51 protein-coding genes, 2 tRNA genes and 2 pseudogenes (2 of these 55 only partly in view) are annotated in these 57,213 nt (G+C 70.8%); 26 read left to right on the top strand and 29 right to left on the bottom strand.

The genetic code is table 11. The features are described 5' to 3' along the window. The 7 genes and pseudogenes from C4B68_RS04550 to C4B68_RS42945 all read right to left on the bottom strand — a co-directional run. Positions 1–2,404, bottom strand: partial view of a non-ribosomal peptide synthetase gene (locus tag C4B68_RS04550; protein ID WP_099502463.1) — the 5' portion only. 1,529 nt of this gene lie to the left of the window's left edge; 2,404 of the gene's 3,933 nt are visible here — the first part of the coding sequence; the start codon lies at positions 2,402–2,404; the stop codon falls past the left edge of the window. Next, positions 2,401–2,631, bottom strand: a complete 231-nt coding sequence (locus C4B68_RS04545; RefSeq protein WP_099502464.1) for a phosphopantetheine-binding protein — start codon at positions 2,629–2,631, stop codon at positions 2,401–2,403. The genes C4B68_RS04550 and C4B68_RS04545 overlap by 4 nt, the downstream gene beginning before the upstream one ends. A gap of 5 nt (positions 2,632–2,636) precedes the next feature. Then, positions 2,637–3,269 (bottom strand): isochorismatase family protein, encoded by a 633-nt coding sequence (locus C4B68_RS04540; RefSeq protein WP_099502465.1) that lies wholly within the window; start codon positions 3,267–3,269, stop codon positions 2,637–2,639. A gap of 13 nt (positions 3,270–3,282) precedes the next feature. Further along, entirely contained in the window at positions 3,283–4,920 is a 1,638-nt protein-coding gene (locus C4B68_RS04535) for a (2,3-dihydroxybenzoyl)adenylate synthase (RefSeq protein ID WP_099502466.1), read from the bottom strand. Continuing rightward, entirely contained in the window at positions 4,917–6,113 is a 1,197-nt protein-coding gene (locus C4B68_RS04530) for an isochorismate synthase (RefSeq protein WP_099502467.1), read from the bottom strand. The genes C4B68_RS04535 and C4B68_RS04530 overlap by 4 nt, the downstream gene beginning before the upstream one ends. A gap of 63 nt (positions 6,114–6,176) precedes the next feature. Then, positions 6,177–6,974 (bottom strand): 2,3-dihydro-2,3-dihydroxybenzoate dehydrogenase, encoded by a 798-nt coding sequence (locus C4B68_RS04525; RefSeq protein ID WP_240634176.1) that lies wholly within the window; start codon positions 6,972–6,974, stop codon positions 6,177–6,179. Continuing rightward, positions 6,971–7,324, bottom strand: a pseudogene (locus tag C4B68_RS42945) (ABC transporter substrate-binding protein); the annotation flags it as partial. The gene C4B68_RS04525 and the pseudogene C4B68_RS42945, both read right to left, overlap by 4 nt. A gap of 287 nt (positions 7,325–7,611) precedes the next feature. Between C4B68_RS42945 and C4B68_RS04520 the strand changes: the two are divergent. After that, on the top strand, positions 7,612–8,910 hold the full coding sequence (locus C4B68_RS04520; RefSeq protein WP_099502469.1) for a cytochrome P450: 1,299 nt from the start codon (positions 7,612–7,614) through the stop codon (positions 8,908–8,910). Between the two features lie 432 nt (positions 8,911–9,342). On the opposite strand, the gene C4B68_RS04515 is transcribed toward C4B68_RS04520, so the two are convergent. Beyond that, entirely contained in the window at positions 9,343–10,248 is a 906-nt protein-coding gene (locus tag C4B68_RS04515) for an amidohydrolase family protein (RefSeq protein WP_099502470.1), read from the bottom strand. Positions 10,249–10,670: 422 nt separating this feature from the next. Between C4B68_RS04515 and C4B68_RS04510 the strand changes: the two genes are divergently transcribed. Continuing rightward, positions 10,671–12,485, top strand: coding sequence for an ABC transporter ATP-binding protein (locus C4B68_RS04510; protein ID WP_099502471.1), 1,815 nt, complete (start codon positions 10,671–10,673; stop codon positions 12,483–12,485). A 135-nt stretch (positions 12,486–12,620) separates the two neighbouring features. Here the strand turns inward: C4B68_RS04510 and katG are convergent, their stop codons facing one another. Continuing rightward, the gene (gene katG / locus C4B68_RS04505; protein WP_099502472.1) at positions 12,621–14,849 is read right to left on the bottom strand and encodes a catalase/peroxidase HPI; all 2,229 of its coding nucleotides are present in this window, start codon (positions 14,847–14,849) and stop codon (positions 12,621–12,623) included. 77 nt (positions 14,850–14,926) lie between these two features. Next, on the bottom strand, positions 14,927–15,364 hold the full coding sequence (locus C4B68_RS04500) for a Fur family transcriptional regulator (RefSeq protein WP_099502473.1): 438 nt from the start codon (positions 15,362–15,364) through the stop codon (positions 14,927–14,929). 631 nt (positions 15,365–15,995) lie between these two features. On the opposite strand from C4B68_RS04500, the gene C4B68_RS04495 reads away from it, so the two are divergent. From C4B68_RS04495 to C4B68_RS04455, 9 genes are all read left to right on the top strand, one after another. Then, a complete protein-coding gene (locus C4B68_RS04495; RefSeq protein ID WP_099502474.1) occupies positions 15,996–16,496 on the top strand; it encodes an RNA polymerase sigma factor in 501 nt (166 codons plus the stop codon). A 107-nt stretch (positions 16,497–16,603) separates the two neighbouring features. Next, entirely contained in the window at positions 16,604–17,236 is a 633-nt protein-coding gene (locus C4B68_RS04490) for a hypothetical protein (protein ID WP_180289278.1), read from the top strand. Between the two features lie 157 nt (positions 17,237–17,393). Next, a complete protein-coding gene (locus C4B68_RS04485; protein WP_099502475.1) occupies positions 17,394–18,965 on the top strand; it encodes an ABC1 kinase family protein in 1,572 nt (523 codons plus the stop codon). Between the two features lie 109 nt (positions 18,966–19,074). Beyond that, positions 19,075–19,971 (top strand): SAM-dependent methyltransferase, encoded by an 897-nt coding sequence (locus C4B68_RS04480; RefSeq protein ID WP_167459005.1) that lies wholly within the window; start codon positions 19,075–19,077, stop codon positions 19,969–19,971. A 2-nt stretch (positions 19,972–19,973) separates the two neighbouring features. Further along, a complete protein-coding gene (locus tag C4B68_RS04475) occupies positions 19,974–20,441 on the top strand; it encodes a hypothetical protein (RefSeq protein ID WP_099502519.1) in 468 nt (155 codons plus the stop codon). After that, complete coding sequence (locus C4B68_RS04470) at positions 20,438–21,442, top strand: bifunctional lysylphosphatidylglycerol flippase/synthetase MprF (protein WP_240634175.1); 1,005 nt, start codon at positions 20,438–20,440, stop codon at positions 21,440–21,442. The genes C4B68_RS04475 and C4B68_RS04470 overlap by 4 nt, the downstream gene beginning before the upstream one ends. A 152-nt stretch (positions 21,443–21,594) precedes the next feature. Further along, a complete protein-coding gene (locus C4B68_RS04465) occupies positions 21,595–22,554 on the top strand; it encodes a ferritin family protein (RefSeq protein ID WP_099502477.1) in 960 nt (319 codons plus the stop codon). Between the two features lie 54 nt (positions 22,555–22,608). Beyond that, positions 22,609–23,661 (top strand): fatty acid desaturase family protein, encoded by a 1,053-nt coding sequence (locus tag C4B68_RS04460; RefSeq protein ID WP_099502478.1) that lies wholly within the window; start codon positions 22,609–22,611, stop codon positions 23,659–23,661. A 50-nt stretch (positions 23,662–23,711) separates the two neighbouring features. Further along, a complete protein-coding gene (locus C4B68_RS04455) occupies positions 23,712–24,296 on the top strand; it encodes a hypothetical protein (protein WP_143674354.1) in 585 nt (194 codons plus the stop codon). Positions 24,297–24,363: 67 nt separating this feature from the next. Here the strand turns inward: C4B68_RS04455 and C4B68_RS04450 are convergent, their stop codons facing one another. The 7 genes and pseudogenes from C4B68_RS04450 to C4B68_RS04420 form a co-directional block, all read right to left on the bottom strand. Beyond that, positions 24,364–25,233, bottom strand: a complete 870-nt coding sequence (locus C4B68_RS04450) for an esterase/lipase family protein (protein ID WP_099502480.1) — start codon at positions 25,231–25,233, stop codon at positions 24,364–24,366. Positions 25,234–25,349: 116 nt separating this feature from the next. Continuing rightward, positions 25,350–25,925 carry a flavin reductase family protein gene (locus tag C4B68_RS04445; RefSeq protein ID WP_099502481.1) on the bottom strand — a complete coding sequence of 192 codons (576 nt, stop codon included), beginning with the start codon at positions 25,923–25,925 and terminating at the stop codon, positions 25,350–25,352. Next, the gene (locus tag C4B68_RS04440) at positions 25,918–26,403 is read right to left on the bottom strand and encodes a type II toxin-antitoxin system RatA family toxin (RefSeq protein WP_099502482.1); all 486 of its coding nucleotides are present in this window, start codon (positions 26,401–26,403) and stop codon (positions 25,918–25,920) included. Before C4B68_RS04440 ends, C4B68_RS04445 begins: the two co-directional genes overlap by 8 nt. A gap of 115 nt (positions 26,404–26,518) precedes the next feature. Beyond that, positions 26,519–27,826, bottom strand: coding sequence for an aspartate aminotransferase family protein (locus tag C4B68_RS04435; RefSeq protein ID WP_099502483.1), 1,308 nt, complete (start codon positions 27,824–27,826; stop codon positions 26,519–26,521). Further along, on the bottom strand, positions 27,823–28,977 hold the full coding sequence (locus tag C4B68_RS04430; protein WP_099502484.1) for an SDR family oxidoreductase: 1,155 nt from the start codon (positions 28,975–28,977) through the stop codon (positions 27,823–27,825). Before C4B68_RS04430 ends, C4B68_RS04435 begins: the two co-directional genes overlap by 4 nt. 286 nt (positions 28,978–29,263) lie before the next feature. After that, positions 29,264–30,397, bottom strand: a complete 1,134-nt coding sequence (locus C4B68_RS04425) for an acyl-CoA dehydrogenase family protein (RefSeq protein ID WP_099502485.1) — start codon at positions 30,395–30,397, stop codon at positions 29,264–29,266. Positions 30,398–30,897: 500 nt separating this feature from the next. Beyond that, positions 30,898–31,500, bottom strand: a pseudogene (locus tag C4B68_RS04420) (SAM-dependent methyltransferase); the annotation flags it as partial. Between C4B68_RS04420 and C4B68_RS04415 the strand changes: the two are divergent. Further along, a complete protein-coding gene (locus C4B68_RS04415) occupies positions 31,486–32,658 on the top strand; it encodes a thiolase family protein (protein WP_099502521.1) in 1,173 nt (390 codons plus the stop codon). The pseudogene C4B68_RS04420 and the gene C4B68_RS04415 sit on opposite strands and share 15 nt — an antisense overlap. 144 nt (positions 32,659–32,802) lie before the next feature. Next, positions 32,803–33,579, top strand: coding sequence for a sulfite exporter TauE/SafE family protein (locus C4B68_RS04410; protein ID WP_099502486.1), 777 nt, complete (start codon positions 32,803–32,805; stop codon positions 33,577–33,579). A gap of 12 nt (positions 33,580–33,591) precedes the next feature. Here C4B68_RS04410 and C4B68_RS04405 read toward each other — a convergent pair whose 3' ends face one another. After that, complete coding sequence (locus C4B68_RS04405; protein ID WP_099502487.1) at positions 33,592–34,398, bottom strand: HAD-IIA family hydrolase; 807 nt, start codon at positions 34,396–34,398, stop codon at positions 33,592–33,594. A gap of 886 nt (positions 34,399–35,284) precedes the next feature. Here C4B68_RS04405 and C4B68_RS04400 point away from each other — a divergent pair. After that, positions 35,285–36,031 carry a cobalt-precorrin-6A reductase gene (locus C4B68_RS04400; RefSeq protein WP_099502488.1) on the top strand — a complete coding sequence of 249 codons (747 nt, stop codon included), beginning with the start codon at positions 35,285–35,287 and terminating at the stop codon, positions 36,029–36,031. A 20-nt stretch (positions 36,032–36,051) separates the two neighbouring features. Here the strand turns inward: C4B68_RS04400 and cobF are convergent, their stop codons facing one another. Both cobF and C4B68_RS04390 read right to left on the bottom strand, forming a co-directional pair. Next, the gene (gene cobF / locus C4B68_RS04395; protein WP_099502489.1) at positions 36,052–36,822 is read right to left on the bottom strand and encodes a precorrin-6A synthase (deacetylating); all 771 of its coding nucleotides are present in this window, start codon (positions 36,820–36,822) and stop codon (positions 36,052–36,054) included. 253 nt (positions 36,823–37,075) lie between these two features. Beyond that, a complete protein-coding gene (locus C4B68_RS04390; RefSeq protein ID WP_099502490.1) occupies positions 37,076–37,600 on the bottom strand; it encodes a DUF309 domain-containing protein in 525 nt (174 codons plus the stop codon). 101 nt (positions 37,601–37,701) lie between these two features. Here C4B68_RS04390 and C4B68_RS04385 point away from each other — a divergent pair. Beyond that, positions 37,702–37,778, top strand: a tRNA-Pro gene (locus C4B68_RS04385). Positions 37,779–37,885: 107 nt separating this feature from the next. Here C4B68_RS04385 and C4B68_RS04380 read toward each other — a convergent pair. Then, positions 37,886–38,422: an NUDIX hydrolase family protein gene (locus C4B68_RS04380; protein ID WP_099502491.1), complete on the bottom strand. Its 537-nt coding sequence runs from the start codon at positions 38,420–38,422 to the stop codon at positions 37,886–37,888. Between the two features lie 360 nt (positions 38,423–38,782). Here C4B68_RS04380 and C4B68_RS04375 point away from each other — a divergent pair, with 360 nt between their 5' ends. The 3 genes from C4B68_RS04375 (at position 38,783) to C4B68_RS04365 (ending at position 41,468) form a co-directional block, all read left to right on the top strand. Beyond that, positions 38,783–40,198 (top strand): hypothetical protein, encoded by a 1,416-nt coding sequence (locus C4B68_RS04375; RefSeq protein ID WP_180289281.1) that lies wholly within the window; start codon positions 38,783–38,785, stop codon positions 40,196–40,198. Between the two features lie 242 nt (positions 40,199–40,440). Then, a complete protein-coding gene (locus C4B68_RS04370) occupies positions 40,441–41,208 on the top strand; it encodes an NPP1 family protein (RefSeq protein WP_099502492.1) in 768 nt (255 codons plus the stop codon). A gap of 186 nt (positions 41,209–41,394) precedes the next feature. Continuing rightward, positions 41,395–41,468 (top strand) — tRNA-Pro (locus tag C4B68_RS04365). A gap of 92 nt (positions 41,469–41,560) precedes the next feature. Here C4B68_RS04365 and C4B68_RS04360 read toward each other — a convergent pair. The 4 genes from C4B68_RS04360 to C4B68_RS44320 form a co-directional block, all read right to left on the bottom strand. Beyond that, positions 41,561–42,001: a CoA transferase gene (locus C4B68_RS04360; RefSeq protein ID WP_257217360.1), complete on the bottom strand. Its 441-nt coding sequence runs from the start codon at positions 41,999–42,001 to the stop codon at positions 41,561–41,563. A gap of 103 nt (positions 42,002–42,104) precedes the next feature. Beyond that, positions 42,105–43,922: a glycoside hydrolase family 15 protein gene (locus C4B68_RS04355; RefSeq protein WP_099502494.1), complete on the bottom strand. Its 1,818-nt coding sequence runs from the start codon at positions 43,920–43,922 to the stop codon at positions 42,105–42,107. A gap of 23 nt (positions 43,923–43,945) precedes the next feature. Beyond that, entirely contained in the window at positions 43,946–44,197 is a 252-nt protein-coding gene (locus C4B68_RS04350; RefSeq protein WP_099502495.1) for a DUF3556 domain-containing protein, read from the bottom strand. A 52-nt stretch (positions 44,198–44,249) separates the two neighbouring features. Continuing rightward, complete coding sequence (locus C4B68_RS44320; RefSeq protein WP_099502496.1) at positions 44,250–45,053, bottom strand: CoA transferase; 804 nt, start codon at positions 45,051–45,053, stop codon at positions 44,250–44,252. A 640-nt stretch (positions 45,054–45,693) separates the two neighbouring features. Here C4B68_RS44320 and C4B68_RS04340 point away from each other — a divergent pair. After that, a complete protein-coding gene (locus tag C4B68_RS04340; protein ID WP_104879955.1) occupies positions 45,694–46,749 on the top strand; it encodes an LLM class F420-dependent oxidoreductase in 1,056 nt (351 codons plus the stop codon). Positions 46,750–47,053: 304 nt separating this feature from the next. Here C4B68_RS04340 and C4B68_RS04335 read toward each other — a convergent pair whose 3' ends face one another. Further along, a complete protein-coding gene (locus C4B68_RS04335; RefSeq protein ID WP_099506615.1) occupies positions 47,054–48,796 on the bottom strand; it encodes an FAD-dependent oxidoreductase in 1,743 nt (580 codons plus the stop codon). Between the two features lie 236 nt (positions 48,797–49,032). Between C4B68_RS04335 and C4B68_RS04330 the strand changes: the two genes are divergently transcribed. The 7 genes from C4B68_RS04330 to C4B68_RS04300 all read left to right on the top strand — a co-directional run bounded on the left by C4B68_RS04330 (position 49,033) and on the right by C4B68_RS04300 (position 54,322). Continuing rightward, positions 49,033–50,157 (top strand): SchA/CurD-like domain-containing protein, encoded by a 1,125-nt coding sequence (locus C4B68_RS04330; RefSeq protein WP_099506614.1) that lies wholly within the window; start codon positions 49,033–49,035, stop codon positions 50,155–50,157. A 68-nt stretch (positions 50,158–50,225) separates the two neighbouring features. Beyond that, on the top strand, positions 50,226–50,690 hold the full coding sequence (locus C4B68_RS04325; protein WP_099506613.1) for a cupin domain-containing protein: 465 nt from the start codon (positions 50,226–50,228) through the stop codon (positions 50,688–50,690). After that, positions 50,687–51,955, top strand: coding sequence for a beta-ketoacyl-[acyl-carrier-protein] synthase family protein (locus C4B68_RS04320; RefSeq protein ID WP_099506612.1), 1,269 nt, complete (start codon positions 50,687–50,689; stop codon positions 51,953–51,955). Before C4B68_RS04325 ends, C4B68_RS04320 begins: the two co-directional genes overlap by 4 nt. Continuing rightward, complete coding sequence (locus C4B68_RS04315; RefSeq protein ID WP_099506611.1) at positions 51,952–53,196, top strand: ketosynthase chain-length factor; 1,245 nt, start codon at positions 51,952–51,954, stop codon at positions 53,194–53,196. The genes C4B68_RS04320 and C4B68_RS04315 overlap by 4 nt, the downstream gene beginning before the upstream one ends. Positions 53,197–53,222: 26 nt before the next feature. Next, positions 53,223–53,480 carry a phosphopantetheine-binding protein gene (locus C4B68_RS04310; protein ID WP_099506610.1) on the top strand — a complete coding sequence of 86 codons (258 nt, stop codon included), beginning with the start codon at positions 53,223–53,225 and terminating at the stop codon, positions 53,478–53,480. A 1-nt stretch (position 53,481) separates the two neighbouring features. Continuing rightward, the gene (locus tag C4B68_RS04305; RefSeq protein ID WP_099506609.1) at positions 53,482–53,961 is read left to right on the top strand and encodes an SRPBCC family protein; all 480 of its coding nucleotides are present in this window, start codon (positions 53,482–53,484) and stop codon (positions 53,959–53,961) included. Positions 53,962–53,989: 28 nt separating this feature from the next. Beyond that, positions 53,990–54,322 (top strand): TcmI family type II polyketide cyclase, encoded by a 333-nt coding sequence (locus C4B68_RS04300; protein ID WP_099506608.1) that lies wholly within the window; start codon positions 53,990–53,992, stop codon positions 54,320–54,322. A 76-nt stretch (positions 54,323–54,398) separates the two neighbouring features. Here the strand turns inward: C4B68_RS04300 and C4B68_RS04295 are convergent, their stop codons facing one another. The 3 genes from C4B68_RS04295 to C4B68_RS04285 all read right to left on the bottom strand — a co-directional run. After that, positions 54,399–55,427, bottom strand: coding sequence for a methyltransferase (locus C4B68_RS04295; protein WP_099506607.1), 1,029 nt, complete (start codon positions 55,425–55,427; stop codon positions 54,399–54,401). Between the two features lie 85 nt (positions 55,428–55,512). Then, the gene (locus tag C4B68_RS04290; RefSeq protein ID WP_099506606.1) at positions 55,513–56,574 is read right to left on the bottom strand and encodes a right-handed parallel beta-helix repeat-containing protein; all 1,062 of its coding nucleotides are present in this window, start codon (positions 56,572–56,574) and stop codon (positions 55,513–55,515) included. 218 nt (positions 56,575–56,792) lie between these two features. Beyond that, on the bottom strand, positions 56,793–57,213 hold the final stretch of the coding sequence (locus tag C4B68_RS04285) for an NADP-dependent isocitrate dehydrogenase (protein ID WP_099506605.1). It continues 1,799 nt past the right edge of the window; 421 of the gene's 2,220 nt are visible here — the last part of the coding sequence; its start codon lies beyond the right edge, outside the window — the gene reads right to left on this strand; the stop codon is at positions 56,793–56,795.

Genomic DNA, 57,213 nt, shown 5'->3' with positions numbered 1-57,213 from the left:
CCGGCGGGCACGGCTGCAGCGCCGCGTCCAGCACGTACAGGCGGGTGTTCCACACGGGGCTGCCGATCGGCACCGGGCCGTTGTGGTTCGGGGCGCACACGTGGTGCGTGACATCGATGGCGGCCTCCGCCGGCCCGTACAGGTTGTGCAGTTCGACGTCGGGCAGCGCCCTGACGAAGGCGTTCACCGTCTCGCGGGGCAGGGCCTCACCGCCGCAGAAGACCCGGCGCAGCCCCGCGCAGGCGGCCGTGTCGGCCTCGGCCAGGAAGACCTGGAGCATCGACGGCACGAAGTGGCAGGTGGTCACGGACTGTTCGCGGATCAGGCGGGCGAGTTCGACCGGGTCCTTGTGCACCCCCGGCCCGGCGACGACGACCGCCGCGCCCTCGCGCAGCGGCCAGAAGAACTCCCACACGGACACGTCGAACGACGACGGAGTCTTCTGCAGCACCCGGTCGTCGGCGGTCAGCGGGAAGGTGTGCTGCATCCAGCGCAGCCGGTTGTCGATCGCCCCGTGCGAGACGACGACGCCCTTGGGGCGGCCCGTCGAGCCGGAGGTGTAGATGACGTACGCGGGGTGGGCGGGGGTGAGCGGACGCGCCGGGTTGGTCGGCGGGTACGCGGACACGTCGAGTCCGTCCAGGACGACGAGTGGGGCCCCGGCGTTCTCGGGAAGGCGTCCCGTACGGTCGACCACGGCGCACACCGGCGCCGCGTCCCGGATCATGTACGCGAGTCGCTGCGCCGGATAGTCCGGGTCGAGCGGCAGGTACGCGGCACCCGACTTGAGCGCGGCGAGCACGGTGGCGACCAGCTCCACCGAGCGGGGTACCGCGACGGCGACCACCGCACCCGGCCGGGCGCCGAGGCTCTGCAGGTGCTGAGCCAGCCGGTTGGCGTGGGCGTTGAGCTCCGCGTACGTCCATGAGGTGTCCCCGTACACCAGCGCGGTCGCGTCCGGGGCGCGCAGGGCGCGCGCCTCGATGGGGCCGATGAGCGTGGTCGCGGGCAGCGCGCGTTCGGTCTGGTTGAACTCGTTCAGGACCAGGGAGTGTTCGGCGGGCGTCGCGATGGTGTGTACGGCGAGCGGCAGGTGCGGGTCGGTGCGGAGGAGACGGTCCAGCAGGTGCAGGAAGCGCTTCTGGTGGGCGGCGAGGTCGGCGTCCTCGTACAGGGAGGGGTTGCCGTCGTGGTCGATGCGCAGGCCGCGGCCGTCGGCGCGGTCGTAGACGTTGACCGTCAGGTCGTCGACAGGGCCCGCGGCGAGGTTGTGCGCCCGCGCGGGCGCACCCGCGAAGTCGACGCCGTAGTCGAAGGGCATGACGTTGACGAGCGGGCCGATCAGGGCGCGGTTCTCGCCGAGCAGCCCCAGGTCGCGGCGGATGTCCTCGTAGCGGTAGCGCTGGTGGCGGCGCACGTCGCGGATGCCGAGCACGACCTGGTGCACCAGGTCGGCGAAGGTCGCGTCGGGGGTGACGGCCAGCCTGAGCGGGAGCACGTTCATCACCATGCCCGGCACGCGCAGCGCGGCCGACCCCACGCGGCCCATCATGGGCAGGCCGAGCACGACGTCGGACTGCGCCGTGGCACGGGAGGTGTACAGCGCCTGCGCGGCGATCAGAACGTCCGGCCAGGTCGCGCGGAGCCGGGCGCCCAGGTCGCGCAGCCGCTCGGTGGTCTCGGGAGGCAATTGGGTCGTGCGGCGACGGAACGCGCGCGAGGGCAGCGCGCCGCGGCCCGCCAGCCGGGGCGCCCCGGGCCGGTCGGCGAACGCCCTTGTCCAATGGGCGCGGTCGGCCGCGAAGGCGTCGGACGAGCGGTAGGCGGCATCCTCGGCGACCAGGTCGGCGAGGGCTCCGAAGGTGCGCGGGCCGGGTTCCTCGCCGCGAACGAGCGCCGTGTAGACCTCGGCCGTGCGGCGTACGAGCAGCGAGTAGCCGAAGCCGTCGATGACGAGGTGGTGGATGCGCTGGTACCACAGCCATCGCCGCGCGCCGACCCGGAACAAGGCATGCCGGAAGAGCGGTCCGGCCGCCAGATCGCAGGGCTTGGCGAGATCGGCGCGCATCCACGTCTCGGCCTTCCGCTCGGCGCCGTCACGGCCGCGCAGATCGACCACGGTCAGCGGCAGCTCGACGGTGGCGCTGACGTGCTGGCGCGGACCGTCCGGGCCGCTCTCGACGCGTACCCGCAGGGCGTCGGCCTCGGTGGTGACGCGACGCAGGGCCGCCGCGAACAGCTCCGGGTCGAGCGGCCCGTCGATCTCCAGCCACTCCGCGGTGTTCTGCGCGGGGCTGAGCGGATCGAGGGCCTGCGCGTACCACATGCCCGACTGGGCCGCCGTCAGCGGCAGCACGGATGCCGGGGTGTCGGCGTCGGTGCCGGTCGTCGTGGTGGCGGTCATGAGACCACCCCCAGCAGTGGCGCCCAGGCCTCGATGGCCGGCTGCTCGGCGAGGTCCTCGAAGCCCGTTTCGACGCCGTGCTCGCGGCGCCATCGTTCGAGCAGGGCCATGATGCGGACCGAGTCGAGTCCGTAGTCCAGGAGGTTCTCGTCGAGGGGGATGTCCGCGGGATCCTCGCCGAGAGAGTCGGCGACATCGCTGCGGAGCTGCTCCAGAGTGAGGGCCACGGTGCTCAGAACTCCTTCAGGAGCGCGTCGGTGGTGGTCACGAACGCGCAGCGGCCGGCGGCCCAGCGCAGGGCCATGTCGTGGTCGTCTCGGGAGAAGTCGGCGACGGCATCGGCGACGACGAACGCCTGAATGTCCCGCATCCACGCGTCGCAGGCGGTCACCACCACCCCGATGTGCGCGTACACACCGATGACGACCAGCTGGTCGCGGCCCGTCTCACGGAGCAGCTGCGCCAGCTGGGTGCGCACGAACGCGCTGTACTTCCACTTGGTCAGGACCCTGTCGCCGGGCTGTGGCGCGACCTCGTCCGGCACGGCGAGCGCAGCGGCGTCGTCGGCGGCGCCGGGGCCCCAGAAGTCGAGCTGGAGCCCGCGCTGCCGGGGCGTCTGGCCGCCGCGCTGTGTCGAGTACACGACCGGTACGCCGAGGCCGCGGGCGCGCTTCAGCAGCCGGCCGGTGTTGTCCAGCATCCCCGTCAGCGGCTGCTCGCCGGACGGGAACGCACCGAGGAAGTGGTTCTGCAGGTCGTGGACGAGCAGCACGGCGCGCTCGGGGTCCGCGGTCCAGTCGACGCGGTTCTCCGGCAGCTCGTCCGCTGTCGGCAGCGGATAGGAGGCGATGGCGGGGAGTGCCATGGGACAGAGCCTTTCAATGCTGCTCGGTTGCGGCCGCGGCGGACCGCAGCCCCTTCTTGCTGACCTTGCCGACTCCTGTCTGCGGGAAGGCGTCGACGAACTCGACGAGATCGGGGACCTTGTAGTCGGCGATGCCACGGTCACGGACGAACCGCTTGATGGCGGCCGGCTTGAGCTGCTCGGCGCCCTCGCGGAGGACGACGTAGGCGAGGGAGCGTTCCCCGAGGTACGCGTCGGGCACGGCGACGACGGAGACGTCGTGCACGGACGGATGGGCGAGGATGATGTTCTCGACCTCCTCCGGCGCGACCTTCTCGCCGCCCCGGTTGATCTGGTCCTTGGCCCTGCCCTCGACGACGAGGTGGCCGGTCGGGGTGCGGCGCACGACGTCGCCGGTGCGGTAGAAGCCGTCCTCCGTGAAGGCCGTAGCGTTGTGCTCGGGAGCGCGCCAGTAGCCGCGGATCGTGTACGGGCCGCGGGTCAGCAGCTGTCCGAACGCGCCGTCGGGGACGTCGTGTCCGGTGTCGTCGACGATGCGGATCTCGTCGTCCGGGGAGATCGGGCGGCCCTGCGTGGTGACCACGGTCTCGAAGTCGTCGTCCAGCCGTGTGTAGTTGACGAGCCCCTCGGCCATGCCGAAGACCTGCATCAGCCGGCAGCCCAGGGCGGGTTCCAGACGGCGCGCCGCCTCCGCGCTGTATTTGGCGCCGCCAACGAGCGTCAACTCCAGGCTCGACAGGTCGTGCTGCGCTTTCGGACCTGCCTCGGTCCACAGGAGGGCGAGCGGCGGCACCAGACCCGTCATCGTGATCCGCTCCCGCTCGATGAGCGGCAGGGCCGTCGTCGGGTCGGGCCGGGGGCACAGCACGACGGTGCCCCCGGCATACAGCGTGCCCAGCCAACCCGGCGAGCTCATCGGGAAGTTGTGTGCGGCCGGCAGGACGACGAGGAAACGGGTGTCCGCGTCGACGCCGCAGATCTCGTTGGAGCCCCGCAGCGAGTAGATGTAGTCGTCGTAGGTGCGCGGGATGAGTTTCGGCACTCCCGTCGTACCGCCCGACAGCTGCAGGAACGCCAGCTCGTGCGGCTCCGGTCCGGCGGGCAGGACGACCGGATCGCAGGGCACGTCGGACAGTGCGGTGTGCTCGCTCGGGTCGCCGACGACGAAGACATGCCGCAGGCTCGGCGTGCGGTTCCTCACCCGCGTCGCGAGCTCGCGGTGGTCGAAGCCCGCGTGACGGTCGGGGACCACGTAGGCGACGGCCTCGGCGAAGGAGCAGAAGTGGCCGATCTCCGTCTCCCGGTGCGCGGGCAGCGCGTACACGGGCAGCGCGCCGATGCGGAACAGCGCGAAGACGACCTCGATGAACTCACCGACGTTGGGGAGGTGCAGGACGACCCGGTCGCCCTTGCCGATCCCGCGCGCCGCGAATCCGGCGGCCAGCCGGTCGGCGCGCTCGTCCAGCTCCCGGTAGGTCCAGGTGCGGCGCCCGGGCGCCGGGTCCACGAGGGCGATCCGGTCGGGGTGGGCGGCGGCACGCTCGCGCAGTACGCCCCCGAAGGTCTCGCCGCGCCAGTAGCCCGCCGCGCGGTAGCGCTCGGCGAACTCCGGCGGCCAGGTGGGCGCGTCCACGCCAGGGGTGAGGGTCACAGCGAGGCCCCCATAGCCTCGAGAAACGTACGGAACTTGGCGCCGGTCTCCGCTGTCTCGGCCTCCGGAGACGAGGCGGCCACCACCCCGGCGCCCGCGAACAGCCTGAGCGAGCGCCCTTCGGCCTCGGCGCAGCGGATCGTCACGACCCACTCGCCGTCCCCGTCCGCGTCCTGCCAGCCGACCATGCCGGTGTACGGGCCGCGGTCGAAGGGCTCCGACTCGGCGATGACGGCACGGGCCACATCGGTCGGGGTGCCGCACACCGCCGGCGTGGGGTGCAGGGCCAAGGCCAGCTCCAGGGCGGTGACGCCGGGGTCGGTGAGCTCTCCCGTGACGGTGGTCGACAGATGCCACATCGTCGCCGTACGCACCAGTGTGGGCCGCTCGGGCACCTCCAGGCGGGTGCAGAACGGCGCGAGCGCCTCCCGTACGGCGTCGACGACGACGGCGTGCTCGTGCAGGTCCTTGGGCGACTCCAGGAGCGCCGCCGCGCGTTGGACGTCCTCGGCCAGGTCGGTGCTGCGCGCCGCGGATCCGCCCAGTGGGTTCCCGGTCAGGCGGCCGCCCGTGCGGGCGACGAGGAGTTCGGGGCTGGCTCCGATGAGCGTGCGACCGGGGCCGCTGGGGACGGCGAAGGTGTATCCGGCAGGGTCGCGGCGGGCCAGGCGGCTCAGCATGGCCGGCAGATCCGGCTCGTCGGGCGAGGTCAGCTCCAGGGTGCGGGCGAGGACGACCTTGGTGAACTCCCCGGACCGCATCCGCGTCACCGCGTCGGCGACCGCCTGGCCGTACTGCTCGGGCGCCGGAACCTCCCGCACCTGCCAGACGGTGCCCCCTTCCGGGAGCAGCGCGGGCAGGGCGATGAGCGGGTCCTCCCGCAGCGGCGGACCCCACTGGACCGACTGGGGGGAGACCAGCGAGTGCGGCGCGTCCGGGGCGAAGGGCACGGAGCCCACGACGACCGGTGCCGAGGCGCCGGCACGCCGGCGTGCGTTCAGCACGTTGCGTACCCGCCATGTCAACGGGCGCGTGTCGTGGGGTATGCCGGCGGCGGTTCCCCTGCCCAGCAGGGTGTGGTGGGGCGAGGCGAGGAACCGGTCGGTGGCCGGGCGGTAGGCGTCGAGCAGGGCGGTTGCCGCGCCGGGCGAGACGAAAGGCGTGGCTGTGGTGTCGCGCAGGAAGGCAGACATGGATGTCTCCAGCGGGGGAGGGCACGATCCGTGGCCGGCGGAGCCGCTGCGGGGCGGGCGGGTTCAGGCCCGCAGGGTGGCGCCGCCGTCGACGTACAAGTCGTGCATGGTGATGTGACGCGCACGGTCGGACACGAGGAAGGCGACCGCCTCGGCGACGTCGGAGGGGTCGGCCATCCGGCCGAGCGGGATGCCGGTGCGGTGCGTCGCGAGGTCTCCCTCGACGACGCGGCGCACGGCGGCTGCCGGGTCCTCGTCGTCGGAGACAGTCCACAGGGCGCGCTGCATGTCGGTCAGGGTCGAGCCGGGGGAGACCGTGTTGCAGCGGACGCCCCGTGAGGCCACCTCCAGGCCCAGGCATTTGGTGAACATCACTGCGGCGGCCTTGGAGGCGGCGTAGGCGGACAGGCCCGCGCGGGGAATGCCGGCCGCATTCGAGGCGACGGTGACGATGGTGCCGCGGCCGCGCTCGGTCATGCGGCGGGCGGCTGACCGCGAGACGTGGAAAACGCCGCTGGTGTTGACGGCGAACGTGGCCGCCCAGTCCGCGTCCGTCAGGTCCACGACCGGGGAACCCCGCAGGATTCCGGCGACGTTGACGGCGATGTCCAGCGCACCGAGCGTGCGCTCGGTCTCGGCCACGAGGGCCTCGACGGCCGCGGCGTCCGTGACGTCGAGCGGGCGGGCGGCGACCTGGTCGCCGTACTTCTCGGCGAGCGCCTCCACGCCCTCGGGGTCCAGGTCGGTGGCGAGTACGCGGGCGTCGCGTTCGACGAGCGCCGTCACCACTGCCTTGCCGATGCCCCGGCCCGCGCCCGTCACGAGGGCCAGCCGTCCGGAGAGTTCAGGGTCGGCACTCACGTGACCATCGCCTTCCGGATGTCGTCGAGCACCGAGACCGCCGCCTCCCCACCGCCCAGGCCCACTTGGAGCCGTCGCCCACGGTCGCGTGGTTGTCGCGTACGGCATTCAGCTGCTGGTAGGCAGGCTTCTCGGCCAGCTCGTCGAGGAGTTCGGCGTACGAGCCGGTCGACGACAGGGTGCCGATGAACAGCCAGTCGCCGTCGATCTCCTCGATGTTCTCCTCGCTGATCGGCGTCGAGTGGTTCTCGCCCTTCTCGGTCTGGATACCGGGCCGCTCGAAAACCGATGCCCTTCAGGATATCGCTGATGAACACGCCCTGCCGCACGACGGCCGTGCCGCTCGCCGAGGAGCTCCTCGGCCTCGTTGGTCCTGCCGGGGAACGCGCCGGTCACCACGCCCGTCACGGCCATGCCCTTCGCCCGGTCCGCGAGTTACTCGGGGGTGCCCTGCTGGCCTGTGATGCGGGAACGAGGCCCCGGGGCTATCGTGAACATGTCGTCGATGATCCGTGCCCAACGCGCCGCGGCGGCAGCTCCCAAGGTGCCGCTCGGACGGCTCGGCACCGCATGGGGACGTCGTCGGCGCGGCAGCGTCCGGTGCGCCGCAACCGGCGAGAGACGAAGGATCGCACCCATGACGGCGGCTGTCCGAGCAGACCTCACGAACCTCGACCACTTCGCCAACGGGTTCCCGCAGGACCTGTTCGCCCGGCTCCGCCGCGAAGCACCGGTCAGGTGGCACGAGCCCACCGAGCACACCCCGAAGGGAACCGGGTTCTGGTCGGTGCACACCTACGCCGAATCGCGGGAGATCCTGCTCGACCCCGCCGTGTTCTCGAGCGCCCAGGGGACGGTCCTTTTCGATCACCCATGGGCCGGCTACATGATGAACATGATGGACAACCCGCGCCATGCCCGGCTGCGCCGCCTTGTCTCCGGTGGCTTCACGCCGAGGATGGTGGACCGGCTCGAGGACGAACTCCGGCGGCGGACCGAGACGTTGATCGACGCCGCCGTCGAGATGGGGCAATGCGACCTCGTCGAGGCGGTCACCAGCGAGCTGCCCTTGCAGGCGATCTGCATGCTCATGGGGATCCCGCAGCAGGACCGCCACCTCCTCTCCGAGCGGGTCCACCACGTGTTCGACGTCAAGGACGGCTCGACGGCCGGCGGATCGGCTGCCGCGGCGACGGAGAGCCTTCTGCAGTACGGCCGGGAGATCGTCGCCGAGCGGCGGCGCAACCCGCAGGACGACCTGCTCTCGGTCATCACCCATGCCCACCTCCCCGACGAGGATCCTTCGCACCTCCTCGAGCCGGAGATCGACGCGTTCTTCCAGCTCCTGTTCGGCGCCGGGGCGGACGCGACACGCAGCGCGGCATCGTGGGCGCTCGTGGCGATGGCCGCCGACCCGACGATCCTGGATACGGTCGCCGGCGATCCGAGTGTGCTCACCACACTGCCCGACGAAGCGGTCCGCATGATGAGCCCCGTCGCGCACAACGTCCGCACCGCCACGCGGGACTACGAACTGGCGGGACACCGGATCTCCGCCGGGGACCGGGTCGTGTACTGGCTCGCCTCGGCCAACCGTGACGAGGCGGTGTTCCGCGACCCGCAGCGTTGCGATGTCCGTCGCGAGCCCAATCCGCATCTCGGGTTCGCGCAGGGGCCGCACTTCTGCCTCGGCGCCAGCCTCGCCCGCCTCGAACTCCAGGTGATCCTCCGCCAGTTCGCCGCCCGCGTCGAGCGCATCGAACTCACCGGTGACATCGAGTGGACGCGCAGCAACAAGTACAACGGCATCAACAGGATCCCGGCAGCGCTCACGTCGCGGCGAACGCGGTCCGCTCCACGAGCTGGCCGCCCTGCGGGCGTCCGGGGTGCGGGGCGGCGTGCCGGAAGGTGTCCCGCGGGTGATCGCCCGCAATAGCGTGCGTGGGGGGAACCGTCGTCCGAGCATGTCGGCCGCCGTGCGGCACCGCCAGGTCCGCCGGCGACTCAGCACCTTGGAAGTGGCCGGTGACGGTCCGGCTTCCTGGCGTGACTGGCGGCCTGCATCCGGGGCGGCGAAGGGGGCATCGCGTCGCCTGTCGAGTGGGGACACCACGGACCGCGCTTGGTGCCAGGGCTTCTCCCAGGCGCACGGTGCGGCCTGCGGCCTGGGGTCTGCGGGCTGCCGCGCCGGCCTCGGGGCGGGTTGTCAGCGCCCGGTCGGGTGCGGGCTGGGCAGCGTGCCGGTGCAGGTGGCGCGGCCGAAGGGGCCGGTGGCGGTGGAGCTTTGGGCGCCTCCACCGACGGCGCGGTACGGAAGCCGGACCCGACGACGTCATGACGTACCCACGTGACGACGTACCCCGGCCCTTCAGACCTTGACCTCTCCGGTGAGCAGCCGCCGCGGATTGGCGATGCGAAAGGCGTACGCCGCGGCTCCGCCCAGACCGAAGCCGGGATGCCGCGGCGGTTCCGCGTAGGGCCGGTCCGAGCCCTGGACGACGGCGTCGGCGCCGAGGACGCGGACGATCGCGTCGACAGCACGCGGCCCGTACGAGGACGTCTCGACGAAGACGCCGGGGTCAGCCTTCTCCCGGCCCCCGACCCGGGCGGCGAGGCGCTCACCGTGCAAGGGGGCGAGCCCGGCCAGCAGTGCGAAGCACACCCGCAGGCGCGGATGGCGCGGCCGGCCGAAGGCCCGGAAGGCGAACCAGGCGGCGTGCATCTGCTGGACGTACGGGACCATCGTGGGCCACCAGCCTGGCCCTTCGGGCGCGCCGGGCGCGGGCCCCGGGTGGACGAACAGCGGGAGGTCGAACTCTTCGAGCAGATCGAGCAGCGGGGCGCACCGCGCGTAACCGGTCGCGTCGGCAAGGGCGTTCGCCGGGAGCTGGAGGCCGGCGAACCCCCGGTCGAGCTCCTGGGCTGTCGCGTTCGCGTCGATGTCCCGTACGCAGGCGGCGGCCCAGGCGCCGAACGGCTCGGGCAGTTCGGCCGCGCCGTCGTGGTAGGCGTCGAGCAGGGGCCGCGCCTGGGCGGCGGGCAGCCACTCCACGCCGATCGGGGCGGACAGCGAGACGAGTGCCCGGCCGAGGCCGTCGGCGGCGGCGAGTTCCGTACGGCGGGCGACGTCGTGGTCGGAGGGTGCGATCTCGTAGGGCGGCTCACCGTCCAGAAACAGGGTCCAGCCGTCCAGGAACGGTGGTTCGCGGCGGGACCGCAGGGCCGCCAGCAGCGAGGGGCTCCACAGGTGCTGGTGCACGTCGACGTTGGTCATGCCGTACCTCTGAAAGCCAAGAGGACTGATCCGGGACCCAGGGACCGGTTACCCGGGGCAGAGTCGTGGCCTGCCGGCGTTTGTTGCAGCCGCATGTGGCGGAATTCGTCCACAGCTCCCACTTGTCGCAGGACGCCCCGCTGGTGAGCGTCAGCCAGAAAGGCCATGAACGGTGTCCTTGACCGCCGAGGAAGCCGTCCGGAAATCACGTCCGGCCAACTCCCGTTCAGTATGGCCAACGTGGCAGCGCCATGACACGGCCCGCTGCCTCTCGACACCTGAGCGTGATGTTCAGCGAACCGCCGGCGGCGGGAAAACGCTTGGACTCCGTGGGCGGCGTCGCGGGACACTGCGGTTCCTGGCCTGCCCGTACTCGCACCTTGGCGTCGCCGCGGGCCGCCCCACGACACCACAGGGTTGCGATGGGATCGCCTGAATCGCGCAAGGTTCCACCGGGCAGGGGCTCGGTTCTCCTCGCCCTTCGTTACTACGGACGGGAGTTGTCCCGGCTCCGGCGGCTGACGGTGCCCGCGATGCTGCTGCCCGCGCTGGGCAACATCGGCATGAACTACATCGCCCCGCTGGTCGTCGCGAAGCTCGTCGGCCGCATCGCCGGCGGCACCGGTATGACCATCGGTACGACACTGCCGTACGTCCTCGGCTTCGCCGGTGTCCTGCTGTTCGCGGAGGCGCTGTGGCGCATCGGCCTGCACTGCCTGAACCGCCTGGACGCCCTCGGCATCGAGCACCTGTACGTGATCGGCATGGACGAGCTGTTCGCCAAGGACGCCGCGTTCTTCCACGACAACTTCGCCGGCTCGCTGACCAAGCGGGTCCTGAGCTTCGCCTCCCGCTTCGAGGAGTGCGTCGACACGCTGACGTTCTCGGTCGTGGGCAGTTTCGTGCCGCTGGTGTTCGGGTCGGTGGTGCTGTGGCACTACGAACCGCTGCTCGTCGTCGGGCTCTTGGCGATGATCGCGCTGACGGCGCTGTGCGTCGTGCCCCTCATCCGGCGCCGCCAGGCGCTCGTCGACCAGCGCGAGGAGGCGTTCGCCCGGGTGTCGGGCCACGTCGCCGACAGCCTGATGAACATGGACACGGTCAGGGCGTTCGCCGCCGAGGAACGCGAGGCCGCCGAGCACCGGTCCCGCGTCGCGCAGTCGCGGCGGCTCATGCTGAAATCGTGGGACTACAGCAACCTGCGCATCGACACGCTGGTCGCGCCGATGTCCGTACTCACCAACGCGCTGGGCCTGCTGCTCGCGGTCACGCTCGGCGGGGGCGGGCACGGTGTGGAGGGAGTCGTGGTCGCCTTCACCTACTACGCCAACGCGACGCGGATCATGTTCGAGTTCAACCAGATCTACCGCCGCCTGGAGAGTTCGATGACGGAGGCCGCGCAGTTCACGGAACTGCTGCTGACGCCGCCGACCGTGCTCGACCCGGCGTCGCCGGAGCCGCTGCTGCCCGGGGCCGCCGACGTCCGCTTCGAGCGGGTGACCTTCGCCCACGGGGGCGCGCAGCCGCTGTTCGAGGGGCTCGACCTGGCCGTGCCCAGCGGGGCGAAGGTCGGTCTCGTCGGCCGGTCCGGCGGCGGCAAGACCACGCTCACCCGGCTGCTGCTGCGGATGACGGACATCGACGTCGGCCGGATCCTGATCGGGGGTCAGGACATCAGCAGGCTGCGCCAGGCCGACCTGCGCAGCCTGATCGCCTACGTGCCGCAGGACCCGGCGATGTTCCACCGCACGCTGCGGGACAACATCGCGTTCGCCCGGCCGGACGCCACCGACGCCGAGATCCGCCGCGCGGCCGAGGCGGCGCATGTCACGGAGTTCGCCGACGCGCTGCCGGACGGCTTCGACACCATGGTGGGGGAGCGCGGTGTCAAGCTGTCCGGCGGACAGCGCCAGCGGGTCGCTCTCGCCCGCGCGATCCTGCGCGACGCGCCGATCCTGCTGCTCGACGAGGCGACCAGCGCCCTGGACTCCGAGAGCGAGATCCTCGTCCAGGAGGCGCTGTGGCGGCTCATGAAGGGGCGGACGGCGCTCGTGGTGGCGCACCGCCTGAGCACGGTCGCCACCATGGACCAGCTCGTCGTCCTCGACCGCGGACGGATCGTCGAGCAGGGCACGCACAAGGAGCTGCTCGCGTCGGACGGCGCCTACGCGAAGCTGTGGCAGCACCAGTCGGGCGGCTTCCTCGACGACAGCCCCGCGCGGGCCGACTTGCCCTGAACGCGAGCCCGATGGCAGGCGAGCCGCTTGCAGCCGCGGCCCCCTCGACGTCGAGCGCTGGAGGCTGACGACGTCGAGAGGGCCGCGGTGCGGGACGTCCGGGCCGGCCGGTGCGGGCCGGCCCGGACGTCGGGATCAGCGGTTGTCGAACCGGTCGAGGTTCATGACCTTGTGCCACGCCGCGACGAAGTCCTTCACGAACTTCTCCTTCGCGTCATCGCTGCCGTAGACCTCCGCGACCGCGCGCAGCTCGGAGTTCGAGCCGAAGACGAGGTCGGCACGGCTGGCGGTCCACTTGACCTCGCCCGTGGCGTCGCGGCCCTCGAACGTGTTCTGGTCCTCGGACGTCGCCTTCCACGTCGTACCCAGGTCGAGCAGGTTGACGTAGAAGTCGTTGGTGAGGACCCCGGGGGTCTCGGTGAAGACACCGAGCGGCGACTGCTGGTAGTTGGCGCCCAGAACGCGGAGACCGCCCACGAGGACCGTCATCTCGGGGGCGCTCAGGGTCAGCAGGTTCGACCGGTCGAGCAGCAGGTACTCGGCCGGCAGCCGGTTGCCCTTCCCGACGTAGTTGCGGAACCCGTCGGCGGGCAGCTCGAGCGCGGCGAACGACTCCACGTCGGTCTGCTCCTGCGACGCGTCCACCCGGCCCGGCGTGAACGGGACCTCGATGTCGAAGCCGGCGTCGTTGGCGGCCTTCTCGACGCCCGCGGCACCGGCGAGCACGATCAGGTCGGCCAGCGAGACCTGCTTGCCACCGGTCTGGGCGGCGTTGAAGGACTGCTGGATGCCCTCCAGGGTGCGCAGCACCGTCGCCAGCTCGTCGGGCTCGTTGGCCTCCCAGCCGCGCTGCGGCTCGAGACGGACGCGCGCGCCGTTGGCGCCGCCGCGCTTGTCGCTGCCGCGGAAGGTCGAGGCGGACGCCCACGCGGTGGACACGAGCTGGGACACCGACAGGCCCGAGTCGAGGACCTGGCCCTTGAGGGCGGCGATGTCCTGGGCGTCGATGAGCTCGTACGTCCTCGGGGGCAGGGGGTCCTGCCACAGCAGGACCTCGGACGGGACCTCCGGGCCGAGGTAGCGCACGATGGGGCCCATGTCGCGGTGGGTCAGCTTGTACCAGGCCCGGGCGAAGGCGTCCGCGAACTCCTCGGGGTTGTCCTTGAAGCGCCGCGAGATCGGCTCGTAGACCGGGTCGAACCGGAGCGAGAGGTCGGTCGTGAGCATCGTCGGGGCGTGGCTCTTCGACGGGTCGTGGGGGTCGGGTACGGTGCCCGCCCCGGCGCTGTCCTTCGGCCGGTACTGGTAGGCACCGGCGGGGCTCTTGAACAGCTCCCACTCGTAGCCGAAGAGGATCTCGAAGAAGCTGTTGTCCCAGGTGACCGGGGTGTCCGTCCAGATACCCTCGAGACCGCTGGTGATGGTGTCGTCGCCCATGCCGGTGCCGAAGGCGTTCTTCCAGCCGAGGCCCATCTGCTGCATCGGGGCGGCCTCGGGGTCGGGACCGAGGTTGCTGTCCGGGGCGGCACCGTGGGTCTTGCCGAAGGTGTGGCCGCCCGCGATCAGCGCGACGGTCTCCTCGTCGTTCATCGCCATCCGGTGGAACGTCTCGCGGACGTCGCGGGCCGCGGCGATCGGGTCCGGGTTGCCGTTCGGGCCCTCCGGGTTGACGTAGATCAGGCCCATCTGGACCGCGCCGAGGGGTTCCTCCAGCTGCCGGTCGCCGGTGTAGCGCTCGTCGGCGAGCCAGGTGGTCTCGGGACCCCAGTAGACGTCCTCGTCGGGCTCCCAGGCGTCCTCACGACCGCCGCCGAAGCCGAAGGTCTTGAAGCCCATCGACTCCAGGGCCACGTTGCCGGCGAGGATCATGAGGTCGGCCCACGACAGGCTCTGGCCGTACTTCTTCTTGACCGGCCACAGCAGACGGCGGGCCTTGTCCAGGTTGCCGTTGTCCGGCCAGCTGTTGAGGGGGGCGAAGCGCTGCTGGCCGGTCCCGCCGCCGCCGCGGCCGTCGCTGATCCGGTAGGTGCCGGCGCTGTGCCACGCCATCCGGATGATGAACGGGCCGTAGTGGCCGAAGTCGGCGGGCCACCAGTCCTGCGAGGTCGTCAGCACCTCGGCGATGTCCCGCTTCACGGCCGGGAGGTCGAGGGTCTGGAAGGCCTCGGCGTAGTCGAACTCCTCGCCGAGCGGGTTGGCCGCCGGGGGGTTCTTGGCGAGGATCTTCAGGTTGAGCTGCTCGGGCCACCACTGACGGTTGCCACCGCCCTGAGTCGGGTGAGGTGCGCGCCCGTGCGCGACCGGGCAACCACCCGCGGCCTCCGTCTCGACTTCTGTGACGATTGCATCAGGGTTCTCAGACATGGCAATCCTTCCGGATTTGGTGGATCACGGTGCTCAGGTAATGCGGTCACGGTGTTCAAGTAACGCGGTTGCGGTGCTCAGGTAATGCGAGGGGTGGAACAGCCGGGGCACACGCCCCAGTAAATGACCTCGGCCTCGTCGATCGAGAAGCCGTGGTCGTCGGAGGCGGTCAGACACGGGGCCTCGCCGACCGCGCAGTCGACGTCGGCGACGACACCGCACGACCGGCACATGACGTGGTGGTGGTTGTCCCCCACCCGTCCCTCGAACCGGGCCGGGCTTCCGGCCGGTTCGATGCGGCGTATGAGGCCCGCCGCGGTGAACGCGTGGAGGGCTTCGTACACGGCTTGAAGGGATATATGGCCTACGCGATCACGCACGCCGGAGGCGATCGCCTCGACGCCGAGATGGTCGCCGTTCCGGACGGTCTCGAGCAGCGCGACACGAGCGGCCGTCACCCGCAGGCCGGCACCGCGCAGCTCCTCGGCGGTGGTCGGAGTCTGGGATGCGGTCATGGGACCGAACCTACCCCTCTAAACACGAGTGACTCAAGAAAACGAAGTCTTAAAATTAGATGCCACGTCAACGCTGGGGGAGGGGCGCATGTCCCCGCGGGCGGCGCACCAGAAACGGTCCCGGCCATGGGCAAAGTTTCGGCCATCGCCGGCAGCGGCGCGGGAGTGCCGTGACGGGTGGCGCCGAGCCGTTGGGGCCGGTGCTGCGCGGCGCCATGCCGCCCGCACGGGAAGTCCCGCGGTCCGAAGGCCCTCTTGAATTTTGGCGTGTTTGAACCGCGTGCCAGTGATACCGGTGTGATTTCTGAGCCGTATCGGGGTGCGTGCCTTTTTGGCGGGACGTTTCAGCAGGCGCAAGGGGTCGCGAAGTCCCACGCTAAATGCTTAGCACGCCGGGGAGCGGCGCGGAACAGGATCCTCCGGTTTCATGCGGACGAGTGGAAGCCATGAGGTTCGGTTTGTCGGTCGGTCGGCTCGGAAAAGTTACCTCGCGACGGGTTGGGATAGGCTGTGCGAATATTCAGACTTCGCACCAACAAATCGTCTCGGGGCCATGGACAACAGGAATTTCGCAGACCACTTAGGTGAATTCGGTATCGTCGATCGAGCTATCCATGAATCCCAGGAGGAGATGCGGCGCGAGCTGTCCTGGGATGTGATCGCCAGTCACCGGGAGCGTCTGATGCGGCTGGTCCGCCGGCGGCTCCCGAACGCCCAGGACGCGGAGGACTGCGTACAGGAAGCGATGCTGCGGGCAGCCGCCCACGGCAATCTGGACCGCGAGCGGATCGGTCCCTTTCTGACCACGGTGGCCTTGCGGCTGTGTGTAGACCACTACCGTGAACTGGAGCGCAGGCGCCGGTTGTTGCGCCGTGCGGCGGACGTGGACGCGCCGGAGGCGCCAGACGAGGGCGTGTGCGATCAGGACTTCGGGCGCTGGCTGCTGCGCCAGGTCCACCTGCTGCGGGGCCGTGAGCGCCAGGTGGTGCTCGCCCGCGCCCATGGAATCTCCACGCTGGAATTCGCGCGCATGCACCAGATCTCCGTGAAGGCGGCCGAGGGCGCGTTCACCCGGGGGCGGGCGCGGTTGCGGCTCGTCTGTGCGAAGGCCCTGGACGGCGTCGCGGCATAACGGATTTCCGTTCTCTTCCCGCGGCCGGCCCATGCCGCCGCGGGTGTCAAACGGCTCCCGAATTCCGGGAGTGCAGATGAACAGGCGAGAGGGAAAGGGTTTCTTCCGTGGGCAAAAACAATACCCAGGACACCATCAAGGAATTTATCGGCGATATCGCCGACAGCACCAAGAAGGCGTTCGACGAGATTCTCGACCGGAAAGACGACGACAGTCATTCCGACTGGTTCAATCCGGGAAACCCGTATCAGGCGCTGAGCGGACTGCCGGGCGATGTCCTGAGGACGGTCAGTGCCCTGTCCGCCCTCGGCGGTGTGGCCAATCCGGTGGCCGCGCTCGCGAACGCCGCCAACGCCGCGGCCGGAGCCGGCGCGGCCAACCCGCTGGCCGCGCTCGCCGGAGGCGCCGCCAATCCGCTGGCCGCGTTCGCGGGCGGGGCGCCCAACCCGCTCGCCGCCATCGCCGGGGGCGGGGCGAACCCCCTCGCCGCCCTCAGCGGTGCCGCAGGTGCCGCGGGCGGAGCCAATCCGCTGGGCGCGCTCGGACAGGTGGCGGGCGGCGTGACATCGGCCGTGTCGGGAGCGGCCGACATGGCGGAGGGACTGGCCGCACTGCCGGGGCAGATCGCCCAGCTCTCCGAGCTCGTCTCGTCCCTCGTGGGCGTGCTGGAGAACGTCCAGCAGGTCACCGGCGCCGTGACCGGCGGGGGACGGGCGCCCGCGGCCAGGAAGGGAGGCTGACCGGCCGCCGCGCCCGACAACACCCGCGCCGGCGCCACACCGGCGCCGCCATCGAGCCGGGGCACACCGGCCGCCATCGGGTGCGTACCGGCTCACCTCGGTGAGTGACCGCGCCGCATGACCGACGGAACTCGTCAGGCACAGGAGGTTGTGACACATGAGTGCCATGCTCGGCAGTCGGCTCCGGCTGGTTGTGAAGGTACTGGGAAGCCTCGTCGCCGACGAGGTCGGCCATATGACGCGGGAGCGCCGGCGGGCCGGGCGGTCCCCGCTGTCCCCGGCGGAAGCCGAGGCCTCCGCCGGGGACGGGGCCGCCTCGGAGGAAGGGGCGCGCCGGGCCAAGGCGGTGCGGCACGCACTGGAGAGCCTCGGCCCGTTCTATGTGAAACTCGGTCAGATCCTCTCCACCCGGCCCGACATGGTGCCCGCCTCCATGATCGGCGAGCTGCAGAACCTGCACGACCAGGTCGACGTCCAGCCCTTCTCCGTCTTCGAACCCGTGCTCCGGCATGAGCTGGGCGCGGACTGGAAACTCCGCTTCGACGACATCGAGACGACCAGGCCGCTGGGAGCGGCGTCCCTGGCCCAGGTGTACCGAGTGACCCTGCCCGGCGGGCGGCCCGCGGTGGTCAAGGTGCAGCGGCCGGGCATCCGGGACGCGGTCCAGGCGGACATGGCCCTGATGCGCAAGGCGTCCAAGATCGTGGCCCGTACCGCTCCCCGCTTCAACGAGGTCATCGACGTGGAGGCGATGCTCGGTTCCATCTTCGACGCGATGGAACCCGAGCTCGACTTCACCGGCGAGGCCCGCAACATGGACGAGGCCCGCGAGAACATCCGGCGCTACCCGACGCTGGAAGTGCCCCGGGTCATCCACGCCACCCCCAAGGTGCTCGTCCAGTCGCTGGCGCCGGGCGCCTCCGTGCGCCACCTCGACCGCCGCTCGTTCAGCGACCGGGAACGCACCGAGATCGGCAAGGACCTGCTGCGGTTCATGTACCGCGGGTACTTCGTCGACCGGATGTTCCACGCAGACCCGCACGCGGGCAACGTCTTCGCGCTGCCCGGCGGCCCGGCCACCCTGATCGACTGGGGCATGGTCGGCCGGCTCGACCGGCGTACGAGTCTGCAGCTGCTGCCGCTCCTCATGGCCATCGCCCAGAACGACGGCCACGGACTGGCGCACGCGTGGGCCGACATGGGCCGCGTCACCGCCTGGTCGAACCTGCCCGCGTTCGCGGCCGACATGGCCGCGCTCGTTCCCAAGGTCGCCACCGCCTCCCTCGAAGACATCAACTTCGGGGTGTCCCTGACCACCGTCCTGGAGAAGGCGACCCGACGGGGCATCGGCTCGTCGCCCGCCATCTCACTGCTGGGCAAGTCCTTCGCGAATCTGGAGGGTTCGGTGCGCTGTCTCGCCCCGGACATCGCCCTCGCGGACGTCTTCAAGGCGGAGGCGCGCGGGATCATCCTGGCGCTGATCCGCGAGTACTTCTCCCTGGACCAGGTCGCCCGCAACACGATGGACCTGCTCGCCGCCACCGCGACCGCCCCCGAACAGTGGCGCGGACTCCTCTCCGACGCCGCCAACCGCCAGCTCGCGCTCCAGGTCCACGAGCCGTACACGCCCGCGGCCATGGGCGGGCAGCGGCCCTGGTCGCCGTCGCGCGGCCTGCTGGCCCTGGGCGCCGCGGCCCTGCTGTTCGACCGCCGCCGGGCGCCCCGCTGACCGGGCGCGTCACCGCCTGCGGGCCGCGCGGCCGGGCGCCGCACCGCCTCCCGGTCGTACGTCCCACCTCACCCACCCCTTGGTTCACCGTAAGGAATCCCCCATGCCCATGACGCACCAAGACGCTCCGCGCTCCGGTTCCTCCCTTGAAGGGGTGTCGGAGACGGCCCTGTGGACCGTACGCATGCGGGCCCAGGAAACCGCACGGGCGGACGCGCTCTTCAGCGATCCGCTGGCCGCCGAATTCCTGGCCGCCGCGGGGGCGGCCGGTGCCCCGCCCGGCGCCGGTGTCCTGCAGCGGGTGCTGCCCGACTGGCTCGCCGTGCGCACCCGCTTCTTCGACGACCACCTGCTCGCCGCCACGCGCGCCGGATGCCGTCAAGTGGTCCTGCTGGGCGCCGGGTTGGACACCCGGGCTCACCGGCTCGACTGGCCGGACCGAACCCATGTCTTCGAGGTCGACCTGCCCGCCGTGCAGGCCTTCAAGGAGCGGGTTCTCGCGGGCCGCGCCCCGGACACCGCCCGCCGCACCACGGTCGCGGCCGACCTGCTGGGCGACTGGCGTGGGGCGCTTGTCGCCGCGGGCTTCGACCCGAACCTGCCCACCGCCTGGCTGTGCGAGGGGCTGCTCTTCTACCTCCAGCCGGAGGCCGTGGAGCGCCTGATCGCCGCCGTGAGCAAGCTCTCCGCGCCGGGCAGCACCCTCGGTGCCGAGTGCCTGAACGCCGATGCCGCCGACTCGCCCTTCGTGAAGCCGTGGCTGGAGGCCCTGTCCGGCTCGGGAACCCCGTGGGTCTGGCATCTCGCGGACCCCGAGCGCTGGTGGGGCGGCCACGGCTGGCGGGCCCAGGTCGCGGACCTGCTGGCGCTGCCGTACGCGGTCGAGCGGTTCGCCCCGCTTCTCGCGGAGTTCCCGGATGTCGAGACGAACAGCATGATCCTGGTCACGGCGACGCTCCCGACCGCGACGGTCCCCTCCGCGACGATCCCGGCCGACGGGCGGTGACCGTGGACGGGCACAATCTCTGCCAGACCCCCACCACCTACCGGCTCCTGCGGCTCGAGTATCTGCTCGGGCTCCTGGTGGCCGCCGGATTCTTCCTCGCGCACCTGGCCGAGGTGCGCTGGTGGGTCGCCGTCGTCCTCTTCGCGTACGTCGACGTCATCGGCTATCTGCCCGGGGCGCTCGCCTACCACCGCAGCCCCGACAAGAGGGTCTCCCGCGTCTACTACGTGCTCTACAACACCATGCACAGTCTCAGCTTCCAGGGCGCGGTCCTCGGCGCCTGGGTTCTGGCGTACGGCTGGGAGTGGGCGCTGCTGGTGCTGCCGATCCATCTGTTCGGGGACCGGGCCCTGTTCGGCAACTTCGCCAAGTCGTTCACGGTGGCCTTCGAGCCGGTTCCGCATCCGTCCGTCCAGTCCGCGCTACGGGACTTCGCGACCGTGCCCTGGCACGAGGCGGCGGCCCGGTGAACCCCCCTCAGGCGCTCGCGGACACGCAGGCGTACGAGATGCTGCGCCGCCACGGCAGCCACAGCAGCGCGTTCCTCGCCATGAACAGGGGCAACCGGCGCTTCCACGCGGACGGCGTCGACGGCTTCGTCCCGTACCGGGAAGGCGGACGGCGTCATCTGTTCCAGCTGGGCGGACCCGTCTGCGCGGACCGGGACCAGGAGCGGCTTCTGACCGCGCTGCTCGACCGGGCCGAAGGCGAGGGGCGCCGGGTCGTGGCCGTACAACTCTCCCGAACCGCGGCCGAGTTGCACGCGGGGCACGGCTTCGTGGTCAACCAGTTCGGCGCCTCCTTCAGCATCGCGCTCGAGGGCTACAGCCTGGGCGGCCAGCGCATGGTCAAAGTGCGCAACATGGTCAACCGGGCCCGAAGGGAAGGCGTCACCGCCGCCGAAGTGCCCGTGGGTGAGCAGGATGCTGAGGCCCTCGACGCGGTGGACGCCGCCTGGCTGCGCGCGAAAGGCCGCCACGTCAAGGAACTCGAGTTCCTCATCGGCGAACGCGGCGGCCCGGGCGCCCCGCACCGGCGCCTGTTCACCGCCGTCCATCAGGGGCGGACCGTCGGTTACGTGTCCTACTCGCCCGTGTTCGGCGAACGGGCCGGCTGGCTGTACGACCTCACACGACGGCTGCCGGACGCCCCGCCCGGCACGGTGGAGCTGATGTTCGCCACCGCGCTGCGCCGGTTCCAGGACGAGGGGTGCGGCTGGCTGCACCTCGGGTTCACTCCGTTCGTGCAGCTCGGCCAGGACACCGATGCGCCTGGCCCGACCAGCCGCGTCCTGCACCGCTGCGTGGGACTCCTGGCGGCCAAGGGGCAGGCCATCTACCCGGCGGCCGCCCAGGAGTCCTTCAAGCTCAAGTGGCGCCCGCAGCTCATCGAACCGGAATACCTGGCGTTCCAGGGCGGCGTGAGCCCCGCCGCCGTATGGCAGCTGATGCGCCTCACCAAGTCGGTCTGAACGGCGCCGGCAGTCGCCGCCCGCGTCCGCCACCGGCAGTCGCCGCCCGCGTCCGCCACCGGCAGTCGCCGCCCGCGTCCGCCACCGGCAGTCGACACCTGCGTCACCCACCAGCAGTCGCCATCAGCAATCCCTGGTTCAGAAAGGCTGAAATGACCACATCCATCGCGAAGTTCCCGGCGGAAGCCGACCGGAACCGCGCCCCGAGCCTCCTGGAAGGCGCCCTGCACACCGAGCTGACACCGGAGGGCTGCGACCTCGGCTACTGGTTCCGAGCCGTACCGGAAGGCACCCTCGGCGGCGACCCGATGGGCCGGTCCGCCGACGTACCGGTCCCGGCGCACATGATGGCGGACGGACCGCTGCGCCAGGCCGTCATGCGGGAGCTCGCCTTCCGTTCGATGGCGGAGGAGAAGGCGACCCGCGCCCTCTCCTTCCTCGTCGCGTACGCACCCGACCTCGCCGGGATGGACTTCTACACCTCCCAGCTGATGGACGAGGCCCGCCACGCCTACGCCTTCCGCGGCCACCTCCTCGAACTCGGCACGCCCGCCGACCGGTTGGAGTCCACCATGGAGGAGCTCGCCGGGGCCGACCGGGACGCGATCCTCGTACCCCTGGAGCGGTTCGGGCTGGCGGTCATGGAGCAGGACCGGGACTACATCGGCGGTGTCATCACCCTGACCGTCCTGGTCGAAGGAGTGCTCGCGCCGACCGCCGAGCTGAGCGAGCGCAAGTGGCGGCCCTTCGATCCGCCGGCCGCGGAGATCGAACGGGCCGCGGGCATCGACGAGATCCGGCATCTCTCGGTCGGCAGCACGATCGTACGGCGCCATCTACGACGTCATCCCGAGGAGCTGGACCGTGTCAGGGAACTCGTCGCGCATGGCACGGAGTTGTGGTCCCGGCTGCCCGTCCAGGAACTGACATTCCGTCGGGAGCAGCTCTACCAGCAGGGCTTGGAGCAGCACCGCGACATCGCCGGCGACTACGAGCTGTGGCCGGGCCGCCGTCTGGTCGACACCACGGCCGAGGAGCGGATGCTGACGGCCGCCGAATGGGCGCGCGCCACCCAGGAGTCACGGCTCGCCGACATGGGCCTGACCGCGTGATTCCCCTGCCCGGCTCCACCCACGCAGAACACGGAAAGGGTCGGTGGTACACCGATGACCGACAACCCGGCAGTCAACTCCTCACCGCATGAACCAGGCTCCCTCGACGAGGACTTCCGCGAACTGACCCGGCGCGTCCAGGCAGCCGGGCTCATGCGGCCCCGCAAGGGGCAGTACGTGACCGGCATCGTCGTGGTCTGGCTGATGAACGCCGTCGGCTGGGCGGCCCTCGCCCTCTCCGACGGCGTCTGGTGGAAGGTGGTCCTGGCGGCCGTGTGGCTCGCCGTCTGGCACGAGCAGCTCGCCTTCCTGGTGCACGACGCCGGTCACCGGCAGATCACCCGGTCCCGGAAGTTCATCCAGGCGCTCGGCCTGGTCCACGGGAACCTGATGCTCGGGGTGTGCTTCGGCTGGTGGGTGCAGCACCACAACCGGCACCACAACCACCCCAACCACCTCGAACTCGACCCGGACATCCTGCGCCGCGTGGCGATCTTCGCGCCCGAACAGGCCCAGGACCGCAAAGGGTTCGCCCGCTTCCTCGCCGCCAACCAGCGGTATCTGTTCTTCCCGCTGCTGGGCCTGGAGGCCGTGGTCCTGCGCATCGCCGGAGTCATCGCGCTGCGCCGCCGCGCCCTGCGCCAACCGCTCCTTGAGGGCGGGCTGATGGTCCTGCACGCTGTGCTCTTCTTCGGCGCGCTTTTCGTGCTCCTGCCCTGGCCGAGCGTGCTGCTGTTCCTGGCGGTCCACCAGGTCCTCCTCGGCTATCTGCTCGGCCTCGCCTTCGCCGTCAACCACAAAGGCCTGCCGACCCGCGTGGGCGAGGAATGGAGCTGGCTGGAGCGCCAGGTGCTCACCTCGCGCACCCTTCCCACCGGCTACCTCGGCGACTTCTTCTACGGCGGCCTGAACTACCAGATCGAGCATCACCTCTTCCCGGGCATGCCCCGCTCCGCGCTGCGGCGCGCGTACCCCGTCGTCAAGGAGTTCTGCGCCGAGCGGGACATCCCGTACGTCGAGACCGGGGTCCTGGAGTCGTACCGCGACCTCGCGCAACACCTCGGTTCCGCGAGCGAAGTCCTCCGTGGCAGCACGGCCACGGCCTGAAGCCTCCGTGGCGATCGTGCCACGGTCTGAAAAGAGAGGAGCTGGACGCAGTGACGTTCTCAGCGCAAGTGAAGGTGTCCGCCCGACGGGCCCGCGTCGGGCGGAGGTCGGTGCTGGCCGCCGTCCTCATGGCGGGGACGGCTCTGGCCGCTCCCGCGGCCCAGGCAGCCCCGGAGCCCGTTCCCGACCTCGTGTGCCGACTCGACGCCGAGCTGGACTTCACTCCGTCGCTCGGCGTGCTGGTCAAGGAGGCCCGGGTGACCGGGCACGTCAGGTACCTGGACTGCCGGTCGCCCAGTGGCGCGGCGCCGCACCTGACCGATGTCGTCTGGGACATCGAAGGCATCGGGAGATTCGGTGCGCTGCCGCCGACGTTCTCGGTCGAGGGCAAAGACGTGGGTACCTGGAACACCGGCGAGGCCGGCAGCCTCTACTACAAGGGCGACCTCAAGAACGGCAGCCCGGTGCCCGACCGCACCATCACGAGCGGACCGCTCGCCGGTGACCAGATCAACGGTATCCAGATCCCCAGGCCCCGGTTCGACAAGATCAACCCGGACGGCGTAGCGGGCTTCGACGTCTTCGGCCAGGTGTGCATCTGGCCCGGTGAGAGGGGTCGCTGCACGGCATACTGAACCGACGACAAAGAAGGGGGTGGTGCGGGCCTCGCGGGCCCGCACCACCCCCTTCGTCGTACGTGGCTCAATCGGCCAGCGCCTTGACCGTCTCCCTGATGACGACCGGGTCGTACGGCATGGCCAGGTGCGTGGTCCGGTTCCCCGGGGCGAGGGTCTGCAGACAGAGGTTCGTGACGGGGTGCGCCGGCAGGGTGGGCGTCAGCTGCTGTGACTCGGGCGGCTGGACCAGCTCGTCCCGGGTCGTCCAGATGACGGTGTAGCCGACGCCGTCCACCGTGTCGCCCTGCGCCACCAGCTCACTCACGAACTCCGAGTCGTGCAGCAGCTGGGTGAACGCGGGGCTCACCCGGAACAGCACCTTGTCCTCCACGACCCCCCGCACACCGGGGACTTGACGGACCAGTGCCGTCAGCCCCGCCACCTCGACGCCGTGACTGCTGGGCGCGATGCCCACCACGCGGCGCACCTTCCCCGTTCCGCCGAGGTACTTGAGGTAGTAGTGCGGCAGCATCCCGCCCTGCGAGTGGCCGACGAGGTCCACCTGTTCCGCCTTGGTGTCCGCCAGCACCCGGTCGACGAAGTCCGCCAGCTCCTGGGCCGACTTGCGGATGTCGCCGAGCCCGTACAGGCGCGGCAGGGTGGGCAACTCCCCGTAGTTCAGGCGGAAGACGCGATGCCCTTCGGTTCTGAGTGCGGGCACGATCTTCCGCCAGACGGACTCGCGGTCGCCGAGCGTGCCGTGCGCCAGCACGACCGGGTTCGGGCGCTTCTGGTCCGGGGGCCGGCCCCAGTCGTCCTCCGCCGCGGCGGGGTCGAGCGCGGCACCGACGCGGTGGCCCATGGACTGGGCGTTGCCGGACATCCGCTCGGGGGTGCGGGCGATTTCGGTAGCGGCACTTTCGGAGTTGATGCCGGGAATGCGGGGCAAGGACATACGGCCTCCCAGGGCGGGGTGATCGATCGGGAATCGGGGCTGGAGAGTGGGTGTGCGGAGCGCGCGAACGCCCGGCCGGGAGACCCCGGCCGGGCGTTTACGGCTCCATGACTGGGTCAGTCCTCGGCCGACGTCGGTCGGGGCCCGTTGAGCGTGTGGAAGCCGCGGTCGTGCCACACCAGCGGCCGGCCGCCGTTCACCTCCACCGCCATCACGCGTCCGACGACGGCGTGGTGATCGCCGTACGGCTGTACGTCCTCGACCAGGCACACCGACCACGCGAGCGCGTCGACGAGCACCGGCAGACCGAGCACCTGCCGTACGTGGCTGCCGGTGAAGCGTCGCGCGGGCGGCACGGAAGAATCGGCGAAGCGTTCGGCCATGGACTTCTGATGGGCCGTCAACAAGCTGACCGCAAAAGATCCTTGTTCTCGCAAGGCACTCAGAGTGCGGGAACCGCTCCGCAGACAGGCGAGGACGAGCGGTGGCCTGGCCGACAGCGATGTCAGCGCGGAGACCGTCATCCCGGTGGGACGGCCGGTGCCGTCCAGGGCCGTGACGACGGTGACGCCGGCCGTGAGTTTGGAGTAGAGGCCGAGGCAGCGGACGGTGTCCGGGCCGGGCTCGTCCCGCAGCGCGTCCCATCCCGCGGCGGCCGGCGTGCCGCGCAGGGCGAGGGTGAGGTCAGCCATGCGCGGCGGCCGCGGTGTCGGCGAGTGCGGGGGCCGGGGCGGGCGTGACCCTGCCGAGCAGTCCGCGCAGGATCCGCTCGATGTTGGTGCGCAGGGTTGAGTCGGCCACCGGATCCAGGAGTTCCGCCAGGGTGGGGATGCCCAGGTCGAACACGGCGTCGAAGGTCACCGCCGTACCGTCCTCGCCGGACGCGCACCGCCAGGTGCCCTCGAAGAGTTCGAAGTCGCCGGTGAGCTGGGTGAATCCGATGGTCCGGGTCTCCGGGAAGAAGGCGTCGCGTTCCGTCCAGCGCATCAGACCGTTGCGGAAGCTGACGGTCCAGTCCGACACCACCGTGCCGTCGTCATGGGGCGGATGGACCGCGACCTCGCGGACGGTCTCGGTCACTTCGGGATAGCGGCGGAAGTCGCGGATCCGCTGGTAGGCGGTCTCGGGGTCGACGTCGTGAGCGGTCAGTCGTACGGTCACGTGACGCATGGGGGATTCCCTTTCCGCAGAAGGTTTTTCTGATCGCCGGTTGCCCTCTGACGGCGCTCCGGCTGTCCTGCGACGGCTGTTGTGCGACGGCCGTTCGGCAATGGCTGCCCGCACGTCAGCCGACGCGCGTCGCGACGGCGCGCAGCCCGTCGGCCAGGGCGGCGAGAAACAGCCGCACCTCCTCGTCGCCGATGATCGCGGGGGGCGTCAGCCGCAGGACCCGCGTGGCGTTGAGGGAGTGGTTCACGACGACACCGCGCCCGACCAGCTCCAGGATCAGCTCACCGACGGTCCGCTCCTCGGTGAACTCCAGGGCGATCAGCAGTCCTCGGCCCCGCACCTCGTGCACCAGACCGCCGCTGTACGGGGCGCAGGCGGCCCGCACGCCCGTGAGCAGCCGGTCGCCCAGCACCTGGGCGCGGCCGACGAGGTCCTCCCGGTCCAGGGTCTCGACCGCGGCCCACGCGGCGGCGCAGGCGATCGGCGAGGCGGCGAAGGTCGAGGTGTGCAGGTAGGGGTCCCGTGAGAAGGGACGGTACGCCGCCTCGGTGGCGACCATGGCCGCGACCGGAACCACGCCTCCGCTGAGGCCCTTGCCGACGAGCAGCACATCGGGGGCCGCGCGCTCGGCACCCTCGGCCTCCATGCCCCACCACGAGCCCAGCCGCCCGAGACCGGTCTGGATCTCGTCGACGATCAGGAAGGCGCCGTACGTCCGGCACAGCCTGCTCACCTCCGCCAGATATCCGGGCGGTGGAATGCGTACGCCGCCCTCTCCCTGCACCGGCTCGACGATCACGCAGGCGCGGCGGCCGAGTCCGGCGAGTGCGGCCGCCATCGCGTCCGTGTCCCCGTACGGCACCACGGTGCTGTCTGGCAGGAGGGGCTGGAAGGGCTGCTGATACTTCGGGTTGGCGGTGGCGGTGAGCGCGCCGAGGGTCTTTCCGTGGTAGCCGCCGGCGGTGCTGACGAGAGCCGTGTGGCCGTGGGCCCGGGCCAGCTTCAGACCGGCTTCGGTGGCCTCGGCACCGGAGTTGACGAAGTGGACGTGGTCGAGACCGGCCGGAGTGCGCGCGGCCAGAGCACCGGCGGCGCGGGCGGCGACCGGCTCCAGGAACACCCGCCCGGCCAGCGGATGCGTGTCCACCTGCCGGTGCACGGCCGCCGTCACGGCGGGGTGCCGGTGCCCCAGGATGAAGACGCCGTAGCCGCCGAAGTCGAGGTAAGGGCGGCCGTCCTCGGTGTACACCCACGCACCGTCGGACGCCGTCTCCAGCATGCCGCCGAGTACCGAACCGAGGACCGCGCGGCCGGAGGACAGATGCTCGCGGTAGAGCCGGGCGATGTGCCCGCGGTCCGCCAGGCCGGGCGTGTCCGGCGTGCCGGGGGCGGTGGGGACGGCGGTGGTCACCGGGGCGGTCATGAGGCCAGCTCCCGGGTCTCCGCGCTCGGCGTGTGCTGCGCACACGGGGCCGGTTCCTGCGACGACTGCGCCCTGCGGTGGGCGCGCATGCCGCCGCGCCCGGTGGACCACGCGGTGAGGTTGCGGACCAGCGCCTGCCTGAGGGCGTCCTTCGACAGCGCGGAGCCGCAGTGCGGTGAGCCCAGGGACGACTCGAAGGGGAGCGCCCGCTGGAAGACCAGCAGCAGTTCCGCGTAGGTGTGGAAGCGGCGGCGCAAGGACTCCGGGAAGGTGGGGCCCTCGATCATGGGCAGCAGCAGACGGTGCACCGACTCCAGCGGAATGAGCCGCGGCGGATGCGGCCGGGCTCCGTACCCTTCCGCGAACTCCAGGCACATGTCGACCACTTCGCGCTGCAGCAGTGCCTGCGCGCCGGCCGTCAGCCAGTACTCGCCGTCCGTGACCCCGCCGCGCACCAGGTCGCCCACCGCACGGGCGACGACGTCCTGGGGCACCATGTCGATCCGCGCCTCGGGCGCGCCCGGCAGCACGGGCACCTGGCCCTTGACGATCGCGCCCAACGCCCGCGTCAGCCCCTGCATCCCGGCGATACGACCGGTGACGGAGTCGCCCATCACCACCGAGGGACGCAGGATCACTCCCGGCACCGGGGCCTCACGGACCACCTGCTCGGCCGCGGTCTTCGACGCGAGATACGCGGCGGCTCCGGGGAAGCGCTCCTGTTCCTCCGGGGCCAGCGGATTGGCCACGAAGGCGGTGCTCATGTGGTAGAACGACGCACCGGCGAGGGCGGCGAGGTCGAGCATCGCCAAGGTTCCGTCCAGGTTGGCACGCCGGATGGCGTCGGGCTCGGACTTCCAGTTGGTCGCGGCGGCGGAGTGCACGACCAGATCCACCTCGGCGGCCAGCTGCTTGAAGTCCGCCTGCGACAGGCCGAGTCCGGGCTCCAGCAGATCGGCGTGGACCTCACGCACCCGATGGTCGTTCACCGGGGTGCGATGGCGCAGGCAGACGATCCGGATGTCCCGGGACAGCTCGTCGATCAGGGCTCTGCCGAGTACCCCGGCGCCGCCGGTGAGCAGCAGCGTCGGACGTTTCGTGGACGGTCGGTGAGTGGGCGGAGCGCTGGGCCGGGGCCGGGACTGAGGCATGTCGGTGTTCCCCCTCGGTCGGGTGAGCGGATGGTGCTGGTCGTGCGATGACTCGTGTCAATCGCCTGTCGGACGGCGGCTCGGAGGCTGACGAGGACAGTGGTTCGGTCGTACGGCGCGGGATGCGGCCCGACTCCGGCGAACCGGCGTCGGCCCGGTGCCGGTGCCGAGTGCCGCGGGCGTCCAGGGCGACCCGGGCGAGCCAGTCGATCAATCATGTGATCAACGAGGTGATCCCCTCAGTGACCAATGATGTGACCCATGATGTGACCCACGATGTGATCAATCAGGCGACCGTCAGCGGCTCGTCCGCGAGATAGGCGGACAGCGGGCCGGTCATCCGTGACCGCGACGGCGGATGGAGGGCGAGCCCGTTGGCGCAGGCGGCGAGGTAGCCGACCTCGTCGGACGTCATGAAGTTGAGCCCGCCGAGGAGTTCGACCGCCCGAGGGACGATCCGGGCGAGGGAGTCCTGCACGGTGTACCGGGCGTACAGCGAGTCGGCGAGTGCGGATTCATCGGGGGTGCCCTCGTCCACCCGCCGGGCCAGCCCCTCCGCGGCGGCCATCGCCCCCTCGATCTCCACGAGCAGCCGGACCCGCTCGGCGTCGGGCACCCGGTCGTTGAGCAGGACGCGCTCCACCAGGGCGCTCGCGGCGCCGAGATAACTGCCCGTCATGAGCAGTTCGAACCAGACCAGGCCCGCCGTCTGCACCGCGTCCAGACGGGCTCCGACCGGTGACGCGGTCCGCACGAGGAGTTCCTTCGGCACCAGTACGTTGTCCAGGGTGACCTGGTCGCTCTCGGCGCCCGCGAGGAAGCTGCTGGACCAGAAGCCGCTGACGCTCAGCCCCTCGCTGTCGGCGGGCACGAGGGCCACGGCCAGCTCCTGGCCGTCGCCTTCCTCGCACGGCACCATCACACTGGCGGTGAGCAGATCCATGGAACGGGCCAGGCTGCACGGCCGTTTCACCCCGGTGATCCGCACCCCCTCGGGCGTCACCGTGGCGGCCATCGACGGCGACAGGATGCCGGTGCCGCTGCGTCCCTCGGCGAAACCGGACGCCATGAGCCGGTTGTCGGACGCGACGCCCTCGATGAGCATCCACTCGAGGCCCTCACCGGAGTCGCTCAGCCCGACCAGGGTGGCCATCGAGAAGTGGTGCATGGTCGTCGCCACCGCGAGCGAGGGCGAGCGGCTGCCCAGGGCGCGCTGCACCCGCAAGGCATCGAGGGCCGTGGCACCCCTGCCATGGAAGGCGGTCGGAGCCAGCAGCCCGGGACCTCCGTGTTCCCGGAACAGCCGGATTCCCGGGCTCTTCGGTCCTTCCAGTGTCAGCAGCGGGACGGCCCGCAGACTCTCGTCCAGGCCGGGCAGCAGTTTGCCGAGGGCCGCGCGCTCGCGCTCCAGGAATCTCATGTCGTCGCCTGCTCCTTGGTCCTCAGGTGTCGTCGGCAGCGTCGTCTCTGTTTACGCGCGAGACGCCAAGACCCCTCGGGCCGAGTGAGGTTGGAGTGGCGTGACTCCGTACGGGACGAACACGCGATCGGCGGGCGGATGACGTGCGGCGGTGCAGCCCAGCGCTTCTTTCGCCCCTCCGCCCCTACCCATCCCATACCTGGGGGCTGCCGCCCCCCAGCCCCGCGCATCGGCCTGATCGGCCTCGTCCTCAAACGCCGGACGGGCTAAAAGGCTTCGCCGGACGGGCTGAAAGATCTGGACGCACGCCCCCACGCACCCGCAGTCGCCAGCGCACGGGAGGGGCCGTGCCGGTACATCACATGCCCGTCGCCCCGTTCGGATCTGGAGACGGTTCCTGTATTCCAACGTCTGATCCACCGGCCACGACGGGCGGATGTACCGGCACGGCCCCGACCCACCACCGGCGGAAAGCGGACCGGCAGCCGCAACGACGCACGTCAGGACTTGAAGCCGACCCCGCCGTACAGAGAGATGGGCCCGTCCCCGATCGGAGTCTCGCCCTCGGCGAGTTCCGGATGCCAGTCCTTCACGGAGACGATCCCCGGCTCGACCAGGTCAAGTCCCTTGAAGAAACGGCTCACTTCGGCGTGCGAGCGGCCCACGAGCGTGACGCCGCCCTTCGTGTACATCTCGATACCCCGCCGCACGTTCTCGGGCTCGAAGTCGGCGGTCATCGCCGACAGGACCAGACAACTGCCCGGCGCCAACGCGTCGACCATCGTGTCTACCAGCTCGTACGCGCCGCTCTCATCGGCGATGAAGTGCATCAGGGCGATGAGCGACAGGGCTACGGGCCGGTCGAAGTCGAGGACGCGCCCCGCTTCTTCGAGGATCTTCCGCGGCTCGCGCGCGTCGGCCTGGACGTACTCCGTCACGCCCTGCGGAGTCCCGCGCAACAGCGCCTCGGCGTGCGCGAGAACGATCGGGTCGTTGTCGACGTAGACGACCCGCGCGTCCGGAGCGGTGAGCTGCGCGATCTGGTGGAGGTTCGGCTCGGTGGGAATGCCGGTGCCGACGTCGAGGAACTGGCGGATTCCCGCCGCACCCCCATCGGCAAGCTGCGCGGAGCCCTGTCCTCCGTACGGCCCGACGACCTCGCCGCGACCGTGATCCGCGGCCTGGTCGCCGAGGTACCCGCGCTCGACCCGGCCCGCGTCGACGATGTCTACTGGGGCGCCGCCAACCAGGCGGGCGAGGACAACCGCAATGTCGCCCGCATGGCCGCGCTGCTCGCCGGGCTGCCCGAGTCCGTGCCCGGCGCCACGGTCAACCGGCTGTGCGCCTCCGGCCTCGAGGCCGTCACGACGGCGGCCCGCGCCATCGCCTCCGGCGAGGCCGACATCGTGCTCGCCGGAGGCTCCGAGTCCATGAGCCGCGCCCCCTTCGTCCTGCCCCGGCCCGACGAGGCCCTGCCGCACCGCATCGAGACCGTCGACACCCGCCTCGGCTGGCGCCTGGTCAACCCCGCGATGAAGGAGCTGCACGGGCTCCTGTCGATGGGGGAGACCGCCGAGGAGGTCGCCGAGCGGTACGGCGTCTCGCGCGAGCGCCAGGACGCGTTCGCGCTGCGCAGCCACCAGCGCGCCGCCGACGCCCGCAAGAACGGCTGCTTCGACACCGAACTGCTCCCCGTGGAGCGCCCCGACGGCGCCGTCGTCGACAGCGACGAATGCGTACGGGAGGACACCTCGCTCGACAAGCTGTCCCGTCTCAGGCCGGTGTTCCGCGAGGGCGGCACGGTCACCGCGGGCAATGCCTCGCCGATGAACGACGGCGCGGCCGGGGTCCTGCTGGTCAGCGAGGAGGTCCTGAACGAGCTGGATCTTGAGTCCCTCGGGCGGTATGCCGCGGGCGCCTCGGCCGGCGTCCACCCGGACGTCATGGGCATCGGCCCCGTACCCGCCACGCAGAAGGCGCTCGGACGCGTCGGCTGGAGCATCGGCGACATCGAGGAGGCCGAGTTCAACGAGGCGTTCGCGGCACAGGCCATCGCCTGTGTGGACCGCCTCGGCATCGACCCCGACGTCGTCAACCCGACGGGCGGCGCCATCGCGCTGGGCCACCCGCTCGGCTGCTCCGGCGCGCGCATCCTCACCACCCTGCTGCACCGCATGCGCCGCACCGGCGCGACCCGCGGCCTCGCCACGATGTGCGTGGGGGTGGGGCAAGGGAGCGCCGTGCTCGTCGAACGCCACTGAGGCGTCCTGAGGCGTCCTGAGGCGTCTTGAGCGCACGCGGGCGCAAGCGGGAGCCGAGGACGTGCCGCACGAGCCGACGTGGGAGCCACCAGGCGAGACCCTCCTCACGCCGACCAGATACGTGGGCATAGCATCGGTTCCCGCATGAACACGATGACGCTCTGGCACATATCCATCTGGGAGTTCGCCGCTCTCGCCGCCGCGGCCCTGCTCGTCGGCTTCTCGAAGACCGCCGTGAGCGGGGCCAACACGGTCAGCCTGGCGATCTTCGCCGCCGTGCTGCCCGCCCGCGCCTCGACCGGTGTGCTCCTGCCCGTCCTGATCGCCGGGGATGTGCTCGCCGTCCTCACCTACCGGCGCCATGCCCACTGGCCCACGCTGTGGCGGCTGTTCCCGGCGGTCGCCGTGGGCGTCGTGGGCGGCACACTGTTCCTGACGTGGGCCGACGACGGGATCGTACGGACCTCGATCGGCGCGATCCTGCTGCTCATGGCGGCGGTCACCTTGTGGCGCCGTCGCGTGGTGGCCGCCCAGGAGGAGGAACCCGACTCGGTGCTGACGCGCACGGGCCGGATCAAGGCCCGTTCGTACGGGGCGCTCGGCGGCTTCACGACGATGGTCGCCAACGCGGGCGGCCCGGTGATGTCGATGTATCTCCTGTCGGCAGGCTTCCGGAAGCTGGGCTTCCTGGGCACCTCCGCCTTCTTCTTCCTGATCGTCAATGTCGCCAAGGTGCCCTTCAGCGTGGGCCTCGGTCTGATCGACGGCAACTCGCTGCTGCTGGACGCGGCGTTGGTGGCCTTCGTCGTGCCCGGGGCGTTCATCGGCAAATGGGCTGCGAACCGAATCAACCAAGTGTTCTTCGAGCGGCTGGTGATCGCGGCGACGGTGGTGGGCGGAGCCCAGCTCCTGCTGCGCTGACCGCTGGGGCGGCTACCGGGGAGCCGAGGCGTCCAGCAGGGCGGGGAGATCCGCGAAGGAGTCCAGGACGTGATCGGGCTCGCCGCTCGCCGCCCGATGCGTCTCCGGCAGGTATTTGCCGGTCCTGACGAGGACACCGGTGATTCCCGCACGCTGCGCCGCGAGCACGTCCGACTCGATGTCGTCACCGACCATCAGTGCCTCGCCGGGACCGACCCCGAGACGCGCCAGCGCCGTCTCGAAGAACGCGGGCGCCGGCTTGCCGGTGATCTCCGCCTCCATACGGGCCGCCCGCTCCAGACCGACCAGGAACGCGCCGGTGTCGAGTTGCAGCCCCCGGTCGGTCCGCCAGTACAGGTTGCGGTGCATGGCGATCAGCCGGGCGCCCTGCTGGAGGTGACCGAAGGCCAGGTTGAGTGCCGCGTACCCGAACTCGGGACCGGCGCCGCCCACGACGACGACATCCGGCACGGCGTCGGTGTCGGCGGCGTCATCGTCGAGCAGCGTGACGCCCACGAGGTCCTCCGCGATGTCACCGCTGTTCACCAGGAAGCACCGGGCGCCGGGATAACGGTCGGCGAGATACGCGGCGGTCGCGGCGGGTGCGGTGAGGATGTCCCCGGCGTCCACGGGGAAACCGGCTCCGGCCAGGGCCGCGGCGATCGACGCCCGCGTACGGGACGTCGTGTTGGTGAGCAGAGCGACACCCAGCCCCAAGTCACGGATCCGCCGCAGTGCCTCGACCGCGCCGGGCAACGGCTTCCACGAGACCGTGAGCACACCGTCGATATCGATCAGAACCGCACGCACCGACTCCATGCCCGGACGATACCGACCATCACCCACGCCACGCACGCCCGCCACGAACGCACCGGGCCGCCACCCGGCGGGTCCCGGGCGGGACGCAACCGGCGGGTCCCGCTGCACGCGGGCGGGGGTCCGACCTGCGGTGCGGCTGTATTTGGTTGGGGATGCGACTTGCCGTTCGGGCCGTACCTGGGCGGGACGCGTCCGCAGGATGCGGGGCTGCCCCGGGAGGGGCGGCGGAGTGCCGGTCCGGCTGCACCCGGGCGGGGCCCCGACCTGCGGGTCGTGCTGCCCCGGGCGGGGCCCGGCCTGTGGGTGCGGACGTATTTGGTTGGGGATGCGACTTGCCGTCCGGGCCGTACCTGGGCGGGACGCGTCCGCAGGATGCGGGGCTGCCCCGGGAGGGGCGGCGGAGTGCCGGTCCGGCTGCACCCGGGCGGGGACCCGATCTGCGGGTCGTGCTGCCCCGGGCGGGGCCCGGCCTGTGGGTGCGGACGTATTTGGTTGGGGATGCGACTTGCCGTCCGGGCCGTACCTGGGCGGGACGCGTCCGCAGGATGCGGGGCTGCCCCGGGAGGGGCGGCGGAGTGCCGGTCCGGCTGCACCCGGGCGGGGCCGACCTGCGGGTCGTGCTGCCCCGGGCGAGGCCCGGTCTGTGGGTGCGGCTGTATCTGGGTGGGGATGCGATCTGCCGTCCTGGCCGCATCCGGGCGGGACGCCCCCGGAGGGTCCCGCTGCACGCGGGCGAGCACCCGTCGCGCGGGTTGGCTGCCCCGGGCGAGGACCCGACCCGGCGGGTGCGGGTGCCCCTGGGCGGGAAGCGAGCTGGCGGCCCGACGCCCCCCCCCGGCCGGGGCCCCGAAGCTGCTCGCCCGTCCCGCCCCGTACGCTCGACCCCATGTCCCCCCACGTCCTGGTCCTCGGCGGCACCACCGAGGCGCGCGAGCTCGCCGCCGAGCTGGCGGCGCGGCCCGGTGTGCGGGTGACGACGTCGCTCGCGGGGCGTGTGTCCCGGCCGGGGGCGCTCGAAGGGGACGTACGGATCGGTGGGTTCGGCGGGGCGGAAGGTCTGGCCGCGTGGCTGCGGGAGCACGGCGTGGATGCGGTGGTCGACGCGACGCATCCGTTCGCCTCCGGCATCACGGCCAACGCCGCACGGGCCGCGGCGGCGACCGGAGTCCCGGCTGTGGTGCTGCGTCGCCCGGGCTGGCGCGCCGGCGACGGCGACGGGTGGCACTGGGTGGCCTCCCTCGCCGAAGCCGCCGCGCTGCTCCCGGAGTTGGGCCGCCGGGTCTTCCTCACCACGGGCCGCCTGAGCCTTGCGGCCTTCACCGACCTGCCCGAACTACACTTTCTCGTACGGTCGGTGGAGGCGCCCGAGCCGCCCCTGCCCGCCGACGCCGAAGTGCTGCTGGCGCGCGGTCCGTTCACGCTGGACGGTGAGAGGACCCTGCTGCGGGAGCACCGCATCGACGTCCTGGTGACCAAGGACAGTGGGGGAGACGCCACGGCGGCCAAACTCGTCGCCGCCCGTGACCTCGGCCTCCCCGTGGTCGTCGTCCGCCGCCCCGTACTCCCGGACGGCGTGACCGCCGTACCCGACGTCGCGGCGGCCCTGACCCGGCTGGCCTTCAGCCCGCGCTGACGGATCCCCCGTTGGTGGCCTTAGCTCCGCGGATGCCTGCGCAGCAGATACGTGTCCATGATCCATCCCTTGCGCTCCCGGGCCTCGGCCCGCAGCCGCTCGATACGGGGAGCCGCCTCGGCCAGGGGACCGGAGGCGAGGATCTCGTCGGGCGTGCCTATGTAGGCGCCCCAGTAGATGTCGATGTCCTCCTCGGCGTACTGCCGGAAGGTCTGGTGGGCGTCGAGCATGACCACCACGTCGTCGACCCCGTCGGGGAAGCCCTCCGCCAGGCGGCGGCCCGTGGTGATCTGGACGGGCCGCGCGACGCGGTTCAGCCCCGTACGATGCCGGGCGACGAGCGCGGAGACGCTGCTGATGCCGGGCACGACGTCGTAGGCGAACGTCACCGCGCCCCGGTCCAGGATTTCCTCCAGGATGCCGAGCGTGCTGTCGTACAGTGCGGGATCGCCCCACACCAAGAACGCGCCTGTCTCGTCCTCGCCCAGCTCCTCGGCGATCAGCCGCTCGTAGATATCCGCGCGGGCACTGCGCCAGTCCCCGACGGCCGGCGAGTACGCCGCACCCCCCGCGGACCGGTCGCGGTCCGGGTCGCGGGCCTCGACCAGGCGATACGCCCCCTCCGGTCTGTGCGCGTCGAGGATGTCACGGCGCAGCTGGACGAGGTCCGACTTCACCTCGCCCTTGTCCAGGATGAAGAACACGTCCGTGCTCCTCAGCGCCTTGACCGCCTGCAGCGTGAGCTGATCGGGGTCGCCCGCCCCAATCCCGATGACCTGAATCTTTCGCACACACAGAGTCTGCCGCACGCCACTGACAGTGGACGCACCGCACCCGTGATCAGGCCGGCGGCCCCACCCAGGCGGACGCGGCGCCGGGCCGCCCGTCTCGTGGGAAACGACGCGTCAGACGTGCCGCCCGACCCGCTGGCGGGGACGCGTCAGACGTCCCGCCCGCCCCGCTGGGGAGGACGCGTCGGACGTCCGCCCGTCTCGTGCGGTGCGACGCGTCAGACGTGCCGCCCGACCCGCTGGCGGGGACGCGTCAGACGTCCCGCCCGCGCAGCCGGGGCGCCCACGCCGCCGCGCTGATCGCCGTGCCCTCCCGCTCCGCAACCCCCGCCAATTCCCGCGCCCAGGCGCTCAGTTCCGGAAGATCGATCCCGTACGGCCGCGTCCGACCGGTCCCCGACGCCCACTCCTCGGCCGCGCCGGCGCCGCGCCGCAGCAGTCGCGCGCCACCCGTCGTGTTCCCCCGGGCCGCGTGCGTGAGCCCCACCGCGAGCTGGGCCAGACCCCGCCAGAGCGCGCGCTCGTCCTCGGGCCCCGACTTCCAGGCGTCCTCGAAGACCTCGTGCGCGTGGAACGGTTTCCCCGCGTCCAGCAGCGCCTGCGCCTCGGCGACCGTCTCCTCGGGGCTGCGTACGACGCCCTCCGGCTGCCGTTCCACCCCGTCCGCGTCGTACGGCAGGGGGCGCCCCAGCCCGTCGCGCGGCCGGGCGTTCCGCGCCCGTCCCTGCGTGTCCCGATCGCGCCCGCCGACCCGCCGAGCACCAGATGTCCCGCTCATACGCCGATTGTCGCGCGCCGGACGCCCTTTTCGGAGCAGCCCCCGACGTGGGGTAAAGTTCTGTTGCGCACGATCACGCGGGTCACCGCGGGTGAACGCATCGGGACGTGGCGCAGCTTGGTAGCGCACTTGACTGGGGGTCAAGGGGTCGCAGGTTCAAATCCTGTCGTCCCGACCAGCTTTTGAGCAGGTCGGAGGCCGTTTTCTCAGCAATGGGAAGACGGCCTTCCGTGTGTCTCCGTTCAGGACGGCTCGTACGCGCGCTCAGGCGGCCCGTGCCCGCGTTCAGGACAGGCGGCCGACATACGCCAGGGCCTGCTTGAGCAGGACTCCATGCCCGCCCGGCATCTCGTCGAGGACCACCGGGGACGATGCCTCTTCCGGGCTGAACCAGACCAGGTCGAGGGCGTCCTGCCGGGGGCGGCAGTCGCCGGTCACCGGGACGATGTAGGCGAGGGACACGGCGTGCTGGCGGGGGTCGTGGAAGGGCGTGATCCCCAGTGTCGGGAAGTACTCGGCGACGGTGAAGGGCTGCAGGGAGGCCGGCACCCGGGGCAGTGCCACCGGACCGAGGTCCTTCTCCAGGTGGCGCAGGAGGGCGTCGCGGACCCGCTCGTGGTGCAGCACCCGGCCGGAGACGAGGGTGCGGCTGACGGTGCCGTCCGGCCCGATGCGCAGCAGGAGTCCGATGTGGGTGACTTCGCCGCTGTCGTCGACGCGCACCGGTACCGCCTCGACGTACAGGATCGGCATGCTTGCGCGGGCCATTTCCAGCTCGTCGGGAGACAGCCAGCCGGGCGTGGTCTCGGTCATGTCAGACATTGGCTGATCATACTTTCACTGCCACCCGCTGCGCGCGTGCCGCACCAGGGCGATGTGAGCTTCGCTCGGTGAACGGGGACGTGAACGTCCCGCCGACACCCCTCCTGATCCAAGCCCGCGACTCCGGCGCTTTTGCTCATGACCCGTCAGTTTCCTTTCTACGAGGTTCAGTTGGGAGGCGTCGACAACGGCTCGTCGCCCTCTGGCGTGGCGTACATCACGCTCCGAGGGTGCGGAATGTGAAGCGTGCTTCACAGGTTCATGACAGGCTCATGCCCGGTTACCGCTGGTAGCCCTATGTTGCCCTCACCCCCCTCAGGACTGATCTTGCGTATCCGCAAGCGGCCCCTGCGCGCCGTCATGCCCGCGCTCGCCGCATCCGCCCTCTTACTCGCCGTCGGCTGCTCCGCTGACCCCGGTGCCCACCCTTCCTCCGCCGACGGACGCGCCCGGAACGCCGACGCCTCCGCCGCCGCGACCGCGGACAGCGGCCCGCCGCTCGCCGTCGCCGCCGCCCCCGAGGCGGCAGCCACCTCGACCGCCGTCGCACGGCCGGGCGCGGCGGGAAGTAAGGCGCGTAAAACCGCGCTGAAGGTGACGTCGTACGACAGTCGCACCCGACGGGCCGTCATATCGCCGATGAACAATGGGACTTCGGGCGGAAAGGAGACGTCGTCGCCGTCCCCGACCGCCGGGAGTACGGCGAAGCCGCACGACACCGCTGTCGGCGACGTCATCGCCAGCGCCCCCGCGCCCGGTGCCCCGGACGGGCTCCTCGCCAAGGTCACCAAGGTGATCGGCGAGAGTGCCGACGGGACCGAGGTCCAGACGGCGCCGACGACCCTGGACGCGTTGCTCGGTGACGACGACGCGAAGGGCTCTGTCCCGGTCGATCCCGCCTCCTTCGCCGTCGAGCGGCTGCTGCCCGAGGTGAAGGTCTCCTGGGCGAAGACGGGGGACATCCGCTTCGGCCCCCAGGGTGCCAAGGTCCCGCTCGGCAGCCTGCGGATCGACGTCGGGGCGAAGGTCGGCACGGCCGAAGGGGCACCCGCCTCGGCGACGGCGTCCGTGTCCGGCTTCGTCCAGGTCGCGCCCGAGGTCGACTTCTCCTACGGCGGGGACTCGGCCGGCTCCGGACCGGGAGCCGCGTATCTCGGTGTCTCCGGCGACTGGACCTCGCGGTGGGCGGTCAAGGGGCGTGCCGCCGCCTCCGCCAAGGCCGTGCGGGTGCCGTTCGCGAAGCTGCACGCCGACCCCGTACTCCAGGTCGGCCCGATTCCCGTCGTGGTGAACCTCGATCTGACCTGCTACTTCCAGATCAGCGCCGACGGCAGGGTCAGCGTCGACATCGAGCAGGACCTCAAGGGCGACTTCAAGGCCGGTGGCACCTTCGGCCCGGCCCAGGGCTGGACGCCGGTCAACGAGTCGCACATGACGAGCACGCCGGTCCGCACCTCCGTCACCGCGGCCGGAAGCGTCAAGGCGTCCCTCGGCGCGGAGGCCGCCGTCGGCCTGTACGGAATGGTCGGTGTCACCGCCGACCTGGCGCCGTATCTCCGTGGTGAGGCCGTGGGCTCGCTCTCCGCCACGTCCGCGACCGGCTCCACGGCGAGGACCGACGCCGGCGCGACGGGTTCCTGGGCCGTCTACGGCGGCGTCGATGTGACCGGAACCCTGCGTATCCAGCTGTCCGTCTTCGGCACGCCCGTCTTCCAACGCGGCATCCCGCTGGGCACGTTGCACCGCGAGTGGAAACTCGCCGACGGCAAGGTGTAGCCGTACGGCGGCCCGGGCCCGGTGCGCCAACGAGGCAGCTGGGCCCGGGAGTTGAGCGGTGAGGTGCCTCCCTGACGTTCAACGGGCCGTCCTGCGCCCCCCATTGTCTGATCCTTCATCGCTCCGAAACCTACCGGCGCTGGCGTAGTCCACCCTGCTCCCGGAAAGCTGAGCTGGGCATGCCAAGACGACGACCGCCTGGTCTGCCCCGCCCCCACGCCGCGGTCGATCAGGAGGAAGCAGTGAAGAGAAGCTCGCGGGTCGGTAAGGCCTCGCTCATCGTCGGCGGCGCCGTCGCGCTGGTCGTCGCCTTTCCGGGGAGCGCTCTGGCCGCCCCGCCGAATTCCCTGCCCGCGAACGCCGACGGGCTGGAGCAGACGTTCCAGCCGGCCTACGACTACGACACCGACGGCTGTTACCCGACTCCCGCCATCGGCCCCGACGGCACCATCAACCCTGGCCTCAATCCCTCCGGGGCCCTCAACGGCCAGTGCCGCGACTCTTGGGACCTCGACAACACCAACGGCTACGCGCGCGAGAAGTGCAACAACGGCTGGTGCGCCGTCATGTACGGCCTCTACTTCGAGAAGGACCAGGCCGTGGCCGGCAGCAGCCTCGGCGGGCACCGCCACGACTGGGAACACGTCGTGGTGTGGGTGCAGAACAACGAGGCCAAGTACGTGTCCACGTCGGCGCACGGCAACTTCGACATCTACGGCCGTGACCAGATCCGCTGGGACGGCACGCACCCCAAGATCGTTTACCACAAGGACGGCCTGAGCACGCACTGCTTCCGCCCGGCCACCGCCAACGACGAACCCCCGGAGAACCACCGCCACACCTGGCAGTTCCCGAGCCTGGTCGGCTGGAACGGCTACCCCGCGGGCCTGCGCGACAAGCTGAGCGCGTACAACTTCGGCAGCGCCACCTTCGGCCTCAAGGACGGCAATTTCAACTACCACCTGGCGGAGGCCAAGCCGGCCGGCATCGCGTTCGACCCCTACGCCTGACGGGCCGGCCGGGAGCGTGGGTGGCGCGTGAGCCGCCACCCACCACCGGCTGTGCGCTCCGTCCCCGGATTCCCTCCGCGTACTCCCGCCGTACGACGGGACGATGACCGCTCGTGCGCGGCCATCCAGCCGCGTGCGGTACTGTTTACCTGCATGATCACGCGGGTCAACCCGGGTGGCAGGCATCGGGACGTGGCGCAGCTTGGTAGCGCACTTGACTGGGGGTCAAGGGGTCGCAGGTTCAAATCCTGTCGTCCCGACGGTGCGAAGGGCCTTCGCGGGTGACAACCTGTGGGGGCCCTTTTCGTGTGGGTCGTTTCGGATCTTCGAGGTTGCCGCGTGCCGGAGGGCATCACGCGGCCAGGCCGTCCTCGGTGCGGCGGGCCCTGCGAGCCTGGAGCGTCGACGGTGGGAGGCCGGTGGGGCCCTCGACCGGCTCGTCGGCGTGTCCTTCCAGGTTGAACGCGCGCAGGGTTTCGGTCATCGGGATCTCGATGTGCCGGCCCTGTCCGGTCCGGCCGCGGTGGGCCAGGGCGGCGAGGACGCTGCAGAGGATGGTCAGCCCGGCGATCTTGTCGGCCAGGCTGGACGGCAGGACCATCGGTGTGCCCGGTGCGCGGCTGGCGATCTCGGCCGGCCCGGAGGCGGCCTGCAGGGTCTCGTCGTACGCGGCGTTGCCGGCCTGGTCCGAGTCGCTGCGGAAGCCCTGGGCGTGCGCGTAGACCAGACACGGGTTGCGGGCGGCGACGGCCCGGTAGTTCATGCCCAGCCGGGCCAGCGCGCAGGGACGTATGTTGGCACCACGGTCGACAGGTCGGTCACCCGCACCCCGTCGAGCGGTCCGGAGGCAGGTGCGCCTGCACCCGACCTCAATCCCGGGCCGGGAGTTGCGGCGTTCAGCGGCGCCGTCCGTCGAGAGCCTGGTCCAGCGTCGTCGCGGCCATGATGAGGGAGAGATGGGTGAAGGCCTGGGGGAAATTGCCGAGTTGCTCTCCGCTCAGGCCGATCTCCTCCGCGAAGAGGCCGACGTGGTTCGCGTACGTCTGCATCTTCTCGAAGGTGTAGCGAGCCTGTTGGAGGCGTCCCGCGCGGGCGAGGGCGTCGACGTACAGGAACGTGCACAGGCTGAATGTTCCTTCGGAGCCGCGCAGTCCGTCGGGGGAGGCCTCGGGGTCGTAGCGGTAGACGAGGCTGTCGGAGACGAGGACGCGCTCCATGGCGTCGAGGGTGCTGAGCCAGCCGGGGCTCCGGGGGGAGATGAATCCGACGCGCGGGGCGAGCAGCAGGGAGGCGTCCAGTATGTCGCTGCCGTAATGCTGGACCAGCGACTGCTCCTTATCGTTCCAGCCGCGCTCCATGACCTCTTCGAATATGACGTCTCGAACCTGGGTCCAGCGCACGGTGTCGGCCGGCCTGCTGTACTCGGCTGCCAGCTTCAGACCGCGGTCGAATGCGGCCCAGCACATCACCCGGCTGTATGTGAAGTCCTTGCGTCCGCCCCGGGTTTCCCAAATACCCTCGTCGGGCCGGTCCCAGGAATCGGCGAGCCAGTCCAGGGTGGCGGCCACGGACTTCCATCCGTGATAGCCCGACCTTTCGCCGACCTCGCGGCTCTCGGCCAGGGCATAGAGGGCTTCGCCGTAGATGTCGAGCTGCAGCTGGTCGGCGGCGGCGTTGCCGGCCCGGACCGGGTAGGAGCCGCGGTAGCCCTCGAAGTGCTCCAGGACCTCCTCCGGCAGATGAGGGTCGCCGTCGACCCGGTACAAGATCTGGAGGGGTTCGCCGGCCGGTCCCTCGCGGGCCGCCAGGCGGTCGCCGAGCCAGCGGGTGAACCGGGTCGCCTCCTCCACGAAGCCGAGATCGAGCAGTGCCCGGACCGACAGGGAGGCGTCGCGCACCCAAGTGTACCGGTAGTCCCAGTTGCGCTCACCGCCGACCTGCTCGGGCAGTCCCATGGTGGCGGCGGCGACCGGCGCACCCGTGGGCGCGTACGTCAGGAGCTTGAGGGTGATCGCGGAACGGTGCACCACATCAGTCCAGCGGCCGTGGTAGCACGAGGTGTGCAGCCACTTGTGCCAGAAGTCGATGTTCTCCCAGAGCTCTTTGCTGATCCCCTCGAGGGTGGGTGATGGCGGAACCTCCCCGCCCGGCGCACACACGGTGAACACCACCGCCGCCGACTCTCCGGCGTGGAGGGTGATGGCGCCCCGGACGTCCTGCTCGTCCCGTTCGAGCGGGAGGGTGCCCTGAAGGTAGGCCGTCGTCCTGGGGGCCCGGAAGGTCGCCGTGTTGTGCGTCAGGTCGAGTTCGTGGGTGGCCCGCGCGTAGTCGAACCGCGGCCGACACTCGAGGCGGAAGCATACGGTGCCGCGCACCGCCCGCACGAGACGCACCAGGCGGTGCCGGTCGGTCGCCGTCGGGCCCGGTTGGGCCGGCATATGGTCGACGATCTCGCCGACTCCGTCGGGTGACATGAAGCGGGTCACTACGACGGCGGTGTCCGGGTAGTAGAGCTGCTTCCAGGTCCCCTCGGGGGCTTCGGGAGCGAGGAGGAAATAGCCGCCGCCGTCGTGGTCGAGCAGGGCGGCGAAGATACTGGGCGAGTCGAAGCGCGGTGCCGCGAACCAGTCGATCACGCCTTGGGACGAAACCAGAGCGGCGGTCTGCAGATCTCCGACGAGCCCGTGGTCGGCGATGGGCGGGTAGCGATCCATGGCGGCCTCCTTGCCAGGAGTGATCAGGTCCGCGTCACAGGAGTGATCAGGTCCTTGTCGTGCGGGTGCCCGTCGCCGAAGGGGAACCCGATCAGCGAGTCCCACGGGAACTCACCCGCGCGCACCACGCGGGTGTCCACGTCGGGCAGGTGCCTCAGCAGCAGGGAGAACAGGCCGCGGCCCTGGTTGTCCATGGTCCGCCCCGCGATGGCCCGTCGCATGTGCACCATGGCCGACTCCGGTTCGTAGCCGAACGCCACGTACTGGCCGACCACGGCAGCCCGGCCGTCGGCCGAAGCCGATGAACAGGAAGACCGCCGCCCTACATCAGGCCGCGTGGCGGCGGTGGCGGGTGGCGATGGCTGCTGTGAGGTCTTCAACCGCGTCGACGGTCCCGGTGCTCAGGGCGACGGCCAGGCGCGCCGCGCCGCTGCCGGAGCTGTCGGCCGCCGCGGCCAGCAAGCCGGAGCGGGCGGCAAAGGTGTCGTAGACCGATCGAAGGGCGCCCGGTGCGGGCTCTGCTCCGGCGGAGGCACGGGCCAGCGCGCCAAGGTGCTCCTGCAGTGGGTCGGCCAGTTCGGACAGCTCGGGAACGGTGTCCTGCGGGGTGCGCGGCAGATGCTCGCCCAGCAGGGTGGCGCAGCCGGTGAGTGCGGACACCTTGCTCTTGATCTCCTCCAGCTGTGCGCTCAACATGGACTGCGGCGCTGTGCCGGTTCGGCATGCGACTTGAGTACGGCGGCTTCCAGTGTTCCCTGACCTTCCGTGACCGTGCCCGCAGTTCGTCGATGGCGGCCGGGTCGGCCGCACCGACATCCGCTGGCGCATATTGGTCACGACCACGTCCGCGGTCTCCACCAACTTGAGCAGTGCCTCGCGGCCCTCCGGCGTCTTCAGGTTCAGGCCGAGACTGCGTTTGTTGCGGTTGACGTTGAGTGCCAGGGCGGACATGCCCGGGTGCAACTGCGGGAAGGACGACCGGGACACGTCGCCGCTCGGCGCTTCCACCTTGATCACATCCGCCCCGAGGTCGCCGAGGATCTGCGTGGCATAGGGGCCCATGACAACGGTCGACAGGTCGAGCACCCGGATGCCCGACAGCGAACTGGGAAGCCCGTTTTCGGTGGACATAAGAGGCCCTCTCTCTGCACCCGGAACATGGGTCGAGGATGATGCGGTGCCGGGCACATCCGGAGAAGGCCATGTCGAGGCTGTACAGATGTGGATCCATTCCGCGACGGAGCTGCAGCACCTGCTACCAACGCATCACGTGAGCAGGGTGTGTGCAACCTGAGATTGTCCGGGGCGAATTGCCCCGCGATCACGACTTCGCTCAGACCATGGCCATCCCGTTCGAGGCACGCGGTGTCCTCGAAGGCGACGTACGCGGGTACCCCCAAGGGAAGCAGCGACCCACGGGGGAAACGGGCGCCGGAGGCGGTCCCGGCAGGCAGGACCGAAGGGAGCCGACGAGCAGGCTGCTGCCTGACGGCCAGACACCGGGTACCGAGATGCGCTCTTCGGGCAAGCGCCGCACGCTGAGACGAACGCACCGTAGCCGACCGAGCGCGCCGCCGGTCGTGAATACCCGGGACAAGCGCTCACGGGCACGGTGGCGCGGACACCCGAGGGGGCCTGCCCGGGGAGGTCCTACCGGCTTGCAGCAGCACCGGCGCCTGCCCGATCCCGGCGAGCCCCGCCCGCCTTCCGACGCATCTCCGGGCTAGGGTCTGCGGGCAAGCGAGGGCATTGATCGGTAAGGGATTCAGTTATGCAGCTCGGGATCAACCTCGGTTACTGGGGCGCCGGAATGGACGCGGAAAATCTCGCCGTCGCCCAGGAGGCCGACCGGCTCGGATACGCCGTCTGCTGGGCCGCCGAGGCCTACGGCTCGGACGCGGCGACCGTGCTCAGCTGGGTCGCCGCCCAGACCGAGCGCATTGATGTCGGCTCGGCCATCTTCCAGATCCCGGCCCGTCAGCCCGCGATGACCGCGATGACCGCCGCGACCCTGGACTCCCTGTCGGGCGGCCGGTTCCGTCTCGGCCTCGGCGTCTCGGGGCCGCAGGTCTCCGAGGGCTGGTACGGCGTCAAGTTCGACAAGCCGCTGGCGCGCACCCGCGAGTACGTGGAGATCGTACGGAAGGCGATGACGCGGGAGCGGCTCTCGTACGAGGGCGAGCACTGGACGCTGCCCCTGCCGGGCGGCCCGGGCAAGCCGCTCAAGCTCACCGTGCACCCCGAGCGCGAGCACATCCCGCTGTACATCGCCGCGATCGGCCCCAAGAACCTGGAGCAGACCGGCGAGATCGCCGACGGCGCGCTGCTCATCTTCCCCTCGGCCGAGCACCTCGAGGAGACCTCGATCCGATACCTGCGTGCCGGGCGCGAGAAGGCCGGCAAGACCCTCGACGGTTTCGACGTGTGCCCCACGGTCCCGCTCGTCGTCGGTGACGACAAGGATGTCGCCCGGCTCGCCGACGCCTTCCGGCCCCACACCGCCCTGTACGTCGGCGGCATGGGCAGCCGCAAGCAGAACTTCTACAACCAGCTCGCCCAGCGCATGGGCTACGAGAGGGAAGCCGCCGAGATCCAGGACAAGTACCTGTCCGGCGACAAAGAGGGTGCAGCGGCCGCTGTACCGCAGGACCTGATCGACCAGACCACTCTGCTCGGCTCCGTCGACCGCATCGCCGACCGCATGAGGGCCTACGCCGAGGCCGGGGTCACCACGCTCACGCTGTCCCCCGGGGACCTCCCCCTGGAGGAGCGGATTGCCTCGTTGCGAGCCGGATCCGAGGCGCTGGAGCGGGCCGGACTGGCGTAACGGGAGCAGCGCATTGGCTGAACGCGGGCGCATGGGGAGTCGCCCGTGTTCATACCTGGGGCGTGGCGGGGTGGCAAGCCCCAGCGGGCCGATACCCCTCTGGGGCCCGTCGTCCGTCGCAGAGGGCCACGCCGGTGAGCAACGGGCCGTGCCGGTGCCGGTGCCAACCGCCGACAGACGCCGACCGCCGACAGACGCCGACCGCCGACAGACGCCGACCGCCGACAGACGCCGACCGCCGGCCTTCGGCCGGCGGTCGGTTGCCTGATGCGAGCGATGTCCTCGGCTCACCGGGACGGGATCGTCAGCCCCTATCGAGGATCGCCACGAGGGCCTCCCGCAGCGCGGCTTCGGGATTCGCCGACGGGCCTTCGGACCGCCATGCGACGAAACCGTCGGGGCGGACCAGGACCGCGCCGTCGGCGGTGACACCGTGGACCTCGGCCCAGTCCAGGTCGCTCGCGGGGGACAGCTCCGCGTCGGCCCCGATGCCGATGCGGTACGAGTCGAGCGGCATGGACAGCTGCCGCGCGACACTCGTCGCCGCGGCGTGCCACCCGCAGGCGCCGCCCGCGGAGCTCAGCAGCACCATGGACCGCTCGTACAGGTCGAGGGTGGAGATGCGGGTGCCGGCGCGGTTCAGCCACATATGGGGAGCACGGCTCCCGGGCTCTCCCGTCATGCGCAGGCTCTCGGGTACGACCGGCATCGCCGGATCGGCGCCCAGGACGGCGCCCTGCGGATAGCGGTAGCCCAGCGCCACGTTGAGGATTCCGCGACCGGGACCACCGGGACCCCCACGGCCGGGACCACCGGGACCCCCACGGCCGGGGCCACCGGGGCCACCGGCGCCACCAGCGCCACCGGGACCACCCGTGCCGCCGGCCCCCGGAGCCGGTGTGTACCCGGGGTGGCTGTGCTCCACCGAACGCGACGAGGCGCGCGCGCTCGTCGCCTCCGCGACCGGGCGGCGCTCGGCGTCGTACGACTCCAGCAGCCCGGGACCGGCCCAGCCGCCCAGAACGGCGGACAGTTTCCAGGCCAGGTTGTGCGCGTCCTGGATACCGGTGTTGGAGCCGAACGCCCCGGTGGGGGACATCTCATGGGCCGAGTCGCCGGCGAGGAACACCCGGCCGTCCCCGTATCGCTCGGCGACCCGCTCGGCCGCGTGCCAGGCGGCCGAGCCGGTGATCTTCACATCGAGATCCGGCACGCCGACGGCCCGCCGGATGTGCTCCGCGCACCGCTCGTCGGTGAACTCCTCCAGCGTCTCGCCGTGTTCGGGGTGCCAGGGGGCGTGGAACACCCAGTGCTCCCGGTTGTCGACCGGCAGGAGGGCACCGTCGGCCTCCGGATTGGTCAGATAGCAGACGATGAAACGCCGGTCACCGACGACGTCCGCGAGACCGCGGGAGTCGAACGTGACGCTCACGTTGTGGAACAGGTCGCCCGGTCCGTTCTGTCCGATGCCGAGCCGCTCGCGGATCGGGCTGCGCGGACCGTCCGCCGCGACGAGGTAGTCGGCTCGAATAGTGGTGTGCTCGCCGGTCTCCCGGCTCTTGACCTGCGCTGTCACGCCCTGGCGGTCCTGCTCGAACGACAGCATCTCCGTGAAGTACCGCAGATCTCCGCCCAGCTCGCGGGCGCACTCCAACAGCACCGGTTCGAGGTCGTTCTGACTGCACAGACACCACCCGCTGGGGCTGAAGCGCGCGAGCCCGCCGCCCGGGTCGATCTCCTTGAACAGCCACTCGCCGGCATCGCCCACCAGCGTCGGCGTCTGCATGATGCCGTGGTTCTCCGACAGGACCGATGCGGCCTCCTCGATGCGCCGCTCCGCCCCGGCCACCCGGAACAACTCCATCGTGCGCACGTTGTTTCCGCGCCCGCGCGGATGGATCGAGGTGTCCGCGTGGCGCTCGACGAGGATGTGCGGCACGCCGAGACGCCCCAGGAACAGAGAGGTGGACAGGCCCACCAGAGAGCCGCCGACGATGAGGACGGGCGTGTGGTGACCGTCCTCGCCGGCCTCTTCCAATCGGTTCATTGCTTGCCTCCAGCGTCACCTGCGACGTGAGTCAGGAAATGGGATGCAGATTCCATGCCCTTTTGCTGACCGGTTGGCGCCCTCGGGGCACCCGGATGACACGCGGTTCACTCGTCCGCCCCGTGGGGCTCGCGCGTATCGGGGCTCCCGTCAACGATCAGCACATGGCGACCCCGGCTTTTCGGGTACGGCGGTCGTTTCCTGACCTTCAGTGAGAAAAGGAAGAGGTGTGCCGGATGACCACCACAGCACGTATATCGCAGTCGGCCTTCGACGGTTCCAGGCTGCGGGTGATCCTGCTGCTCGATCTGTACGAAGGTGCCCAGCAGCAATTCCTCGACGCGTACGAGCACATGCGCAATCAGGTCGCATCGGTCCCCGGTCACATCAGTGACCAGCTGTGCCAGTCCATCGAGAACCCTTCGCAGTGGCTCATCACCAGCGAATGGGAGAGTGCTCCGCCCTTCCTCGCGTGGGTGAACAGCGAGGAGCATGTGGAAACCGTCAGGCCCATGCACAACTGTGTCCGGGACACCCGGTCCATGCGCTACAGCATCCTCCGGGAGACCAGCCCCGTTCAGCCGCTCACGCCAGGGTCGGCCAAGGCGGACACGCAGGTGGAGGCCCGCGTGGGCGACGGTGTGGCACGCCACGCCCTCACCTTCACCGTCAAGCCGGGCTCCGAATCGAAGGTCGCGGAGATTCTCGCCGGGTACAAGTCACCCCAGGCCCAGGTCGACGACACGACGAAGCTGCGCCGTACCTCTCTCTTCATGCACGGCAACCGCGTCGTACGCGCCGTGGAAGTGGAGGGCGACCTCCTCGCGGCACTGCGCCACGTCGCACGCCAGCCCGAGGTGCGGGCGGTCGAGGAGGCCATCAACCCGTACCTGGAACAGGACCGGGATCTGAGCGACCCCGACTCGGCGCGGGTCTTCTTCACCCGGGCCGCGCTCCCGGCCGTGCACCACGTGGTGTCCGGCCGGCCGGAACCCGCCGAACTGCGGCGTCACGCGCTGTACTACCCGGCCAAGCGAGGCTGCGGGATGGAGCTCGCCCGGCTGCTCGCCCACCAGGACGAGGCCGCGGCGGACGACCCGAACAGCCCCGTGTACGGCAGCACGGTGTTCCAGCGCGACGACATCGTGGTGCGCCTCGTCGACCTGACGGGCGAACTCGACACCGACCCCGTCGCCTCCCTCGGCCTCAACGGCCCGAAGAAGGCAGCGGAGTTGGAGCGCCTGCTCGACGGTGCCGCGATCGGCGTCGAGGGCTCCCTGGAGACGGAACGCAACATCAACCGCCTCCTGTCGCACGCCGACATGATGCCCATCACCGACCGCAGTTCGACGGACGCCTGACGGACGCCCGCGGCCCGAGTCCGCGGCGATTCGCCCGGACGTCAATGCAACACCCGGAGGTATCAACCATGATCAAGCAGCCACGCATCGTGGATCTGAGCGAGACAGAACCCAACCGCAGGCGCGGCGGCGACCTGCGGGCCATGCTCACCCCGGCGACGGTGGGTTCCACCAGCGGCTTCATGGGCCTGGCCATCGTCCAGCCCGGCGAGCGCATCGGCGAGCACTACCACCCGTACTCCGAGGAGTTCGTGTACGTCGTCACCGGGGCGCTCGAAGTGGACCTGGACGGCGACACGCACACGCTCCAGCCCGATCAGGGCCTCTTGATCCCGATCAATATGCGGCACCGCTTCCGCAACGTCGGCGACACGGAAGCCCGCATGGTCTTCCACCTGGGCCCCCTCGCCCCGCGTCCCAGCCTCGGCCATGTCGACACGGAGGTGACCGACGACGCTGTGCACGGCCCCGAGTTCACCGTCGGGGCGCCCGACCTCGGACGGCCGTCCGAGCGAAGTGGGGCCATAAAGTGACCCGGCGGGTGGCCGTCACCGGTATCGGTGTGGTCGCTCCGGGCGGCACCGGGGCGAAGGCGTTCTGGGACCTCCTTGCCAACGGTCGTACCGCGACCCGCGGCATCACGCTGTTCGATCCGGCGGGGCTGCGCTCGCGCATAGCCGCCGAATGCGACTTCGACCCCCTCGCGCACGGCCTGAACCCGGAGCTGCGCGACTACGCCGACCGGTACATCCAGTTCGCCGCGGTCGCCGCCGGCGAAGCCGTACGCGACTCCGGACTCGACACCGACCGGGAAAACCCCTGGCGCATCGGAGTCTCCCTGGGCAGCGCCGTCGGCGGTACCACCCGCCTGGAACACGACTACGTCCTGGTCAGTGAGGGAGGACGGCGGTGGGACGTGGACCATCGCGCGGCCGAACCCAAACTGCACATGGCGTTCTCGCCCAGCACGCTCGCCTCGGTCGTCGCCGAGCGGTTCGGTGCCCAGGGCCCGGTGCAGACCGTCTCCACGGGCTGCACATCGGGACTCGACGCGGTCGGCTACGCCTTCCACACCATCGAGGAGGGCCGGGCCGACGTCTGCATAGCCGGAGCGTCGGACTCGCCGATATCACCGATCACCATGGCCTGCTTCGACGCGATCAAGGCGACATCGCCCAACAACGACGACCCCGAGCACGCCTCCCGGCCCTTCGACGCGAACCGCAACGGCTTCGTCATGGGCGAGGGCGGCGCGGTCCTGGTCCTGGAGGAGTACGAGCACGCCCGAGCCCGTGGCGCGCACGTGTACTGCGAGATCAGCGGCTACGCGACCTATGGCAACGCCTACCACATGACCGGTCTGACCGGCGAAGGGCTGGAGATGGCCCGGGCGATCGACAGCACGCTCGACCAGGCCCGCCTCGACCCCACGCTGATCGACTACGTCAACGCACACGGCTCGGGCACCCGGCAGAACGACCGGCACGAGACCGCGGCGGTCAAGCGGTCCCTGGGCGACCACGCCTACGACATCCCGATGAGCTCCATCAAATCCATGGTGGGGCACTCACTGGGCGCGATCGGTGCGATAGAGGTCGTCGCCTGCGTCCTCGCTCTGACGCACCAGGTGGTACCGCCGACGGCGAACTACGAGACCCCCGACCCCGAGTGCGACCTGGACTACGTGCCGCGCACCGCACGCCCGCGGAAGCTGAAGAACGTGCTCTCCGTCGGCAGCGGATTCGGCGGATTCCAGTCCGCGGTGCTCCTGACAGGGCCGGGCGGGAGGACACCATGACCAATCGACGCCCCACGGGCACGGCCATCACCGGGATCGGTGTGGTCGCGCCCAACGGACTGCGAGCCGACACGTACTGGAAGTCCATCAGGGAAGGCCTCTGCGTCCTGGACCGGATCAGCCGCGAGGGATGCGGGCACCTGCCGCTCAGTGTCGCGGGTGAGGTCCGGTCCTTCGACGCCGCGGCCATCATCGAGGAGCGCTTCCTCGTCCAGACCGACCGGTTCAGCCACTTCGCCATGGCCGCGGCGGCCCTCGCCCTCGACGACGCGGGCCTCAGCCGTGACCCCGAGGACCCGTACTCCATAGGCGTGGTGACCGCCGCCGGATCCGGTGGCGGTGAGTTCGGACAGCGGGAACTCCAGAAGCTCTGGGGACAGGGATCGCGGTTCGTCGGCCCGTACCAGTCCATCGCCTGGTTCTACGCCGCCAGCACCGGCCAGATCTCCATCCGGAGCGGCTTCAAGGGGCCCTGTGGAGTGGTCGCGAGCGACGAGGCGGGTGGCCTGGACTCCATCGCGCACGCGGCCCGGGTGGTACGGCGCGGAACCGGCGCGGTGGTCGTCGGAGCCGCGGAGGCGCCCCTCGCCCCGTACTCGATGGTCTGCCAGCTCGGCTACCCCGAGCTCAGCACCAGCGAGGACCCCGAACGCGCCTACCGCCCCTTCACCGAGGGGGCCCGCGGGTTCGCGCCCGCGGAGGGCGGCGCCATGCTCGTCGTCGAGGACGAGGCCCGGGCCCGCGAGCGCGGAGCGGCCGTCCGGGCCACCGTGGCCGGGCATGCCGCGACGTTCACCGGGGCCTCCCGCTGGAAGCGGACCAGAGAGGGGCTCGCCCACGCGATCCGGGGCGCCCTCGACGAGGCGGGGTGCGCCCCGGAGGAGATCGACGTCGTGTTCGCCGACGCCCTGGGCGTACCGGAGGCGGACCGCGCCGAAGCGCTGGCCATCGCCGATGTCCTGGGGGCGCACGGCACGCGCGTACCCGTCACCGCACCCAAGACCGGCAGCGGGCGGAGCTACTGCGCGGCCCCCGTGCTGGACACCGCGGCCGCCGTGCTCGCCATGGAACACGGCCAGATACCCCCAACCCCCAACGTGTTCGACATCTGCCACGACCTCGACCTGGTGATGTCCCACGCTCGCCCCGCCGAGCTGCACACGGCCCTGGTCCTCAGCAGGGGACTCATGGGCTCCAACGCGGCGCTGGTCGTGCGCCGCGGCGGCGACTCCGCCCGGTAGGACCGGGCGGGAAGGAGAACACACTCATGATGATCGAAGTGACCGTCGGCGAACTGGCCACGCTGATGAAGCAGGCGGCCGGTGTCACCGTCGACCCCCGCGACCTCGAAACCTCGTCGGACTCGCCCTTCGGCACCCTCGGCCTCGACTCACTCGGCCTGCTGGGCATCGTCGGCGAGCTGGAGAACCGGTACAGCCGTCCGCTCCCCGTCGACGCCGAGCGCTGCAAGACCCCCCGCGAATTCCTCGACCTCGTCAACAACACCCTCAAGGCTGGAGCCTGAAGTGGCAGGACACACCGAGAACAGCATCACCATCGACGCCCCTCTCGACCTCGTCTGGGACATGACCAACGACATCGAGAACTGGCCGCAGCTCTTCAGCGAGTACGCCTCCCTGGAGGTGCTCTCCCGTGACGGCGACACGACGACCTTCCGTCTGACCATGCACCCGGACGAGAACGGCAAGGTCTGGAGCTGGGTGTCGGAACGGACCATGGACCGTGCCCGGCGGACCGTCGTGGCCCGCCGGGTCGAGACGGGCCCCTTCGCCCACATGAACATCCGGTGGGAGTACAAGGAGACCGCGCAGGGCACCGAGATGCACTGGACGCAGGACTTCGCGATGAAGCCCGACGCCCCGGTCGACGACGCCTGGATGACGGACAACATCAACCGCAACTCCGTCACGCAGATGGCCCTGATCCGGGACCGGATCGAACAGGTCGCCCGCGACCGCCGCAGCGCGCCCGTCATGCCCGGCTGACCGCCGGCGAAGGAAGGACACGACCCCGATGCACAACGCCCTGATCGTGGCACGCATGGCGCCGAATTCGGCGCCGGCGATCGCCGACATCTTCGCCGCCTCCGACAGCGGCGAACTCCCGCATCTGATCGGCGTCAACCGGCGCAGCCTCTTCCAGTTCGGTGATGTGTACCTGCACCTCATCGAATCCGAACAGGACCCGGAACCCGCCATCGCCAAGGTGGCCGGGCACTCCGAGTTCCGCGGCATCAGCGAGAAGCTGTCGGCGTACGTCAGCGCGTACGACCCGCAGACATGGCGCAGCCCCAAGGACGCCATGGCGCAGTGCTTCTACCGCTGGGAGCGGGACGCCCGCTCCTGAGCGAGCGCCCGGAGACAACCCGAGGCCGCCGGTCCCGCGAAAGACGCGGAGCCGGCGGCCTCGGGTTGTGCCCCGGTCAGGCGGGGATGGTGCACTCGAAGGCGTGGAGGTACGCGTTGACCGGGCGTACCTCGCCGATGACCAGACCCGCGTCGGACAGCCGGTCGACCATGCTCTTGCGGGTGTGCTTCGCGCCGCCGACGTTGAGCAGCAGCAGAAGGTCCATCGCCGTCGTGAACTTCATCGACGGGGTGTCGTCCACGAGGTTCTCGATGACGACGACGCGGGCACCGGGCCGCGCCGCCTTGCGGACGTTCGACAGCGCCCTGCGGGTGCTCTCGTCGTCCCACTCCAGGATGTTCTTGATGATGTACATGTCCGCCTGGACCGGGATGTCCTCGCGGCAGTCGCCTGCCACGATCCGCACCCGGTCGGCCAGCGAGCCGCCCTTGCGCAGGCGTGGATCGGCGTTCTCCACCACACCCGGCAGGTCGAGCAGGGTGCCGTGCATCGTGGGGTACTTCTCCAGCAGACTGACCACGACCTGGCCCTGACCGCCACCGATGTCCGCGACCGAGGAAACGCCCCGCATGTCGAGGAGGTTCGCAACGTCCCGCGCCGACTGCTCGCTGGACGTCGTCATGGCCCGGTTGAACACGTGCGCCGACTCGGGGGCCTCTTCGTTGAGGTACTCGAAGAACTCCCTGTCGTACACCTCCTCGAAGACGTTGCGGCCGGAGCGCACCGCCTCGTCGAGCTTCGGCCAGACGTTCCACGTCCACGGCTCGGTGCACCACAGCGCGATGTACCGCAGGCTCTGCGGATCGTCCTCGCGCAGCAGCCGGGACATCGCCGTATGCGCGAACGTGCCGTCCGGGAGCTCCGTGAAAACCCCCTGGCAGGACAGTGCGCGCAGCAGCCGACGCAGTGTCTGCGGCTGGGTCTTCACCGCCGCCGCCAGGTCGTCCACGTTCATGGGGGTGTCGTCCAGGGCGTCGGCCACACCCAGTCGGGCGGCCGCGCGTACGGCGGCGGCGCATGCCGCCCCGAACACGAGCTCCCTCAGCCGCATGGGCGGCGGGGGAGCCTGATCAACGGTGGTCATCTAGTGCCTCGCTTCTGCTGTGGTGCCGTGTGGGGGTGCCGGGGAGCTGACGGGTCAGCTCACTCCGGCTGGCTGAGCTGACGGGTCAGCACATTCCGGCGGGCTCGGAGACCTCGCACCTGTTGCGGTGGAAGGTGTTGCCCTTGCCGGCGTCCCGGTTGGCCAGATCGGCCGAGCCGTTGCGCAGGACCACGTTGTCGCGGATCTCGTTGCGCTCGTTGAGGGCACCCACGAAGCTCTTGAACAGCACGATGCCGCCCGACAGCGGGGATGAGCCCACGTTGTCCTCGACCCGGTTCCGCGTCACCAGGGCGTCCTCGGTACCGGTGAGGACGATGCCCGAGCCCTGCAGGGCGGGCAGCCGGGGGGTCTTCGGGCAGTACTTGTTGTTGGCGTGGATGTAGTTGTGGTGCACGCTCAGCGCTCCGGCGCGGGGCTTCGACTCGTCACCCACGACGAACACCGCGGAGCAGTTCCCGGTAGCCTCGTTGTGATCGACGGTCAGGTTCCGCAGCCGCCGCACCGTGACACCGATCCGGTTGTCGAGGAGACGGTTGTGGCTGACCACCGTCCCCTTGGCGTCCCGGGCTCCCTCCTCGGTGTCGACCGTGTTGGAGAGGAACAGGCCGGCGTCGGCGTTGTCCTTGGCGGTGTTGTCGCGGAAGACCCCGCGGACGGACCGCTCCTGGGCGATGCCCCACTGGCCGTTCTTCTCGGCGGTCACTCCCCTGACGATCAGCCGGTCGGTCCTCGACGCCCACAGGCCGTGCTTGGCGAAGCCTCTGAGGGTCAGTGAGCGGACGGTGACGCGCGCGACGGGGCTGGCGTCCGTGCCGGTCACGCAGATGCCGTTGCCGGCCTTGGCGCACGGGTCACCTGCGGAGGACTTGCCCGGCACGATGACGGCGGAGCCGGCGCCGGAGCCCCGCAGCGTCAGGTCCGACACCGTGACGCGGACGCTCTCGCGGTAGGTACCGGGGGAGAGGAGGACCGTGTCCCCCGGCTTCGCGGCGTTCACCGCCTGCTGGATGGATTCACCTGGACTGACCCGGTGCACTGTCCCGTGGTCGGCGGACGGGGCGGCGCCCAGCGCCGTTGCCATGACGGCGGCGGTGCACGCGAGGTAGGCCATCTGTCGTTTCGTCATAGGCCGAAGCTATGAGCGGGGGTGACGGCTCGCCACCGCTGATCACCCACTCGCCACCGCCGGTCACCCAGGTGGGCAGCCCCTGTCACCTCCCTGGCGCGCGGATGGAGTAGGCGCCCCGCAACGCGGGCCCAGGTCCACAACGCGGGCCGCCCCGGCCGGAAGATCCGGCCGGGGCGGCACAGCCACGGACCTGGGTCCACGGGGTGGTGTGTGCGTCAGGCGAGGGTCGCCAGCGCCTCGTTCCAGGTCGTCGACGGGCGCATGACGGCCGCGGCCTTGGCCGCGTCGGGCTGGTAGTAGCCGCCGATGTCGGCCGGGGAGCCCTGGACCGCGATCAGCTCGCCGACGATCGTCTGCTCCTGCGCGGTGAGCTTCTCGGCGAGCGGGCCGAACGCCTTGGCGAGGTCCGCGTCGTCGGTCTGGCCCGCCAGCTCCTGCGCCCAGTACAGGGACAGGTAGAAGTGGCTGCCGCGGTTGTCGATGCCACCGACGCGACGGGTCGGCGACTTGTCCTCGTTGAGGAAGGTCGCCGTCGCGCGGTCGAGGGTGTCGGCGAGGACCTGGGCGCGCGCGTTGCCCGTGGTCGTCGCGAGGTGCTCGAAGCTGGCCGCGAGCGCGAAGAACTCGCCCAGGCTG

The sequence above is a fragment of the Streptomyces dengpaensis genome, from assembly GCF_002946835.1.
Classification (GTDB): domain Bacteria; phylum Actinomycetota; class Actinomycetes; order Streptomycetales; family Streptomycetaceae; genus Streptomyces; species Streptomyces dengpaensis.
Note: the sequence above shows the minus strand (reverse complement) of the source record. Positions and strands in the feature narration are given on the sequence as shown.

Coding starts and splice junctions, on each gene's coding strand:
- C4B68_RS04445 (WP_099502481.1), bottom strand. CDS start 25,925: ATGGCTGACCTCACCCTCGCCCTGCGCGGCACGCCGGCCGCCGCGGGA.
- C4B68_RS04465 (WP_099502477.1), top strand. CDS start 21,595: ATGACCACATCCATCGCGAAGTTCCCGGCGGAAGCCGACCGGAACCGC.
- C4B68_RS04510 (WP_099502471.1), top strand. CDS start 10,671: ATGGGATCGCCTGAATCGCGCAAGGTTCCACCGGGCAGGGGCTCGGTT.
- C4B68_RS04515 (WP_099502470.1), bottom strand. CDS start 10,248: ATGACCAACGTCGACGTGCACCAGCACCTGTGGAGCCCCTCGCTGCTG.
- C4B68_RS04315 (WP_099506611.1), top strand. CDS start 51,952: ATGACCAATCGACGCCCCACGGGCACGGCCATCACCGGGATCGGTGTG.
- C4B68_RS04480 (WP_167459005.1), top strand. CDS start 19,075: ATGACGCACCAAGACGCTCCGCGCTCCGGTTCCTCCCTTGAAGGGGTG.
- C4B68_RS04325 (WP_099506613.1), top strand. CDS start 50,226: ATGATCAAGCAGCCACGCATCGTGGATCTGAGCGAGACAGAACCCAAC.
- C4B68_RS04430 (WP_099502484.1), bottom strand. CDS start 28,977: ATGCCTCAGTCCCGGCCCCGGCCCAGCGCTCCGCCCACTCACCGACCG.
- C4B68_RS04380 (WP_099502491.1), bottom strand. CDS start 38,422: ATGTCTGACATGACCGAGACCACGCCCGGCTGGCTGTCTCCCGACGAG.
- katG (WP_099502472.1), bottom strand. CDS start 14,849: ATGTCTGAGAACCCTGATGCAATCGTCACAGAAGTCGAGACGGAGGCC.
- C4B68_RS04290 (WP_099506606.1), bottom strand. CDS start 56,574: ATGACGAAACGACAGATGGCCTACCTCGCGTGCACCGCCGCCGTCATG.
- C4B68_RS04405 (WP_099502487.1), bottom strand. CDS start 34,398: ATGGAGTCGGTGCGTGCGGTTCTGATCGATATCGACGGTGTGCTCACG.
- C4B68_RS04425 (WP_099502485.1), bottom strand. CDS start 30,397: ATGAGATTCCTGGAGCGCGAGCGCGCGGCCCTCGGCAAACTGCTGCCC.
- C4B68_RS04335 (WP_099506615.1), bottom strand. CDS start 48,796: ATGAACCGATTGGAAGAGGCCGGCGAGGACGGTCACCACACGCCCGTC.
- C4B68_RS04390 (WP_099502490.1), bottom strand. CDS start 37,600: ATGAGCGGGACATCTGGTGCTCGGCGGGTCGGCGGGCGCGATCGGGAC.
- C4B68_RS04400 (WP_099502488.1), top strand. CDS start 35,285: ATGTCCCCCCACGTCCTGGTCCTCGGCGGCACCACCGAGGCGCGCGAG.
- C4B68_RS04375 (WP_180289281.1), top strand. CDS start 38,783: ATGCCCGCGCTCGCCGCATCCGCCCTCTTACTCGCCGTCGGCTGCTCC.
- C4B68_RS04450 (WP_099502480.1), bottom strand. CDS start 25,233: ATGTCCTTGCCCCGCATTCCCGGCATCAACTCCGAAAGTGCCGCTACC.
- C4B68_RS04330 (WP_099506614.1), top strand. CDS start 49,033: ATGACCACCACAGCACGTATATCGCAGTCGGCCTTCGACGGTTCCAGG.
- C4B68_RS04500 (WP_099502473.1), bottom strand. CDS start 15,364: ATGACCGCATCCCAGACTCCGACCACCGCCGAGGAGCTGCGCGGTGCC.
- C4B68_RS04355 (WP_099502494.1), bottom strand. CDS start 43,922: ATGGATCGCTACCCGCCCATCGCCGACCACGGGCTCGTCGGAGATCTG.
- C4B68_RS04495 (WP_099502474.1), top strand. CDS start 15,996: ATGCGGCGCGAGCTGTCCTGGGATGTGATCGCCAGTCACCGGGAGCGT.
- C4B68_RS04460 (WP_099502478.1), top strand. CDS start 22,609: ATGACCGACAACCCGGCAGTCAACTCCTCACCGCATGAACCAGGCTCC.
- C4B68_RS04520 (WP_099502469.1), top strand. CDS start 7,612: ATGACGGCGGCTGTCCGAGCAGACCTCACGAACCTCGACCACTTCGCC.
- C4B68_RS04440 (WP_099502482.1), bottom strand. CDS start 26,403: ATGCGTCACGTGACCGTACGACTGACCGCTCACGACGTCGACCCCGAG.
- C4B68_RS04340 (WP_104879955.1), top strand. CDS start 45,694: ATGCAGCTCGGGATCAACCTCGGTTACTGGGGCGCCGGAATGGACGCG.
- C4B68_RS04295 (WP_099506607.1), bottom strand. CDS start 55,427: ATGACCACCGTTGATCAGGCTCCCCCGCCGCCCATGCGGCTGAGGGAG.
- C4B68_RS04485 (WP_099502475.1), top strand. CDS start 17,394: ATGAGTGCCATGCTCGGCAGTCGGCTCCGGCTGGTTGTGAAGGTACTG.
- C4B68_RS44320 (WP_099502496.1), bottom strand. CDS start 45,053: ATGTCCACCGAAAACGGGCTTCCCAGTTCGCTGTCGGGCATCCGGGTG.
- C4B68_RS04530 (WP_099502467.1), bottom strand. CDS start 6,113: ATGTCTGCCTTCCTGCGCGACACCACAGCCACGCCTTTCGTCTCGCCC.
- C4B68_RS04300 (WP_099506608.1), top strand. CDS start 53,990: ATGCACAACGCCCTGATCGTGGCACGCATGGCGCCGAATTCGGCGCCG.
- C4B68_RS04540 (WP_099502465.1), bottom strand. CDS start 3,269: ATGGCACTCCCCGCCATCGCCTCCTATCCGCTGCCGACAGCGGACGAG.
- C4B68_RS04435 (WP_099502483.1), bottom strand. CDS start 27,826: ATGACCGCCCCGGTGACCACCGCCGTCCCCACCGCCCCCGGCACGCCG.
- C4B68_RS04310 (WP_099506610.1), top strand. CDS start 53,223: ATGATGATCGAAGTGACCGTCGGCGAACTGGCCACGCTGATGAAGCAG.
- C4B68_RS04410 (WP_099502486.1), top strand. CDS start 32,803: ATGAACACGATGACGCTCTGGCACATATCCATCTGGGAGTTCGCCGCT.